This window comes from Streptomyces sp. NPDC057702, from assembly GCF_042799315.1.
Classification (GTDB): Bacteria; Actinomycetota; Actinomycetes; order Streptomycetales; family Streptomycetaceae; genus Streptomyces.
The window spans coordinates 1-57671 of the sequence record NZ_JBHVJC010000010.1; the positions used below are offsets into that span (position 1 = coordinate 1).

Annotated in this window: 49 protein-coding genes; 19 read left to right on the forward strand and 30 right to left on the reverse strand. The window is 72.1% G+C overall.

The genetic code is table 11. The features are described 5' to 3' along the window. Window positions 1-156: 156 nt before the first annotated feature. Window positions 157-534: an Imm51 family immunity protein gene (locus ACFVFR_RS09215; RefSeq protein ID WP_383699080.1), complete on the forward strand. Its 378-nt coding sequence runs from the start codon at window positions 157-159 to the stop codon at window positions 532-534. 190 nt (window positions 535-724) lie between these two features. Here the strand turns inward: ACFVFR_RS09215 and ACFVFR_RS09220 are convergent, their stop codons facing one another. The 8 genes from ACFVFR_RS09220 to ACFVFR_RS09255 all read right to left on the reverse strand — a co-directional run bounded on the left by ACFVFR_RS09220 (window position 725) and on the right by ACFVFR_RS09255 (window position 9721). After that, window positions 725-1723: an acyl-ACP desaturase gene (locus ACFVFR_RS09220; protein WP_383699081.1), complete on the reverse strand. Its 999-nt coding sequence runs from the start codon at window positions 1721-1723 to the stop codon at window positions 725-727. Window positions 1724-1752: 29 nt separating this feature from the next. After that, window positions 1753-3204 (reverse strand): MFS transporter, encoded by a 1452-nt coding sequence (locus ACFVFR_RS09225; protein ID WP_383699083.1) that lies wholly within the window; start codon window positions 3202-3204, stop codon window positions 1753-1755. Window positions 3205-3307: 103 nt separating this feature from the next. After that, window positions 3308-4174: an alpha/beta hydrolase gene (locus tag ACFVFR_RS09230; RefSeq protein WP_383699085.1), complete on the reverse strand. Its 867-nt coding sequence runs from the start codon at window positions 4172-4174 to the stop codon at window positions 3308-3310. Window positions 4175-4364: 190 nt separating this feature from the next. Then, window positions 4365-5282, reverse strand: coding sequence for a phytanoyl-CoA dioxygenase family protein (locus ACFVFR_RS09235; protein ID WP_383699087.1), 918 nt, complete (start codon window positions 5280-5282; stop codon window positions 4365-4367). Between the two features lie 55 nt (window positions 5283-5337). After that, complete coding sequence (hppD, locus tag ACFVFR_RS09240) at window positions 5338-6402, reverse strand: 4-hydroxyphenylpyruvate dioxygenase (RefSeq protein ID WP_383699089.1); 1065 nt, start codon at window positions 6400-6402, stop codon at window positions 5338-5340. Beyond that, window positions 6399-7697, reverse strand: coding sequence for a beta-ketoacyl-[acyl-carrier-protein] synthase family protein (locus tag ACFVFR_RS09245; protein ID WP_383699091.1), 1299 nt, complete (start codon window positions 7695-7697; stop codon window positions 6399-6401). Before ACFVFR_RS09245 ends, hppD begins: the two co-directional genes overlap by 4 nt. Then, window positions 7694-9343, reverse strand: coding sequence for an AMP-binding protein (locus ACFVFR_RS09250; RefSeq protein ID WP_383699093.1), 1650 nt, complete (start codon window positions 9341-9343; stop codon window positions 7694-7696). Before ACFVFR_RS09250 ends, ACFVFR_RS09245 begins: the two co-directional genes overlap by 4 nt. A gap of 117 nt (window positions 9344-9460) precedes the next feature. Beyond that, entirely contained in the window at window positions 9461-9721 is a 261-nt protein-coding gene (locus ACFVFR_RS09255; RefSeq protein ID WP_383699095.1) for an acyl carrier protein, read from the reverse strand. Between the two features lie 18 nt (window positions 9722-9739). On the opposite strand from ACFVFR_RS09255, the gene ACFVFR_RS09260 reads away from it, so the two are divergent. Beyond that, window positions 9740-10387: a 4'-phosphopantetheinyl transferase family protein gene (locus ACFVFR_RS09260; protein WP_383699097.1), complete on the forward strand. Its 648-nt coding sequence runs from the start codon at window positions 9740-9742 to the stop codon at window positions 10385-10387. A gap of 3 nt (window positions 10388-10390) precedes the next feature. On the opposite strand, the gene ACFVFR_RS09265 is transcribed toward ACFVFR_RS09260, so the two are convergent. Together ACFVFR_RS09265 and ACFVFR_RS09270 are read right to left on the reverse strand one after the other, a co-directional pair. Then, window positions 10391-11812 carry a class I adenylate-forming enzyme family protein gene (locus ACFVFR_RS09265; RefSeq protein WP_383699099.1) on the reverse strand — a complete coding sequence of 474 codons (1422 nt, stop codon included), beginning with the start codon at window positions 11810-11812 and terminating at the stop codon, window positions 10391-10393. A 274-nt stretch (window positions 11813-12086) separates the two neighbouring features. Continuing rightward, window positions 12087-13163 (reverse strand): alpha-hydroxy acid oxidase, encoded by a 1077-nt coding sequence (locus ACFVFR_RS09270; protein ID WP_383699101.1) that lies wholly within the window; start codon window positions 13161-13163, stop codon window positions 12087-12089. Between the two features lie 177 nt (window positions 13164-13340). Between ACFVFR_RS09270 and ACFVFR_RS09275 the strand changes: the two genes are divergently transcribed. The 5 genes from ACFVFR_RS09275 to ACFVFR_RS09295 all read left to right on the forward strand — a co-directional run bounded on the left by ACFVFR_RS09275 (window position 13341) and on the right by ACFVFR_RS09295 (window position 17669). Next, the gene (locus tag ACFVFR_RS09275; RefSeq protein WP_383699103.1) at window positions 13341-13985 is read left to right on the forward strand and encodes a TetR/AcrR family transcriptional regulator; all 645 of its coding nucleotides are present in this window, start codon (window positions 13341-13343) and stop codon (window positions 13983-13985) included. Window positions 13986-14059: 74 nt separating this feature from the next. Next, complete coding sequence (locus tag ACFVFR_RS09280) at window positions 14060-15010, forward strand: alpha/beta hydrolase (protein WP_383699105.1); 951 nt, start codon at window positions 14060-14062, stop codon at window positions 15008-15010. A gap of 3 nt (window positions 15011-15013) precedes the next feature. Beyond that, complete coding sequence (locus ACFVFR_RS09285; RefSeq protein ID WP_383699107.1) at window positions 15014-16354, forward strand: PLP-dependent aminotransferase family protein; 1341 nt, start codon at window positions 15014-15016, stop codon at window positions 16352-16354. A gap of 118 nt (window positions 16355-16472) precedes the next feature. Further along, the gene (locus ACFVFR_RS09290) at window positions 16473-17075 is read left to right on the forward strand and encodes a TIGR03086 family metal-binding protein (protein ID WP_383699109.1); all 603 of its coding nucleotides are present in this window, start codon (window positions 16473-16475) and stop codon (window positions 17073-17075) included. Window positions 17076-17258: 183 nt separating this feature from the next. After that, window positions 17259-17669: a holo-ACP synthase gene (locus ACFVFR_RS09295; protein WP_383699111.1), complete on the forward strand. Its 411-nt coding sequence runs from the start codon at window positions 17259-17261 to the stop codon at window positions 17667-17669. Window positions 17670-17710: 41 nt separating this feature from the next. Here the strand turns inward: ACFVFR_RS09295 and ACFVFR_RS09300 are convergent, their stop codons facing one another. The 16 genes from ACFVFR_RS09300 to ACFVFR_RS09375 form a co-directional block, all read right to left on the reverse strand. Further along, a complete protein-coding gene (locus ACFVFR_RS09300) occupies window positions 17711-18775 on the reverse strand; it encodes a TRM11 family SAM-dependent methyltransferase (RefSeq protein WP_383699113.1) in 1065 nt (354 codons plus the stop codon). Window positions 18776-18778: 3 nt separating this feature from the next. Then, window positions 18779-19330, reverse strand: coding sequence for a 16S rRNA (guanine(966)-N(2))-methyltransferase RsmD (gene rsmD, locus ACFVFR_RS09305; RefSeq protein WP_383699115.1), 552 nt, complete (start codon window positions 19328-19330; stop codon window positions 18779-18781). Window positions 19331-19342: 12 nt separating this feature from the next. After that, a complete protein-coding gene (locus ACFVFR_RS09310) occupies window positions 19343-20203 on the reverse strand; it encodes a PIG-L deacetylase family protein (protein ID WP_383699117.1) in 861 nt (286 codons plus the stop codon). 22 nt (window positions 20204-20225) lie between these two features. Beyond that, window positions 20226-21056 (reverse strand): phytanoyl-CoA dioxygenase family protein, encoded by an 831-nt coding sequence (locus ACFVFR_RS09315; RefSeq protein ID WP_383699119.1) that lies wholly within the window; start codon window positions 21054-21056, stop codon window positions 20226-20228. 67 nt (window positions 21057-21123) lie between these two features. After that, window positions 21124-22173 (reverse strand): glycosyltransferase family 4 protein, encoded by a 1050-nt coding sequence (locus tag ACFVFR_RS09320; RefSeq protein WP_383699121.1) that lies wholly within the window; start codon window positions 22171-22173, stop codon window positions 21124-21126. Then, window positions 22170-23153, reverse strand: a complete 984-nt coding sequence (locus ACFVFR_RS09325; protein WP_383699123.1) for a UDP-glucuronic acid decarboxylase family protein — start codon at window positions 23151-23153, stop codon at window positions 22170-22172. The genes ACFVFR_RS09320 and ACFVFR_RS09325 overlap by 4 nt, the downstream gene beginning before the upstream one ends. 47 nt (window positions 23154-23200) lie before the next feature. Beyond that, a complete protein-coding gene (locus ACFVFR_RS09330; RefSeq protein ID WP_383699125.1) occupies window positions 23201-23944 on the reverse strand; it encodes an HAD family hydrolase in 744 nt (247 codons plus the stop codon). Further along, window positions 23928-25085: a 2-phospho-L-lactate transferase CofD family protein gene (locus ACFVFR_RS09335; protein WP_383699127.1), complete on the reverse strand. Its 1158-nt coding sequence runs from the start codon at window positions 25083-25085 to the stop codon at window positions 23928-23930. The genes ACFVFR_RS09330 and ACFVFR_RS09335 overlap by 17 nt, the downstream gene beginning before the upstream one ends. A 51-nt stretch (window positions 25086-25136) precedes the next feature. Continuing rightward, window positions 25137-25946 (reverse strand): glycosyltransferase, encoded by an 810-nt coding sequence (locus ACFVFR_RS09340; RefSeq protein WP_383699129.1) that lies wholly within the window; start codon window positions 25944-25946, stop codon window positions 25137-25139. Next, window positions 25943-27130: a Gfo/Idh/MocA family protein gene (locus tag ACFVFR_RS09345; protein ID WP_383699131.1), complete on the reverse strand. Its 1188-nt coding sequence runs from the start codon at window positions 27128-27130 to the stop codon at window positions 25943-25945. The genes ACFVFR_RS09340 and ACFVFR_RS09345 overlap by 4 nt, the downstream gene beginning before the upstream one ends. Before the next feature lie 38 nt (window positions 27131-27168). Next, window positions 27169-27912, reverse strand: coding sequence for a hypothetical protein (locus ACFVFR_RS09350; RefSeq protein WP_383699133.1), 744 nt, complete (start codon window positions 27910-27912; stop codon window positions 27169-27171). Between the two features lie 23 nt (window positions 27913-27935). After that, window positions 27936-29642 carry a carbamoyltransferase gene (locus ACFVFR_RS09355; RefSeq protein WP_383699135.1) on the reverse strand — a complete coding sequence of 569 codons (1707 nt, stop codon included), beginning with the start codon at window positions 29640-29642 and terminating at the stop codon, window positions 27936-27938. A gap of 20 nt (window positions 29643-29662) precedes the next feature. Continuing rightward, window positions 29663-30643, reverse strand: coding sequence for a GNAT family N-acetyltransferase (locus ACFVFR_RS09360; RefSeq protein ID WP_383699136.1), 981 nt, complete (start codon window positions 30641-30643; stop codon window positions 29663-29665). A 59-nt stretch (window positions 30644-30702) separates the two neighbouring features. Then, window positions 30703-31626 (reverse strand): glycosyltransferase, encoded by a 924-nt coding sequence (locus ACFVFR_RS09365; protein WP_383699138.1) that lies wholly within the window; start codon window positions 31624-31626, stop codon window positions 30703-30705. After that, window positions 31613-32719: a glycosyltransferase family 2 protein gene (locus ACFVFR_RS09370; RefSeq protein ID WP_383699140.1), complete on the reverse strand. Its 1107-nt coding sequence runs from the start codon at window positions 32717-32719 to the stop codon at window positions 31613-31615. Before ACFVFR_RS09370 ends, ACFVFR_RS09365 begins: the two co-directional genes overlap by 14 nt. Before the next feature lie 45 nt (window positions 32720-32764). Then, a complete protein-coding gene (locus ACFVFR_RS09375; RefSeq protein ID WP_383699142.1) occupies window positions 32765-33628 on the reverse strand; it encodes a hypothetical protein in 864 nt (287 codons plus the stop codon). Window positions 33629-34150: 522 nt separating this feature from the next. On the opposite strand from ACFVFR_RS09375, the gene ACFVFR_RS09380 reads away from it, so the two are divergent. The 4 genes from ACFVFR_RS09380 to ACFVFR_RS09395 all read left to right on the forward strand — a co-directional run bounded on the left by ACFVFR_RS09380 (window position 34151) and on the right by ACFVFR_RS09395 (window position 42879). Further along, window positions 34151-35251, forward strand: a complete 1101-nt coding sequence (locus ACFVFR_RS09380; RefSeq protein WP_383699143.1) for a Gfo/Idh/MocA family protein — start codon at window positions 34151-34153, stop codon at window positions 35249-35251. Between the two features lie 2654 nt (window positions 35252-37905). After that, window positions 37906-39687, forward strand: a complete 1782-nt coding sequence (locus ACFVFR_RS09385) for an NAD(P)/FAD-dependent oxidoreductase (protein WP_383699145.1) — start codon at window positions 37906-37908, stop codon at window positions 39685-39687. Next, window positions 39684-41093 carry a cation:proton antiporter gene (locus tag ACFVFR_RS09390; RefSeq protein ID WP_383699147.1) on the forward strand — a complete coding sequence of 470 codons (1410 nt, stop codon included), beginning with the start codon at window positions 39684-39686 and terminating at the stop codon, window positions 41091-41093. The genes ACFVFR_RS09385 and ACFVFR_RS09390 overlap by 4 nt, the downstream gene beginning before the upstream one ends. A 262-nt stretch (window positions 41094-41355) precedes the next feature. After that, the gene (locus ACFVFR_RS09395) at window positions 41356-42879 is read left to right on the forward strand and encodes an FAD-binding oxidoreductase (protein WP_383699149.1); all 1524 of its coding nucleotides are present in this window, start codon (window positions 41356-41358) and stop codon (window positions 42877-42879) included. Between the two features lie 111 nt (window positions 42880-42990). On the opposite strand, the gene ACFVFR_RS09400 is transcribed toward ACFVFR_RS09395, so the two are convergent. Further along, the gene (locus ACFVFR_RS09400; protein ID WP_383699151.1) at window positions 42991-44169 is read right to left on the reverse strand and encodes a PQQ-dependent sugar dehydrogenase; all 1179 of its coding nucleotides are present in this window, start codon (window positions 44167-44169) and stop codon (window positions 42991-42993) included. An 831-nt stretch (window positions 44170-45000) separates the two neighbouring features. Between ACFVFR_RS09400 and pqqA the strand changes: the two genes are divergently transcribed. From pqqA to ACFVFR_RS09430, 6 genes are all read left to right on the forward strand, one after another. Further along, the gene (pqqA, locus tag ACFVFR_RS09405; RefSeq protein WP_383699153.1) at window positions 45001-45162 is read left to right on the forward strand and encodes a pyrroloquinoline quinone precursor peptide PqqA; all 162 of its coding nucleotides are present in this window, start codon (window positions 45001-45003) and stop codon (window positions 45160-45162) included. Between the two features lie 8 nt (window positions 45163-45170). Then, complete coding sequence (pqqB, locus tag ACFVFR_RS09410; RefSeq protein ID WP_383699155.1) at window positions 45171-46163, forward strand: pyrroloquinoline quinone biosynthesis protein PqqB; 993 nt, start codon at window positions 45171-45173, stop codon at window positions 46161-46163. Window positions 46164-46324: 161 nt separating this feature from the next. Then, complete coding sequence (gene pqqC, locus ACFVFR_RS09415; protein WP_383699394.1) at window positions 46325-47044, forward strand: pyrroloquinoline-quinone synthase PqqC; 720 nt, start codon at window positions 46325-46327, stop codon at window positions 47042-47044. Between the two features lie 155 nt (window positions 47045-47199). Further along, entirely contained in the window at window positions 47200-47487 is a 288-nt protein-coding gene (gene pqqD, locus ACFVFR_RS09420) for a pyrroloquinoline quinone biosynthesis peptide chaperone PqqD (RefSeq protein WP_383699157.1), read from the forward strand. Further along, the gene (gene pqqE / locus ACFVFR_RS09425) at window positions 47475-48656 is read left to right on the forward strand and encodes a pyrroloquinoline quinone biosynthesis protein PqqE (protein WP_383699159.1); all 1182 of its coding nucleotides are present in this window, start codon (window positions 47475-47477) and stop codon (window positions 48654-48656) included. Before pqqD ends, pqqE begins: the two co-directional genes overlap by 13 nt. 295 nt (window positions 48657-48951) lie before the next feature. Further along, on the forward strand, window positions 48952-49746 hold the full coding sequence (locus ACFVFR_RS09430; RefSeq protein ID WP_383699161.1) for an SDR family oxidoreductase: 795 nt from the start codon (window positions 48952-48954) through the stop codon (window positions 49744-49746). 54 nt (window positions 49747-49800) lie between these two features. On the opposite strand, the gene ACFVFR_RS09435 is transcribed toward ACFVFR_RS09430, so the two are convergent. Further along, window positions 49801-52644, reverse strand: a complete 2844-nt coding sequence (locus tag ACFVFR_RS09435; RefSeq protein ID WP_383699163.1) for a BTAD domain-containing putative transcriptional regulator — start codon at window positions 52642-52644, stop codon at window positions 49801-49803. 97 nt (window positions 52645-52741) lie between these two features. On the opposite strand from ACFVFR_RS09435, the gene ACFVFR_RS09440 reads away from it, so the two are divergent. After that, complete coding sequence (locus tag ACFVFR_RS09440) at window positions 52742-54346, forward strand: MFS transporter (protein ID WP_383699165.1); 1605 nt, start codon at window positions 52742-52744, stop codon at window positions 54344-54346. Between the two features lie 108 nt (window positions 54347-54454). Here ACFVFR_RS09440 and ACFVFR_RS09445 read toward each other — a convergent pair whose 3' ends face one another. Together ACFVFR_RS09445 and ACFVFR_RS09450 are read right to left on the reverse strand one after the other, a co-directional pair. Continuing rightward, entirely contained in the window at window positions 54455-55105 is a 651-nt protein-coding gene (locus ACFVFR_RS09445; RefSeq protein ID WP_383699167.1) for a TetR/AcrR family transcriptional regulator, read from the reverse strand. A 220-nt stretch (window positions 55106-55325) separates the two neighbouring features. Continuing rightward, entirely contained in the window at window positions 55326-56654 is a 1329-nt protein-coding gene (locus tag ACFVFR_RS09450; RefSeq protein WP_383699169.1) for an aspartate aminotransferase family protein, read from the reverse strand. Window positions 56655-56741: 87 nt separating this feature from the next. Between ACFVFR_RS09450 and ACFVFR_RS09455 the strand changes: the two genes are divergently transcribed. Then, the gene (locus ACFVFR_RS09455) at window positions 56742-57653 is read left to right on the forward strand and encodes a LysR family transcriptional regulator (RefSeq protein ID WP_383699171.1); all 912 of its coding nucleotides are present in this window, start codon (window positions 56742-56744) and stop codon (window positions 57651-57653) included. The last annotated feature ends 18 nt before the right edge of the window (window positions 57654-57671 follow it).

Below are 57671 nucleotides of genomic sequence, written 5' to 3' on the forward strand. Positions count from 1 at the left end.
GTGGGCTCGTTTTTGTGTATAAGAGACTGGGGGAGGGCGGCGGGCCCGCGCCGCGCGGGGAGCCGGGGGGAGCCCCGCGCGGCACGGGACGTCTCGCGGTCGCCGGCCGGGCCGGTGACCGGCCGTGATGTCGTACCCCCCGCCTACGATGGCCGCATGACGACCGACGTGACCGAGCCGACCGACCGCGAGAGCTTCGCGCCGCTGGTGTTCCTGGCGTACGCCCCCGGGTCGGGGCGCTACGGGCTGATTCTGAGCGACGACCACATGGGCGCCACCGCCGAGGCGTTCGACGCGCGCGGCCACCAGGGCGGTGGGTACGACTGGGAGGCCGTCGCCCGTGCGGCGATACAGGCACGCGAGCCGCGGCTCGCCGAGCGGGTCGCCTACGACTGCGAGGCGGGCATGTTCGCGGCGTACGGCACGGACGCCGAGGCCCTGCGGAGCCTGGGCGCGCTGCTGAGTGAGGCCCACCGCGATCCGGCCGTCCTGGCGGCGTATCTGGACGCCGCCGACCCCGACTGGTTCGACTGACCCGCCACGGCCCGGCGACCAGGCACGTCGCGAGGCCGCTGCCGCTGCCCGCGCCGGCGTCCACGGGGCGACGTGAAGGCGACGCACGGGGAGCCGACGCACGGGGAGCCGGCGCACGGGGAGCCGGCGTCGCGGGCGGTCGCGCCCACGACGCCGGCCCCCCGGGTCGTGCCGGGCCGAAGGCGGTTGCTCAGACGGCCGCCGTCGCGCGGCGGGCGCGCGCCGCGCGGATGCCCTCGCGCCGGGTGGTGAAGGAGGCCGCCTTGGCGTCCAGGCGCTCCAGGAACACGGCCAGTTCCTCCCGGGCCTCCTCGCCGGCCGGACCGAAGCCCGACCGCTCGAAGACCTGGAGCTTGCGCAGGATCGGCAGGACCACGTTGTCACGGTGCAGCCGTAGGTCGTAGATGCCCGCCAGCGCGATCTCCGCCGACTTGCGCCCGAAGTCCTTGATCGTGGAGCCGGGCATCTCGAAGCCGACGACGACGTCGCGTACGACCGCCATGGTGGTGTCGGGCGCCAGCTCGAAGGCGGCCTCGACCAGGTTGCGGTAGAAGACCATGTGCAGGTTCTCGTCCGCCGCGATCCGGCCGAGCAGCGCGTCGCACACCGCGTCGGTGCTCGCCCGGCCCGTGTTGCGGTGCGAGATGCGGGTGGCCAGCTCCTGGAAGGCGGCGTACGCGATGGCGTGCAGGGCGCTGTAGCCGTCGGGGCGGTCGTAGCCGGCCGACATGTGGGCCATGCGGGCGCGCTCCAGGGCGCGTGGGTCCACGGCGCGGGTCACCAGCAGGTAGTCCCGCAGGGCCGCGCCGTGCCGGGCCTCCTCCGCCGTCCAGCGGTCCACCCAGGTGCCCCACGGCCCGTCCTTGCCGAACTCGGCCACCGCGAAGTGGTAGCCGGGGAGGTTGTCCTCGGTCAGCAGGTTGACCACCAGCGAGGTGCGGGCCACCTCGGGCAGAGTGGCCTCCTGCGGCGTCCACTCCTGCCCGCCGAGCGGCCCGTCGAACTCCCGCCCCGCGCTCCAGGGGATGTACTCGTGCGGGAACCACTCCTTGGCGACGTCCAGGTGGCGGTGGAGGTTGTCCGCCACCACCGGCTGGAGTTCGCTCAGCAGCGAGCGCTCGGCGCGGACGACGGCGCGGTCGGATCGATCGATGGGCGGCATGGCGTTCTCTTCTCGTGTCGTGGACACAGCGGGAACTCCCGCTAGCGGTACGGGTGTTACGGGCGACCCGCCACCCGGGAGCGGATCGCGGGCGCGGCGCCCACGGCGGCCAGCGACCCGATCGCGCAGGCGAGGAACACCTGGAGATAGCCCTGGTCGTCCAGGGGACTGTGGCGCTCCAGGATCGCGGCCAGGGCGGCGATGCCCAGCGCGCCGCCGACCTGACGTGTCGTCATCAGCAGCCCGGAGCCGGAGGCGAAGCGGTGCGGCTCCAGCGAGGCGGTGGCCGCGTTGGAGATCGCCGTCAGGGCCGCCCCGATGCCCAGGCCCGCCAGCACGCCGATGGGCAGCCACAGGGCCAGGTACTCGCGTTCGGTGCCGAGCAGGAAGTACATCGCGGCACAGGCGGCGCCGAAGAGCGCGGAGCCGACGGCCACCGCGGCCCACTGCGCCTGCGGGCCCACCCGGCGGCCGACCACGGTGGCTCCCACGGCGGCGGCGAAGGCTCCCGGCGTGACCGCCAGGCCCGCCTTCAGCTCCGAGTAGCCCCACACGGCGTTCAGGAACAGCAGGGTGCTCAGGAGGTAGGCGTACATGGCCGCGCCGAACAGCAGCGAGGCCACGTTGGTGGCGGCGAAGGTGCGGCTGCGCCACAGGTCCCACTCGATCGCGGGCGCCGGGTGTCGCCGGGAGGTGAGGAGGGCCGCCCCGAGCAGGACGGCGCCGCTGAGCAGCAGGCCAAGGACCCGGGCACTGCCCCAGCCCCACTCGGTGCCCTGCGTCACGCCGAAGACGACGCCGCCGACGCCCAGGGCCAACGCGACGGTGCCCGCCGGGTCGGGCAGCCGGCGTCCGCTGGGCGCGTCGCCGGCCAGCCGGGCCGCGACGGCGGCGATGGCCGCCCCGATCGGCAGGTTGATCAGGAAGACGCTGCGCCACCCCCAGACGTCCACCAGCAGGCCGCCCAGGCTCGGACCGACGGCGGCGGCCATGCTGCCGACCGCGCCCCACACGCTCAGGGCCACCTGCCGGCGGGCGGCGGGCGTGTGCTGGAGCACCAGGCCGAGCGCCGAGGGGATCATGCCCGCCGCCGCCACGCCCTGCAGCGCGCGGGCCCCGATCAGCATCGGGACGCCCACCGCCAGCCCGCTCAGCGCCGAGGCCAGGGTGAAGAGCACGGTGGACCAGACGAAGAGCCGCTTGCGTCCGATCACGTCGGCGGTGCGGCCGGCGACGGCCAGCAACGCGGCGAAGACCACCGTGTACGCCGTGATGATCCAGGTCAGATGGGACAGCGAGGCGTCAGGGAAGTCGGCCCGCAGGTCGGAGAAGGCGATGTTGACGATCGTGGTGTCGAGAACCGCGAGGAAGGTGGCGCCCGACGCGACGAGCAGGGCGAGCTTGGCCGTGGCGGCGCCCTGGGGGGAGTCCGGCCGCGACGGCTCGCCCCCCGACGCGTCACCCGCGGGTGGGCCGACGTCGGGGGAGTGGGGTGAGGCGGTGGTCATGCGGGAGGGTCCCTTCGCCAGCGAACGCGCAGAGGTCGTGGTCGCGCGGGGCGTCGGCGCACGGTCGACACCCGACGCCCGGCAAAACTAAACGATCGTGCGTTTATTTTAAAGGGAGGTCCGGGGCCGCGCCGATGAACTCCAGCGCGCTGTCGATGACCGCCGTCTCGCCGAGCACCTTCCGGTGGCCGAGACCGTGCGTGATGACCAGATCCACCCGCTCGCCGTACGCCGCCCGCAGCGCGTGGGCGTGCGCCAGGGGCACCATGGCGTCGTCCGCGTCGTGGATGACCCGCATCGGCACCTGGATCTCCGCGCTCGCGCGCGTCGCGTCGAACAGCGCCCACGGGTCGCCGACCCGCGCGAACAGCCGGTGCTCGATCCGCTCGCGCAGATCGTGCCGCAGACCGGGCGAGAGGCCCAGCAGGCGGGCGAAGGCGTCGGGGAAGTGGTCGAAGTCCTTGACCGCCGCCACCGTCACCAGCCGCCGCGCCCGCACACCACCGCGCAGCGCCAGCAACGCGCTGGTGGCGCCCAGCGAGTGGGCGACGATCGCGTGGAAGTCGCCGTGCCGCTCCTGGAGCGCGCCGATGATCTCGCGGTACTCCAGCACCGTCGTCGTCCGCCCCGCCGAGTCGCCGTGGCCCGGCGCGTCGAAGGACACGGCCGTCAGGCCCAGCGCCTCCAGGCGCGGCACGAACCCGGCATACCGCGAGGCCCGGGACTGCCAGCCGTGGACGAGCAGCACCGGACGCTGACCCGTACCCCACCGGTAGCAGCGCACGCGCTTGCCAGCCACCGTCAACTCCTCGACGCTGGCCCGCTCGTGGACGGCGCGCTCGCGCGCCAGCACCTCGCCGCGCCGAAGCGGATAGCGAAACAGCGCGAACGCCGCCCGGCCCGCCAGCCCCGGGGCCGGGCGGGCCAGCGCGTTCAGGGCCGCCCCGACCAGCGGCGCCGCGCGGCTCACGGGCGCCCCGGGGCGGCGGGCGGTGGGGTGGTGGGGGGCGGGGTCCGCATCGGCTGGGCTCGCTTCTGGTCGCATGGGTGGGGGAGGGCCCGCGCTCGCGCGGTGCGCCCCGGGTGCCCCGCCCCGCGCCACGGGGGCACGGGGCGGGGCACCCGGCCGGGAGCGGTGCGGCTCCGCGTGCGCGGGTGTGTCAACGGCCGCTCCACAGCAGCGGCAGGAACTCGGGGTCGCCGTAGTCGGGCGTGCCGTCGGCGTTCCTGCGCACCAGGACGTCGTGGTTGTACGAGACGGGCGTGCCGTCCGAGCGGGTGAAGGCGCGGTAGCGGTTGTCGGCGTCCTGGAGGTGGAAGGAGATGGCCCGGCGCGGCCGGTCGCTCACGTTCGGGCCGCTGCCGTGGTAGGTGCGGCAGTGGTGGAAGCTGACGTGGCCGCGCGGTATGCGCATCGGGATCTTGCGCACCTCGACGCCGTTGTACCGGGCGTTCTCCTCCAACATGGTGTCCAGCTCGCTCCGGTCGCGCTCGGCGAAGTGCAGCGACGTCGCGTCGTTGGCCGCCGTCTCGCGCCACCGGTGGCTGCCGTCGACCATGGTGATGGTGCCCATCTCCTCGTCACAGTCGTGGAAGGGGATGAACGCGGTCAGCATCCGCTCCGAGGTGGAGTTGGCCCAGTAGTGCCGGTCGAAGTGCCAGGGCACGACGTTCGAGGGCTCACCGGCCACCGGCGGCTTGTAGATCAGCGTGGACTGGAAGACCCGGATCGCCTCGGCCTGGGCCAGCCGGGCGGCCACCGCGCCCAGCAGCGGCTTGCGCAGGACGCGGCCGATCGTCTCGTCCTCGTAGTGGATGTAGTCGTTGTGCCGTTGCACGGCGCCGTGCTCCGGCTCCCAGTAGGCGAGCTTGGGCGGGCGCGTGGGCAGGGTGCGGTCGCGGTGTCCGCCGTAGAAGCGCTCGCTGGCCGAGACCAGGAGTTCGGTCTCCTCGTCGGTGAACAGCTTCTTCGACAGATACCAGCCGTGCTCGGCGTAGGCGGCGACGTCCTCGTCGGAGGGCAGGAGCGCGCGCTCCTCGTCGGTCAGCGTGAAGGCGGCTGCGTCCTGAACAGTCACGGGATTCCTTACGTGCCAGGGGTGCGGGTGCGGGGCGGCGGGGTGACGGCCTGGCTCAGGCCGTCACCTCCTCGCGGGCCACGGCCTCGTAGAGGGCCTTGATGTTGCCGCTGCCGAACGTGCGGGCGCCGTGCCGGTCGATGACCTCCCAGAAGAAGGTCCGCCGTACGTGCGGGGACTGGGTGAAGATCTGGAAGACCTGACCCCAGTGGTCCTGGTCCACCAGCACGTTGGTGCGACGCAGGTCCTCGACGCGCAGGTCGGGGCTGCCGAGACGGCTGGTGAGCTCGTCGTAGTACGCGTCGGGGGTGTCCAGGAACCGCACGCCGCGGGCTTCGAGGGCGGGCACGGTGGCCACGATGTCGTCGGTCAGCAGCGCCAGGTGCTGCACGCCGGCGCCGCCGTGGCTGGCCAGGAAGGTGTCGATCTGGCCGGGCCGGCGGTCGGTCACCGGCTCGATGAGGGTGAAGGTGATCTGGCCCGAGGGGCTCTGGACCACCTTGGAGTCCATGGCCTGCTCGCCGACCTCGATGAACTCCTCGAAGATCTGGCGGAAGCCGAAGACGCGCTCGTAGAAGGCGACGGTGGGACCCAGTTGGCCGGCGGGCAGGCAGATCGCGGCGTGGTCCACGGTGGTCAGCGACTGCTGACTGGGGTCGGGGTCCTCGGTGAAGATGTCCATCGCCCCGGGCAGGAAGTCGCTCCGGTCCCCGCCGCGCTGCACGAAGCGGTGGGCGACGTCGCCGAAGCCCAGCACGGAGGCGGTGACCACCTCGGCGCCCGCCCGCCGGAAGGTGGCCGGCCGCTCGACGGCCACGGCCCCCCGCTCGGTGGCCGTCGCGAACGCGTGCTCCGCGTCGTCCACCGCGAAGGCGATGTTGGCCACCCCGTCGCCGTGGCGGGCCACGTACTCGGCCACCGGGTGCCCGGGGGTCAGCGCGGAGGTGAGCACGACGTCGATGTCTCCCTGGCGCAGCAGCAGGGAGCGTTGGTCGGGTCGGCCGGTCTCGGGGCCGGACTGGCCGCACAGCCGGAATCCGAACGCGGTGCAGAGGTAGAACGCCGACTGTTGCGCGTCGCCGACGTAGAACTCGACGTGGTCGACAGCTCCGATGTTCACGCGGATGAGCCCTTCTCTAAGGTCGTGACCGGCTGCTTCTTCCGGGTGCTCGCCGCGCCGAGGAGCAGGCTGACGTTGTGGCCGCCGAAGGCGAACGAGTTGGAGATGACGGCCTCGACCGGCTGCTGTCGAGCCCCGCCCCGTACGTGGTCCAGGTCGCAGCGCGGGTCGACCTCGTCCAGGTTGTGGGTGGGGGGCAGCTCGCCCCGGGTCAGGGCCAGCGCGCAGATGGCCGCCTCCACCGCGCCGGAGCCACCCAGCAGGTGGCCCGTCATCGACTTGGTGCTGCTGACGGCCGGCGCGTGGTCGCCGAAGACCGCCCGCACGGCCTTGGTCTCGGCGATGTCGCCCAGCTTGGTGGCCGTGCCGTGCGCGTTGACGTAGCCGATGTCGCGCGGCGTGAGGCCGGCGGTGGCCAGCGCCCCGCGCATGCTGTGCGCGGCGCCCTCGCCGTCGGGTCGGGGCGCGGTCGGGCGGTAGGCGTCGGTGGTCGCGCCCCAGCCGAGCAGGTCGGCGTAGCCGGCGGCGCCCCGGGCGTCCGCGTGCTCGGCGCGCTCCACGACCAGCACGCCCGCGCCCTCGGCCAGCACGAAGCCGTTGCGACGCTGGTCGAAGGGGCGGCTGGCCTGCTCCGGGTCGTCCCAGCCGCTGGCCAGCGCGCGGGCGTGCGCGAAGGCCAGGGCCGACGTCGGGTTCAGGGGGGCCTCGGCGCCGCCGCAGATGACGACGTCGGCCTCGCCGTAGCGGATCAGCCGGGCGGCCTCCGCGACGGCGTGCGCCCCGGCCGAGCAGGCGGTGGCGATGGCCGAACTCCAGCCGCGCGCACCGGTCTTGATGGCGATCCGGGCGGCTGCCATGTTGGGCAGCATGCCGGGCAGCAGGTAGGGGCTGACGGCGGTGGGCCCGCGCTCGGCCCGTGCCCGGGTCTGCTCCTCGTAGGTGGTCAGGCCGCCGGCGCCGCTGGAGACGACCACCGCGACCCGGTGCGGGTCCACGTCCTGGCCCACCACCAGGCCGGCGTCGGCCAGCGCGTCGTCGGCGGCGGCCAGCGCCATCAGGGCGTACCGGTCCACCAGCCGCCCCTCACTGGGGGGCAGCACCTCGCGGGCGGCGATGTCCGGGGCGATGCCGGCCGAGCCAACGGTCCCCTCCAGCAGGTGGCCCGATGGCGGCCGGCGCAGCCCGGAGGTGCCCCGGCAGAGCGCGTCGAAGAGGTCGGCCGCGCCCCGGCCCAGCGGCGTGAAGGTGCCGAGCCCGGTGACCACCGGGCGCGGGTGCGCGGCGCCGGCGCTCATACCGCCACCGCCCCGGTGGAGCTCTCGCGGCCCAGCAGTTCGCCGTCCAGGAAGCGCTGGCGCAGCAGGAACTTGCGGACCTTTCCGGTCGCCCCGAGCGGGATGCGGTCCGGGTCCACGACCACGACGCGTTCGACGGTGGCGGCCACGTGCGGTTCCAGAGCGGCCAGCACCTCGCTGGTGCGGTCGCCGTCCTGGTCGGCCCCCGGGTCCAGGACCAGCAGGACCGAGGTGATGACCCGGCCCTGGCTGGGCACGGCCACCACGGTGCACTCCCACACGTCGGCACAGTCCGCCAGGACGCGCTCCTCGCACAGCATCGTGTAGAGCTTGTCGCCGTCGCCCAGGTCGACGGCGTCCGCCGCCCGGTCGACGTGGTAGTAGTAGCCGTCCTCGTCGTGGAAGACCAGGTCACCGGTGAGGAAGTAGCCGTCCCTGCGGGTGCGGTAGGTGGTCACCGAGTCGTTCCAGTAGCCCAGCGAGAGGGTGGGCGCGTTGATCGCCAACTGCCCCACCCGGCCGGGGCCCAGGCGCTCGCCCGCGTCGTCCATGACGGCCACGTCGGAGAAGGCGTGCGGCTTGCCGATGCACCGCCCGTAGCGGCTGGTGTCGGGGGTGTGGGTGATGAAGAACTGGGAGTGGCCCATCTCCGAGGAGCCCAGGCCGTCGACGAAGAAGGAGCCGGGGCGGCGGACGCGGCCCTGCGAGGTGACGGCCTCGCGGGTGCCGGCGGCCACCAGCTTGCGCACGTGGGCCTCGTGCGCGCAGTCGCCGGTGTTCCACCAGGTGCGGATGGAGGACAGGTCGCGTGTGCTCAGGTCCGCGCCCGCCAGCTCCGACCAGGTGGTGGCGAAGCCCAGGACGCTGTGCGGCTGCCAGCGCTCGATCGCGTCCAGCACCGGGCCGCCGTCCTGCTGGGAGAGCACGGCGAGCTGGGTGCGGTTGGTCAGCGCGAGGTTGACGGCGATGACGGTCGCCGCGTGCGCCGAGGGCAGCACGCCCAGCATCCGCTCCAGTCCCTGCCCCTTGGGCAGCGAGAGGCGGTGCCGGATGGCCGCGAAGAGGCTGTGGTGCGAGTGGGTGACGGCCTTGGGTAGACCGGTGGTCCCCGAGGAGTGGGTGATGACGACGGGCTCGCTGCCGTGGTGCCGGTAGGGCGCGGGCGCCTCGGCGGGCTCGCCGGCGCCCAGCTCGGCCGGGTCGGCCAGATGCGTCGCGGTGCTGCTCACCCCGGCCAGGGCCTGGCGGTGCGCGGCGTCGGCGATCACGCCCACGGCTCGCAGCCGGGCGATGTACTCGCTGGCCTGCTCGGCGGGCAGCCGGCCGTTGACGAGGGCGGGGATCGCGCCCAGCCGCACCAGCGCCAGGTAGCTGAGCACCTGGTCGGCCGCGGCGGTCGACCAGACGGCGACCGGGTCCCGGGGGCGTACGCCCAGCGCGTGCAGCGCCGCGGCGCGGGCGGCCACCCGCTGCCCGAGGTCGGCCAGCGACAGGGCCTGCCAGGCCGGGTGGCCGTCCACCTCGGTGTCGAACGTGAGCGTCGGGTCGGCGAGGCCGGTGCCCTTGTCCAAAAGGGTGGTCAAGACGTTGCCGACGCCCAACTGCTGGTCGGCCGCGAGTTGCGCGCGCTCGTTCTTCGGATTCATTGCCGGTGACTTCGCTTTCTCGATCGTCCCTGTCGCATGCGACCTGCTCGCCGCTCCCGCCCGCGGACCACGGGCGGCAGCGCACGTGGTCGCGGGCGGATCGACGTCGGTGGAGCCCTACTTGGCCGCGGTCGCCGAGGCGCGCTGGACGATCTCCTTGACCAGGCCGGCGATGGTCAACAGGGCGACGGACTCCATCTCGTCCTCCTCGAACTTCACGCCGTAGGTGTCCTCCACCTGGATGGCTATCTCGGCGACCGACAGCGACTCCAGGTCCAGCCCCGAGGGGCCGAGCGGGGTGTCGCCGGTGACCTCGGTGACGTCGTAGTTCATGTTGTCGAGGGCCTCGATGACGAACTTCTCAACCTCTGCGGACATTTGATTGACTCCCTCTTCATGGATGGGCACCCGGGGTCGGCCCCGGACACGGTGACGGTGCTGTGGTGCACGACGAACGGGGACGAGCGCCGGTTGGCGCACACCCTGGTGGTGCGGGCCGCAGCGCGAAGGCTGCGCGTCCCCTCGTCGGAGCTCTGGTTGGACCACGAACCCGGTGGTCGCCCGGTCCTCGGCGGGGCCGGTGCGGCACTGCGGGTGAGCCTGGCCCATGCGCGGGGAGCGCTGGCCGTCGCGGTGACCGACCGGGCTGTGGTGGGGGTGGACGTGGAGGTGGTACGTGAGCTGCGGGCCGAGGCACTGGCCCGCTCCTGGCTGCACCCCGCCGAGGCGGAGTGGGTCACCGGCCTGGCCGAGGACGCACGCTCGGCGGCCTTCCTGTGGTTGTGGACGCAGAAGGAATCGGTGGGCAAGGCGCGAGGGCGGGGGTTGCGGCGCGGCGGGATGAGCCGCCGGGTGCCGCTGGCGCCGCAGTGGCCGCCCGAGGGTGACTGGACGCCGCGCCCACTGCCCGGGGAGCCGGAACTGGCCGCGTCGGCGGCCCTGGTGGGCGGGGGGCGCTACGTCCTTGGCGTGGCCGTGGACCGGGGTACGGGCGCGAGCCCGCGGGTCCAGGTACGCCGGGTCCCGGCGGCCGAGGTCATCTGAGGCTCAGACCGAGGACGCCGAGCGCACCGCCGCGCGCAGCACCTCCGCGTTGCGCACCGGCTTGCCCGTGGCGGTGCGCGGCAGTTCGGGCAGGACGTGCAGGGTGCGCGGCCTCTTGTAGGGGGCCAGGCGGGCCGCGAGCGAGTCGGTGAGGGCGTCGAACACGCCGGGCTCCCGCACGGTCACGAAGGCCTCGATGCCGGTGCCGTGCACGACCACGGCGTCGGTGACGCCCGGCAGCGCGGAGATGGACGCCTCGACCTCGGTGAGGTCCACCTTGAGGCCGCCGACCGAGACCTGGGAGTCCAGCCGGCCGTGCACGGTGAGCAACCCGGTGTCCGGGTCGAGCTCGCCGGCGTCCTTGGTACGCAGCCAGCCGTCCACGAACCGGGTCCGGTCGGTGCGCCCCACATACGGGCTGGCCGGCAGGCCGAGCAGGATCTGGCCGTCCTCGACACGGACCGGCAGGCCGTGCACGGGGGTGAGTCCGGGACTGCTCGCGCCGGTCAGGTCGGTCGCGATGACGCCCGCCTCGGTCATGCCGTACATGACGCCGAGTTCGGCGCCGTACCCACGGGTGAAGCGCTCACGGACGCCGGCCTTGACGAGCTCGCCGCCCACGATCATGCGGCGCAGCTGCGGGAGCCGGGGCGGGGTCTGGGCGGCGGCCAGGACCGCCGCCTGGGAGGGGACGCCGAGCAGGGTGGTCGGCTCCGGGCCGGCGGCGACGGCGCGCAGGATGCCCTCCAGCGTCTGCGTCCGTGGCAGGACCACCTGAGCGCGGGCGGCGAGCCCGTGCAGCAGCCCGCCGACCAGGCCCAGGACGTGGATGATCGAGGCCAGCACCACGGTGCGCTCGCCCTGGGCGGGGAAGCCGTCGAGCCGGGCGTAGCGATCGAGTTCGGTGCGCAGGCTCTCGACCGTGCGGCCGATGACCTTGGAGGGGCCGGTCGAGCCGGAGCTCAACTGGAGCAGGATGTGCGGGGTGTCGGCGGGGCGGCCGGCGTCCAGCGCGGTGACCCGCGTGGTGACGTCGACGTATCCGCGCAGCGTGCCGGTGACCTTCTCCGTCGGCTCGGCGACCACCTGCGGCGCGAGCCGCGCCAGGGCCTCGTCCACCTCGTACGGGGTCAACCGGTAGTCCAGGAGCGCGACTTGGGCGCCCTGGCGCCAGCCCGCCAGCATGGTGACCACACAGCTCAGCGAGGGGGGCACGCGTACGGCCAGCGAGCCTCCCATGGTCAGCCCGGCGGCCTGGAGGCGCTCCTGTTCGTGCGCGACGAGCTGACGCAGCTCCGCGCGGCTGACAGGGTCGCCCAGATGGAGAGCGATTTCTTGTTCGTTTCCTCCGAGCAGTACGTCATCGACCCAGGCCCGTCCACCACAATCAGGCCGCTCGGGTGCCGCTCTACCAGCTTCCCCCACCGGAATCTCTCCCCTGTAGCAGATGTCGAACTACCGAAACCCCCGATGGCACGACGCCGTCCACTGGTGGTTTCGGATGTGCCGGCCGCCTTCTTTCCCCCCGGCGGCGCAGAATCATCGTTGCTCACTACCATTGAGTAATCAAGCGGAGTTCTTCGCGAACCCCTATAACATGCACAACACGTTCCGCAATTGACAGCGGGCACGTCGAACCGCCCTTTCATCCAGCGCGGTGAAAGGGAATGGGATCGGGTGATCCGCTGTCCTTTCTAGATCATTTCCGTGAAATACCCGAGGGTCGGAACGCGTGGACGTCCGGAGTTCCCATCAGGGCCATCACCTCGTCGAACTCCCGCATGAGCGTGCGCAGGACGGCCGCGACGCCGTCGCTGCCCGAGTGTGCCAGACCCCACAGTGCCGGCCGTCCGACGAACACCGCGTCCGCGCCCAGGCATAGCGCCTTCGCGATGTCGGCGCCGTGGCGAATGGCGCCGTCCAGGATCAGCTGGCAGCGCCCTGCCACGGCTTCGGCGATCTCCGGGACCGCGTCGGGCGCGGGCGTCGCGAAATCGAGTTGTCGGCCGCCGTGATTGGAGATGACAAGTGCGTCAACGCCGTATTCCACGGCAAGTTCGGCGTCCTCGGCGGTGAGTACGCCTTTCAGGACCAGCGGTAGGTCGGTGCGTTCCCTGAGCCAGGCCAGGTCCTTCCAGGTAATCGAGGAGTCGAACTGTTCCCGCGAATGTCGCGCGATGGCGGATTCGCCGGCACTGGCCGTATGGGCGGCGGCCATGACGGCCGGGTCGATATTCACCGCGCGGATGCCCTCCGGCACGGTGAAGCCGTTGCGGACATCGCGGGGGCGGTAGGCGACCCGAGGCGCGTCGACCGTGAGGACCAGGGCGCGGTACCCGGCCTCCTCGGCCCGTCGGATCAGGTCGAGCAGCGGCTCGCGCCGGCGCAGCCAGTAGAGCTGGAGCCACAGGGGCCCGGTGGCCGCCGCGGCGATCTCCTCCAGGGTGCGGCTGGCGAACATGCTGACCGTCAGAAGCGTGCCGCTCTCGCCGGCCGCACGCACTGTCGCCAACTCTCCTTCGGGGTGGGCGAGTTGATGATAGGCCATCGGGGCGATACCCAGGGGGGCCGGTAGGGGTGCTCCCAGGAGCGCGGTCTGCGCGCGACAGTGGGACACGTCCACCAGGCACCTGGGGCGCAGAGTGATCCGGTCCAGTGCCTCCCGGCTGCTGACCAGCATCGACTCGGTCCCGCTGCCCCCCGCCAGGAAGTCCCACACGGGTCGCGGCAGTCGTTCCCTGGCCGCGGTCTCGTACTCGTAGAGCGTCAACTCCACTGGTGCATCCCCCCGTCGTCACTCGCGTCGCGTGCTTCGACCCTGTACGCCAACTAACCGCACGGGCGTACACTAACCGAACTCTCCCACATGTCCGCACGGTCGTCCACTTAGTCGGGCGGCTGGTCGGTTCGACCATGACGCAGACCCCAGGTGGGAGCATCGAGGAGGTGTCCCTTGGCGACGACGCACACGGACGGACGGATCGAACGCGGAAACCAGACGCGGCGGTTGATCCTCCAAAGAGCCGTCAACATCGCATCGGTCGAAGGGTTGGAGGGGCTCTCGCTCGGCCGCCTCGCCGGCGAACTCCGCCTCAGCAAGAGCGGCGTGTTCGCCCTGTTCGGCTCGAAGGAGGAGTTGCAACTCGCCACGGTGCGGACCGCCATCAAGATCTACGTCGAGCACGTGGTGCACCCGGCCCGCGACCTGCCGGCGGGTCTGGGGCGGATATGGCACCTGTGCGGCAACTGGCTCACCTACTCGGAGCAGCGCGTCTTTCCGGGAGGCTGCTTCTTCTACTCGGTCTCGGCCGAGTACGACGCCCGCGAGGGCAAGGTGCGCGACGCGGTCACCACGGCGCACGGCAACTGGTTCTCCCTCCTGGAGACGGCCATCGACCAGGCCCGGCGGGCGGGGGAGGTCCGCGAGGACACCGACATCCCCCAACTCGCCTTCGAGCTCGTCGCCCTCCTGGAGACCGCCAACGCCGAGTCCGTCCTGCACCACAACAACACCAGCTACCAGAAGGCGACCAAGGGCATCCGCGCGCGCCTGCGCGGCGTCGCCACCGACCCGTCCCTGCTGCCCGACGCGCCCTGACGCCGCCCGCCACCACCGGCCGGCGGTGCCCCGCGAGCGACGAACCCGGCTCGCGACCACCACACGGAGAGACCATGCCCCTCGAACCACACACGCAGGCCCTGTACGACCGGCGCGCGGCCCAGGCCGTCCGCCCCCTGTACACCATGACGCTCGCCGAGGCGCGGGCCGCCGACCTGGCCGCCGTCCAGGCCGACGCCGGCACCCCCGAACCGGTCGAACAGGTCCTGGACGAGTCCATAACGGGTCCGGCCGGCCCGCTGCCCGTCCGCCTCTACCGCCCCGCCGGGCAGGGCCCGCTGCCCGTGCTCGTCTACTACTTCGGCGGCGGCTGGACGCTGGGCTCGCTGGAGACCGGCGACGCCATCTGCCGCGCCCTGGCCAACGCCACCGGCTGCCTGACGGTCGGCGTCGGCTACCGCCTCGCCCCCGAGAACCCCTTCCCCGCGGCGCCCGAGGACTGCTTCGCCGGCCTGCGCTGGGTCGCCGAACACGCCGCCCGCTTCGGCGGCGACCCCGCCCGGCTGGCCGTCGCCGGCGACAGCGCCGGCGGCAACCTGGCCGCCGCCGTGACGCTGATGGCCCGCGACGCCGGCGGGCCCGAGCTGCGTGCCCAGGTGCTCGTCTACCCGAACACCGACTACCTCGCCGACACCCCCTCCCGCCGCGAGATCACCGACCCGCTGCTCTTCAACGACAAGTCGGTGCGCTGGTACTGGGACAACTATCTGACCAGCGCCGACGACGGAGGGCACCCGCTGGCCTCGCCGCTGCGCGCCCCCGACCACGGCGGGCTGCCCCCGGCGCTGGTGATCACCGCCGAGTACGACCCCCTACGCGACGAGGGCGAGAGCTACGCCGCGCGCCTGCGGGAGAGCGGGGTCCGCGCCGAAGCGGTCCGCTACCCGGGAGTGACCCACGGCTTCTTCGCCATGGCCGGCGCGGTCCCCGCGGGCCGTCACGCCGTGGACCGGGTCGCCGCCTATCTGCGTACCGCCCTGTCGGGCACCGAGGCGAAGGGCTGAACCATGACCGAGACCACCGCCCCCGCGCCCCCGGCGCGCCCGCTGGCCCTGGGCGACCTGCACGGGGCGCTGAGCGATCCGCTGCTGGACGCGATGAACTTCCTGAACGAGGTCGTCGCCCGCTTCCCCGACGCGCTGTCCTTCGCCCCCGGCCGGCCCGCCGAGGGCGCCTTCGAGGTCGAGGACCTGCCGCGCTACCTGCGCGCCTACACCGACTACCTGGAGAGCGAACGAGGCTGGACGCCCGAGCGGGTGCGGACCCAGCTCTTCCAGTACGGGCGCACCAACGGCGTCATCCACGACCTCATCGCCCGCACCCTGGCCAACGACGAGCGCATCCACGTCAGCCCGGAAGCGGTGGTCGTCACGACCGGCTGCCAGGAGGCGATGCTGATCACGCTGCGGGCGCTGTTCGCCCGCCCTGAGGACACCCTGTTGGTCAGCTCGCCCTGCTACGTCGGTGTCACCGGAGCCGCCCGGCTGCTCGACATCGCGGTGCGCCCGGTCCCCGAGGGCGCGCACGGGCCCGACCCCGCCGAGGTGCTGGCCGCCGTGCGTCGCTGCCGGGAGGCCGGCGAGCGCCCACGGGCCCTGTACGTGGTGCCGGACTTCGCCAACCCCTCGGGGGCGAGCATGAGTCTGGCGGCCCGCCACCAGCTGCTGGAGCTCGCCGAGCGGGAGGACCTGCTGATCCTGGAGGACGACCCGTACGGGTTCTTCGTCCGCGCGGGCTCGCCGCTGCCCACGCTCAAGGCGCTGGACGAGCGGCGACGGGTGCTGCACCTGGGCTCCTTCGCCAAGACGGCGCTGCCCGGCGCGCGGGTCGGGTACGTCGTCGCCGACCAGGAGGTCATCGACGCCACGGGGCGGCGGTCACTGCTGGCCGACGAGCTGTCCAAGATCAAGAGCATGACGACGGTCAACACCTCGGCCATCAGCCAGGCCGTCATCGGCGGGTTGCTCGTGACCTCCGGCTGCCGGCTGCGGGAGGCCAACGCGGGAGCCATCGCGCACTACCGCACCAACCTGTCGACCGTCCTGGAGGAGTTGGAGCGGCACTTCCCCGCCGGGCGGCGGCAGGCACTGGGGGTCGGCTGGAACGAACCGACGGGCGGCTTCTTCCTCGTCGTGGACGTACCCTTCCCGGCCGACGTGAAGGCGCTGGAACGATCGGCGCAGGACTTCGGTGTGCTGTGGACCCCGATGTCCGACTTCTTCCTTGACGGCGGCGGGGAGTACCAACTCCGACTCTCGTGCAGCTCCCTGGCCCCGGACCAGATCGTCGAGGGCGTGCGCCGGCTCGCCCGCTTCATCGAGGCCCAGGTGGCGGAGGCGAACGCGTAGCGAACGGCGGGGCTCGCGCGCGGGTCCGGCCATCGACGGCCGGACCCGTCTGCGCCCATAACTAAACGGACGGTCGTGCTATTGTCTCGACAGTCATCGCTCGACCAAAGGGGGCCGCGTGGACATCCGCAAGCTCGACCGGACGGCTGTGCTGGAGACGGTGCGCATCCTCGGCCAGGCGTCCTCGCGCGACTGGGACCAGCCCACCCCCTGCGCTGACTGGACCCTGCGCGAACTGGTGGCGCACATGGCCGGCCAGCACCACGGATTCGCCGCCTCGGCCACCGGTGGCGGCGCGGACCTCGCCGACTGGCGACCCAGCGCACTCGGCGACGATCCGCTCGCCACGTACTGCGCCGCCGCCGAGGTGGCCCTGCACGCCTTCGCCCGACCCGACGTGCTGAGCGCGGAGTTCGCGCTCCCCGAGATCAGCGCCACCCGACGCTTCCCCGCCTCCCTGGCGATCGGATTCCACTTCCTGGACTACGTGGTCCACGGCTGGGACGTGGCCCGCACGCTCGGGGTGTCACTGGAACTGGACGAGGAGACGCTGCGCGCCGCGAGCGCCATCGCGCTGCGCGTGCCGGACGACGAGCGTCGCCTCAGTCCCACCGCGCTCTTCCGTCCCGCCCTGCCCACCCGCCCGGACGGCCCCCCGCTCGACCTCATCCTGACCTCGCTCGGCCGCTCCCCGGACTGGTCCGCCCCCGCGAACCGCTGAGGCCCCGGCGCTCCTCCGGCCCCGGCGCGGCCACCGCTCCCGTCCGCCCGGCCCCGCGCCTCCGGACGCGCGGCCGGCCAGCCGCGCGCACCGGATCACGGCGCGTGGACCCCCCGTCCGGCGCGGGCGCTCCCGGCCCGGGGCGTGGCCGGCGCCCGGCCCCGACCGTACGAGGATCCCAGCGTGCCTTCCTCACCCGTCCCCGCACGAACGCTGTCCACCGGATTCGACCTCCAGTCCGTCGCGGAACTACGCGACCGACCACGACTGCGCCACAGCAGCGCGCTGTTCAGCCCCGGCGAGCGCGCCCACTGCCACACCCGCCCCGACCCCAACGTCTGGCTGACCGGGGTGCTCTCGGCCAAGGAGGCGTTCGTCAAGGCCGCCGGCTCCCTGGGCGGCGCCCCCGGGCACTCCTTCCGTGAGATCGAGGTGGTGTACGGCGACGCCGGCGTGCCCCGACTCCATCTGCACGGTGAGATCGCCCGATGGTGCCAGGAGCGGAGCATCACCATCGACGTATCCATCAGCCACACCGGCGACATGGCCGGCGCGGTCGTCGTCCTCCTGGCGGGGGAGCGCGTCGGGCCCTGACGTCGGGGCGGCACCCGGGGCCGGCCGCTCCGGGAGACGCGTCAGCTCTCGCCGCGGCGCTTGCGGCGGCGGTCCACGCGACGGGACTTCTGGGTGTACTCGATGACGTAGGCCGTGGGGTGCAGCCCACCGCTGGTGACCTGGACCTCCTTGATCACGTGAATGCGCCGGGTCTCCTGGACCGCCTGCTGGAGCAGCCGTTTGTCCTCGGTCAGCAGGACCGCGCGGCCCTTGGGGTGCAGTACTCGGGCCAGTTCCGCGAGGAAGCGGGGGTAGAGGCGGCTGTTGACCTCGTGCGAGCCGACTCGCTTGCCGAACGGCATGTTCGAGATGACCCGGTCCACGGAGTGGTCCGCCAGCGGCAGGGCCTCCGCCCGGGCCTGACCCAGCAGGCAGGGGCGCCGCGCCCGCTCAAGATTACGACCGGCCACCTCGAGCGCCTTGAGCGAGATGTCGGTGCCCAGCAGGCACGCCCCCCTGTCCACGGCATCGACCTCGGTCAACAGTGTCCCGGAGCCGCAGAACGGGTCGTAGACGGTGTCCTCGGCCCCCGGTTTGGCGAGCTGGACGAGCAGGCTGCCGACGACCGGGTTGACCGAGGCGGGAATGCGGTGCAGCTTCGGGTAGCGGCGCGAGCGGTGCATGGCCCCGACCTCGGCCAGCACGCACCGGTCGTGCTCGGTGATGTTGACGTCCCACGCCCTGGGGGCGTTCACCCAGCCCAGCTTGCCGCCGACGCCCTCGATGAGGGTGCCGCGCCCCTCGATGTCGTCGACCCGGTAGGCCGGCGGGCCCGACAGCGTGCTGATCACCCCGCCCGCGGCCGAACGCTCCAGCGTGGCCAGCGCGTCGGCGAAGCCGCCGATCCGGGCGTGCTCCGCCTCGTCCAGCACCACCGAGAGCGTGGAGAACATACGCAGCGGCAACAACTGGGACAGCCTCCCCTCGAAGTCGCAGAACACCGAGTCCCCCGTACGCCGAATGCCGGTCAGCGTCGGCGCGCCGATGTCGTGGCAGTGCTGGAGGAGACGGTCCACCACCCCGGGGAGGCTGGTGAGGTGAATACGGTCCCGCACCGGGGAGTCCAGATCGGTTTCCCTGAGCATCACTTAGCCTCCGAATCGGGCGTAGGAAACGGCTGTGTTCCCGTATCGCCGTACCTTGAGCGACTCCAGACCCTTCGGCCACTGAATCGGGTCACTGCGGTGGGAGTGCTCGACGGCGACGACCGCGTGCGGAGTCAGCCACCCGTTCTCGGAAAGCAGTACGAGCTCGTCGTGAGGCGTTTTCGCATAGGGCGGATCCATGAACACGAGGTCCTTGGGGTCCGCCGGCGAGGAAAGCCAACCCAGCACGTCACCTGGAACGACATGACAGGAATCAGTAAAGTCAAGTTCCGAGATATTACCCCGGAGCACGTCGAGCGCATGGCGGGACTTCTCCACGAAGACGGCGTGCCCAGCGCCCCGGGAAAGCGCTTCCAAACCGACTGCGCCGGAGCCAGCGTACAGATCCATGACGTGCGCGCCCTCCATCTCCAGCAGGGAATAGAAAGTGGAGAAGATGGCCTCTCGCACCCGGTCCGCCGTGGGGCGCGTTTCCGCTCCACGCGGAACAGTGATGCGGCGACTCCCGCGGCTACCTGCGATAATTCTGGGCACCCATCGAGGATCTCATATCGCCGCGTGGCCCTGAACCGCCCACCAGAGCCGTTCCGGGCACCAGAGACGCTCGGCCGGCAGATCAGCGCGCGCGCCGACCACCTCCGCGCGAGCCCGTAGCTCCGCCAGCGCGTCGGTGTCCGGCCACACTGCGGGAAGCTGGGACGCGTAGCGGGCCGCCGCGGCCGACTTGGCCTCCCAGTCCGCCTCCGTGAAGGACAGCGGCACTGGGAAGCGGCCGGCCACCTCGGCCGAACCGGTGGCCGCGTAGGGCAGGTCCTCGTAGAACACCAGATCAGGCCCGCCTGCGCCGACCACCGCGGTCAGGGCGGTGCTGACCAGCACGTGATCGACGTGCCGGCCGATACCGGCAGGGCCGATGATCAGCGAGGGCTCCAGGTCCGAGACGACCCGCGCCAGCTCGCGCCGCGCGTCCCGCACGGCCGGGTCGTCTTCCCGTGGAGCGCCCGCGAAGACGGATTCCACCGTCGGGTAGAGGGGCTCGCCGCCCGGGGTGGTGCGGAAGACCGCGTCGGGCACCGGCAGGTGCACCGGGCGCGCGCCGACCTCCCGCAGGGCCGAAGCGTCCTCGGCGCGACGGCCCGCGACAGGACCGTCCGCTCCCAGCCCCCACAGGCCCACCAGGTGGCGGGCGAACGGTGACTCGACGGGCCGTGCCGGGTCGCCCGCGCACACGGTGGCCACCACCGTGCGCACGCCGGCACGGTGGGCGGCGGCCAGCGTCCCCCCGGCCGACAGCACACAGTCGTCCAGGTGCGGAGACACGAAGAGCCAGGGGCGCTCCCGGTCCGTGTGCGCTGCCCTGAGCAGGGTCGTCACGTCGATGGGCGCGCCGTCCGCGTGTATGGCCACAGCTTTCCCTCCCGTGTCGTGGTCAGGTTCGGGCGTGCGGATACCGGCGCGCCAGGGCAGACCGCAGCTCGTCGGTCCATCCGTTCCAGTCGGCGGCGGGGAAGCCGAGCAGGCGGCGCTGTTCGTCGTCCAGCCGGCCGACCAGCCGCTGGAAGCCCTCCAGGTGCGCGTAGCTGGGCCAGCTCCGCTGTCCGCACCACTCCGCGTCCGCCCGGCGGAACATGACGGTGAACATCGTCCGGACGGCACCGGGCTCGGTCAGGTCCGTCGCGCGGTGCCAGGTGTCGGTGGGCAGAACGAGGGTGTCCCCACGCCCGGCCCGCAGGAGTCGCTCCTGGGCGTACACCCGCGCGTTCGTCGCCCGGTCCAGTTCGGTGATCTCGGGAGCGATGTATGGGGCCGCGGTACGGGGCACGACCGCAGTCGGGCCGTTGCCGGGGGTCACGTCGTCCAGGTAGGTGAGGAACGCGATCTGGTACGGAGCTCCCGAACCGGTTGGGGTCAGTAGGTCCTGGTCCCGGTAGTCACGGTGCAGAACCTGCTCGTAGTCCGCCCGTCCACCCGTCTTGCGCCACACGTTGTACTTCGTGAGCCGCACGTCGTCGGTTCCCAAGACCTCGCGGGCCCACTGCGCGTAGCTGGGGTGAAAGGCCAGGTCGTCCAGTTCCTCGTGGTAGAGGGGCCCACTCACGAAGGTGCGCCAGGGGCTCTCCTCGCCGCCCTTCTCGCCGGCCCCGGACTCGGCCGATCGCTCGGCGTAGAACCCCTCGACCGCCCTTCCGACGCTCGCGAGGGCGCTCTCGTCGAGGAATCCCGGCAGTACGAGAAAGCCCTCCTCCGTCAGCTTCCGCACGTCAACCACCATCACAGACAACCCCCTTGCCCAGAAGAATCAGAATCACAGCACAGCGCATGACGCCTCATGCGGAATCCAGCAGATCCCGGTAGATCTCCTCGTACCGGTCCGTCATATGGGAGACCGTGAAGTTTTGCTCCACGCGCGCCCGGCATCGATCCGGGGAGATCTCCGCGAGCCGGTGCACCGCACGGCACTGGTCCTCCTCGGTGTCCGCGACGAATCCGGTGACTCCGTCGACGACCACCTCCGGAAGAGCGCCCCGGCTGGTGACGATCACCGGTGTGCCGCAGGCCATCGCCTCGATGCAGACCAGGCCGAAGGTCTCGGGTCCCTTGGACAACATCAGCACACCACGGGCCCGGCGCAGCAGCTCCAGCCGGACCTCGCCGCCCACCTCGCCGACGAACTGCACGTCCTGCCCCAGGCAGGGCCTGATCATCCGCTGGAAGTAGTCCTCGTGCCAGGGAGGCACCGGGCCGGCGATGACGAGCGGCACCCCGGCTCGGCGGGCGACATCGATCGCCTCGCGGACCCCCTTGTGGTCCCCGATCTGACCGAGGGCCAACAGGTAGTCGTCATGGCCCCGGTCGAGCTGGTACTCCTCGACCCGTATGCCCGGTTGCGCGACCCCCACGACCTTCAGGTGTCGCATGCGCCGCAGTTGCGAGCGTGACTGGACGACGTAGCCGGCGTCGCCCATGCGCCCGGTCAGATCGTGGTCCCGGTAGGTGAAGAAGTGCGCGGTCGTCAGCGCGACACGACAGTCGGCGGCGAAGCTGGCGGCCTGACCGCTGAAGAGGTTGTGGTTGTGCATCACGTCGAAGCCGGTGATGTCCCGCATGCTCAACAGCGCGTGCATCCAGTCCTGCCCGACGTTGACGAACGCGGGATCGGGAAAGTCGAACGCGGCGTGCAGCACTCCGCGGGTCCTGGAGTCCCCGGTGGCGTACAGGTGCACCTCGTGCCCCCGGGCCACCAGTTCGTCCGTCAGGTCCGCCACGATGCGGTTGATGCTCCCGTAGGCGACGGGCGGCGTGCTCTCGTGAGGCGTCGACACCTGGGCGATGCGCAACGGCGCCGCCGGCGCCGGGCCCTTTGCCCGTTCCCTCATGCCCGCCCGCCGTGGCCGACGTACGTGGCCTCGGCCGCGCCCCCGCCAAGCCGCGTTCGGTACCACGCGATGGTGTCGGTCAGCGCCTGCTCGACGGGTGTGCGCGGGGTCCAGCCCAGGGCGCTCTCGGCGTAGGAGATGTCGGGCCTGCGGACCTCGGGATCGTCCTGCGGCCGGGGTATGGAGACCAGCTCCGCGTCGGAACCGGTGAGCTTCTGAACCCAGCGCGCCAGGTCGAGCATGGAGATCTCGTACGGGTTGCCGATGTTGACCGGCCCCGACAGATCGCTGCGAAGGAGTCGGACGATACCGTCGACGAGATCGTCGACGTAGCAGATGGAACGGGTCTGTGTGCCGTCGCCGGCCAGCGTGAGGTTCTCTCCGCGCAGCGCCTGGCCGACGAAGTTGGGGATGGCACGGCCGTCGTCGACCCTCATGCGTGGCCCGAAGGTGTTGAAGATGCGGACGATGGCGGTGTTCACGCCGAAGTAGTCGCGGTACATCGTCGTCGCCGCTTCGCCGAACCGCTTGGCCTCGTCGTAGCACGACCGCGGGCCCACGGGATTGACGTTGCCCCAGTAGCTCTCCGGTTGCGGATGCACGAGAGCGGTGCCGTAGACCTCCGACGTCGAGGCCAGCAGGAAGCGAGCTCCCTTCGCCTTGGCCAGGTCCAGTGCGTTGAACGTTCCGAACGAGCCGACCTTGAGCGTTTCCACCGGGAACTTCTGGTAGTCGACGGGGGAGGCGGGGGAGGCGAAGTGGAGGACGGCGTCCACCGGTCCCTCCACGTGGAGGCCCTCCGAGACGTCGGCCGTCACCAGTTCGAAGGCGTCCGCGTCCGCGAGGTGCGCGACGTTGTCACGCGCTCCCGTGAGGAAGTTGTCCACGGCCACGACGTGGTGTCCGTCGGCCAGGAGCCGATCGCACAAGTGAGACCCCAGGAAACCCGCGCCCCCGGTGACTACGGTTCTTGTCTGCATTGCCGATTCTCCTCGCGCGTTCATCCGTTTTCCTTCCACAGGGGTCGTCATGCGCGTGTGTGCGCGATCGCCGCACGCAGGGCGTCGTCCATGTGCGAGATCACCTCCCGCGCGCCGGCAGCCAGCAAGCTCCGCCCGCCGTCGGCCGCGTAACCCACACAGCACACCCCGGCCGCGGTGGCCGCTCGCACGTCGTTGAGCGAGTCCCCGATCAGAACGCAGGCGTCGGCCTCCGCGCCGAGCAGCGAGAGGCCACGCAGTACCGGTGCGGGGTGGGGCTTCATCGTCAGCGGTTGGGCGAACACCCGTCCCATGACGCCGACGACGCAGCCCTCCAGTCGGGCCCGCTCCAGGTAGATCCTGACCGCCTCCGCCGAGTTGTTGCTCACCACGACCACGGGCACCCCGGCCTCGCGCATGTCGCGCAGTGCCCTGTCCGCGCCCGCCGTGGCCCGCGCGACCCGGGCGGCGTCGGCCTCGACAGCGCACATCATCTCCTCCAGGGCCCGGGTGACCTCCGTCTCTCCCGACGTGGCGGCGAACCGCAGCGACTCCAGCGGGTCACCCAGCAACGGCGGCGTGGTCGGTACCGTCAGGCCGCGCGAGCGCATGAAGTCCGTGAAGCGCTGCGCCAGACCCGGAAGGGCGGAGCTCGGCAGCAGCTCGCAGACAGGCCCGTCGAAGTCGAGCAGCACCGCCGGGCGTTCACGGGCGGGGGTGTGCGCGCCCACGTCATCGACCCGTCCCGCCGGTAGGCGGCGCAACGCCCCTCGGTCAGCCTGCCAGAGCACGGGCCACCTCCTCCGCGAGGGCGGCGCCGTCGTGCACGCCCGGCCGTTCCTCCAACTTGGCGTAGCGGACGCGATACTGGGAGGCCAGCCGCTCGTGGTCGGCCGGTATCAGGTCACCCCAGGCGTACCCTCCCGACCGCCGCTGCTGGACGTCGCAGATGACGGTGTCGGCGATCGGTGCGGGGGCGTCCGTCGGGTCGGCCGCCCACTGGCGCTGGGCTCGCGCCAGGGCCAGCGCGCTGCCGTGCACGGTGGTCGCCTCCTGCTCCTGCCGGAGGTTGGCGACGATGACGCGCCGTGCCCTTTCGTTCGCCTCCAGCAGGGGTCCCACGATCGCGGCCGTGGGCACGAGGCTGGAGAAGAGTGTGCCCGGCGCCCAGATCACCCGTTCTGCCTGGGCGATGGCCCGGGTGGCCGCCGCGGTGGTCGTCGGTCGCTGGGACCGGGAGAGGACCTCCCGGGAGAGCTCGGGGTCGCCGCCGGACAGCGGCTCCAGCTCCGCGCGGTCGGAGCCCGTCAGGAAGCACACCTGGGCCACTGGCTGGCGGCTGCCCCGCTCACACACCTGCCACTCGTGGAAGAGCACGGTGCCGTCGGTCAGCACGCTGGTGAGGTGGAGCGGCTCCTCCGTCACCGTCACCACCCTGGCCGGCAGGTCCAGCAGGCTGTGCAAGGCGTCCAACGCCGCCTGGAACCGGCCTCCGTGGTACGTACGAGCCCCGACCAGTACGGCGTTGCGCACCGCCGTGTCGGCCAGTGGGAGCGTTCCGTCAGCGACGGGCGGCAACGCCGCGAAGGACTCCACGTACATGTCCAGTTGCTTGCTCACCTGACTCGGGACGCTCCCGAGGTCGAGGCCGCCACGTGTCCACTCGGCCAGCGAGCGCGGTGTGACCCCCGCCGGAACACGGAGCGAGAGCCAGCGCGCGACCGCCGGAAGTGACTCGGCGACGAGCGTGGAGACCACCTTCCCCATGTCCGAGGGACCGAGGATGCCCAGTGCCCGGCGGATCGCTCCCGTGCTGTACCCGTCATCGAAGGCATTGACCAGAAAGGTCGTCTGCCCACCGCTGTGGAGCAGGTGGTGCGCGATCGACTTCGTCCCCGTGCCACCCGCGAACACCGCTGTTCTCACTGCCATCCCCTCCCTCACAACGTCCGGGCGTGTGGTCCGCCCCGGTGCGGAAGCCGCTCACGCACGGTTCATACCGCGCATCGCACGCTCGTGGACGGGAATGCTGGCGCGTCGCAGGCCGTCGATCTGCTGCTCCACCAAGAGCCTGGTCTCGGCGTCGAGCCGCTCGTCGGCCAGGACCCGGCGCAGGATGGTCTCCATCCAGTGCTGGTAGCGGGAGATGTCGTTGGACATCCCGCTTCGGCTGACGATGATCGTGCCAAGGATGCGGGGGACGTGGACCAGTCGCGCGCCGTTGAGCACGAGCCGGTAGTACAGGTCGTAGTCCTCGATGCTGCCCAGGTCCGGGTCGTAGCCCCCGACGGCCTGGAAGGGTTCGACCCGGAAGGCCAGGGTGGAGCCGCACACCGGGCGGGTGAGGAGGATGTCGCGCATCGTGACCTCGGCGGGGTGGCGGACCACCGCGCTCATCTCATAGGTGATGGTGCCGTCCTCCGAGGTCAGCCGGCAGTCTCCGAAGACGGCGTCGGCGTCCGGGCGCTCGGCCAACGCTCCGAGTTGCAGCGCGAGCGTCCAGGGCGGCCACACGTCGTCGGAGTCGATGACGGAGACGATGTCCGCCCGGGCCTGGGAGACGCCGAAGTTCCGGGACGCGCCGACGCCGCGATGGGGAACACGGTGGACCGTGATCCGGTCGTCGCCCAGGCTCCGCGCGACGGCGACGGTGTCGTCCTCGGACTCTCCGTCCACCACGATCGCCTCCCAGTCGGGCATGGTCTGCCGCACCAGGGACCGCAGGGTCTGGGCAAGGGTGGAAGCGCTGTTGCGGGTCGCGATGACGACCGTGACGCGGGGGGTGTCGCTCACTTCGTGCCCTCCTCGATCGGCAGCGGAAGGCTCCAGGCCATGGGGGTGATGTCGGGGAACGTGGACTGGATCTCGTGTACGCCGGGGGCCTGGCCCCCGTGGGACAGACTGAGTGTCAGCTCCAGGACATGCAGGGCGTGTCGGGCGTTGAGGTGGCTCTCCCCATGCCCGCGCAGAGCCAGCGCCATGTCGGCGATGCCCCGGGCGAACTCGATGTCGTGGGTGTCTGTGTAGCGGAAGGGGTGGTCAGCCGGACGCACCAGAGGGTAGTCCACAGGCTCGCCGAGATAGCCGATCCGCCCCTGCTCCGGTCCGGCGGCGGACGCCCTGCTCAGGCTCACCGGCTCGCCGAACCGGAAGGTGTCCGCGACGCTGAGTACACCCTCGTCCCCGATGATGCGCAGCGAGTGGTCCCGAGGCGCCACGATGCTGTTGGTGAGGCGGGCCACGACGCCGGAGTGGAACTCCAGCACAGCGCAGGAGAAGTCCGGTGTGTGCGCGCCTGTGGGCACTCCCTTGTCGGGCAGCAGCTCGGCGGCGTAGGTCACTACCTTCCTGACAGGCCCGAAGAAGGCCGTGAGCCAGGTCAGGACGTATCCGGAGTGCTCGAGGGTGCAGCCGACCGCGAACTCGTCGGCGGCCGGCCAGGGAGCGCCGGAGGCGCTGAGCCACTGCCGGTAGGGCATACGGTGCACCATGCCGTCGTCGAGCTCCGCGTAGACCAGCAGCGGGCGCCCGATCTCGCCCTTGCGCAACGCCGCCCACAGGGTCTGCGCGGTCTCCCCGAGGAGGGTGCACGGCGCCGAGGCCAGCAGCAGGTCGCGTTCCTCGGCCAGCTCCACCAGCGCGCTGGCCTCGGCCAGGTCCATGGCGAACGGCTTCTCCGAGTAGACGTGTTTCCCGGCTTCGAGTGCCGCGCTGGAGATCGTGTAGTGACTGTCCGGGTTGGTGAGGTTGACCACCACCTCGACCTCGGGGTCCGCCAGCACCTCCTGCCACGAGGGGTAGACGTGGCAGTCCCATTCCTGGGCGAACGCCGAGCTGCGGGCCTCGTCCCTGTCCCACACCCCGACCAGGCGCAGCCCCGCGTGGTTGGGGAGCGTCGCGGCGTAGAAGTCCGCGACGTACCCGCAACCGACGAGCACCAGACCCACCGGCGTGTCGTGCGACGGTTCGTGGGCCACGGTGGCCCTCCTTGTCGTGTCGTACTGCGAAGTCAGGCTCATACGGGGTGGACCACCGCCGGCTCCGTCGGGCGCGCGGCGGCGAAGGGACCGTCGAGCGCCGCTGGGAGGACCCGCGCGTTCGGGAAGACCCTGGCGAGGGGCGGCAGCACCGCGGGGACGACTTCGACGCTGGGCAGGGTCACCTCGCGCACCCGCGTCAGGTCGTAGTCCCCCCAGTGCGCGGCAGCCACCTCCGTCACCATCCGCGAGGTGAGGTGGACCGCTGTGGACGCTTCCCGCTCGGCGACCATGAGAAAGTCCTCCGGGTGGAAGGTCTCCACCAGGTGCAGGCTCACCGGTCCGACCGGTAGCAGGAGGTGCCGCGCGAGCCGTCGCGCGGAGCGGACCGCCATCGGTGCGGCGGTCAGGTGACGGGCGGCGTCGCCACCGGTGAACGCCGCGTTCCGGCCCCACACAGCGGGCAGCCGCGTGGCGGCCGACCGCGTGCGGTACTCGGCCATGAGCCGGACCAGGGCGGACGGCAGGCCACCGAAGGCATCGGGGTGGCCGGCGGGCGCCCCGACCGGGTCGGCCGCCTCCCCGGCACCCGTGGCCCCGGCCTCCCGGAGCGCGCGCTCCCGCCACGCGTGGTAGGTCAGGCGCGCGCCGCTTTCCAGCGTCAGGGCGGGGTACAGGGGAAACGTGGCCGCCGCGGCGTCGAGACGACGCACCAGATCGGTCTCGGTGTCCACCGGGTCGCTCAACGCGCCGTCCGTCGCTCCGATTTCCACGATTCCCATGTCCACGTGCTCCGTTACCTCGCTCAGCCGGCCTTCTTGACCAGGTAGTCGCCCATGACCAAAGCGGTGAGGTCCGACTTCTGGAACGTGGCGACGGCGTTCTCGGGCGAGTTGACGATCGGTTCGCCGGCCAGGTTGAACGAAGTGTTGAGCACACAGGGGATTCCCGTCAGCGCCCGGAACCGGTCGATCAGACCCCAGAAGCGGGGGTTCGTCGCACGCCGTACGGCCTGCGGCCGGGCGGTGCCGTCGATGTGGACGGTCGCCGGGATGCGCGGCGCCGCCTCCGGCCGCACCCGGGTCGCGGCGAGCATGAAGTCGTAGGGGCTGCGTGCCTGGCCCACCTCGAACAGGTCGGAGAGGTGCTCTTCCAGCACGCTCGGCGCCAGGGGTCGCCACATCTCCCGGCCCTTGAGCTCGTTGATACGCACCAGGTTCCTGCGGTCGCGGGGGTTGCCGACGATCGAGCGGTTACCCAGCGCCCGCTGACCGACCTCCGCACGCCCCTGGAACCAACCGAGCAATCCGTTGTCGTCCACCAGCGCGGCGGCCTGCTCCAGGAGATCGTTCTCGGCCAGGCGCTCCCAGACGAGTCCGCTGCCGGCCAGGGCCTCCTCGATGGCCTCGGGCCCGTAGTCCAGCCCCAGGTATGCCGACCGGAGCCGCTCGGTCGACAGGGACACCCCGCGACGGTCCGCCAGCGCCAGGGCGGCGCCCACGCTCACACCGGCGTCGTAGGGGAACGAGGGCACGTACACGTCCGTGATGCCGGGCGTGTGGGTCAACTGGCCGATCATCGTGCAGTTCATGGCGACGCCGCCGCTGACCACCAGTCGGTCGCTGCCGCCGGCCTGCTCCAGGACACGGAACATGGCGTCCATGCTGTGCTCCAGCATGTCCTGCACCGAGGCGGCGAAGTTGGCGTAGGCCATGATCTCGCGGCCGTCACCCCGCTGGTACGGATAGGTCTGTTCGGCGAAGTACTTCTCCAACCGCTCCCGCAGGGCGCGGTGCTGCTGGTTGGGCCCCACGCTGGTCATGTCACCCAGGGTGAAGGCGTATCCGTCCTTTCCGGTGGCGACGGGCAGCTGCTGGGTGGGCGTGCCGTAGGCGGCGAGGCCCATCAGCTTGCCCGCGTCCCAGAAGCTCATGCCGCTCCACTCGGCGGCGATGCCGTAGAGCTCACCGAGGCTCTGGTGCAACGGCCAGGTCTTCAGCCACTCGACCTGAGAGCGGTCCGCGATGCCGATGGAGGTGGCGTTGAGCTCGCCCCTGCCGTCGGCCACGATGACGGACGCCTTGTCCAACCCGCTGACCAGCAGTGCGGAGTACGCGTGCGCGTCGTGGTGGGGGATGAAGAACAGCGGCGGCAGGTCCGTGGGCAGCGGGGCCGTCGGTTGCCGGCGGCGCTTGCTGCCGTAGACGTGCTCGGCGACGCCCTCTGGGTCCAGCATCCACTCGTAGAAGGCATCACGCTCCGCGTCGGTGTACCCCTCGCCCGGGTGCTCGGGGAAGGCCGGGAAGCTCCAGCCCACCGCGACGGCGTCGACGGAGGAGAGGGTCAGGCCCTCGGCCGCGAGACAGGCGTGGATCGCGGGAGCGGGGGAGACGTGATGGGCGCGCTTGCGTCGCGTCACGCGCTCTGTCTCGACCACGCGCCTGAGCTCACCGTTGACTACCAGCGCGGCAGACCCGTCATGGTATCCGGCGTTTACACCAAGGATTATCATTCTGACCTTTCACCCAATCCCTAAGAAGCCATGAAGGTGGCACCGACATTGCGTGAGACCTGGTTGGCAAACTGCATCTTGTAGCGCTCTGATCCACGCAGGAGATCAAAGCGCGCGTAACCGGACCGAGCTGTCAGGTGCGCGACGTCGTGCATGTGAAGCAGTCCCGGTCGAAGGTGGGAGTATTCCGGGTTCACCGCCGACTGGTAGTAGTAGCGGCTCTTTCCGTCGTCGAACAGGAGGAACATGGCGGTGGTCGCCGATCCGCTCTTCTGGGCTGACAGCACCAGCCCGCCGGATCGGGCGAACCGTTCGGCGGCCGTGACGAGAAGCTCCTGGGCGGTTGGGTATTCGAGCAGACTGTCCCGGCCGCGTTCCCGCCACCAGGACAGGTGCATGTCGATGAAGAGCCTCATCTCCCCAGCGCGCGGCGTCGTGGAGAAGACGGTTCGTACCGGACCGGCTTTCTCCTCGCGTCGTTTCGACCGGGCGACCAGTTGCCGCAGATGACGTCCACGCCCCTCCCAGTAGGTTTCCCAGCGCGCCGGAAACGTCAGCCGTGGACAGCTCTCGCCCACGCGTACCGGGCCGCCCCGAGGGAGCCCGTCGGCGTGCAGCGCCCGCCCTAGCGGACTGCGCGCGGAGATGTCCGCGAGGCTGAGCGCGTGTACGCCCAACCCGGCTAACGCGCGCAGCACGAGGTGGAGCAGGTCCACGGCGCGTGCCGTCGGGGCGGCCACCCAGCCGCAGTAGTCGGTCAGCCCGTCGCCGGCGCACCTCGCGGTCAGCGTCCCCTCGCTCGTTCGGTCCAGGGTCAGCGGAAGGACCGCGACAAGCTCTCCGTCGCCGTACGCGCACAGGGCCACGCCATCCTGGTGTGACGATCCGAAGACGTCCCACCAGGCCGCGATCCAGTCAGGGTGGTGAAACGGGGTGGCGTACGGATCACGGGAGTGCACCGCACGCCATTCCGAACGGCTGGTGCGGAGGAATTCCCCCAACGGGTGTATCAGTACCGTGTATCGGCGCGAGAGCATGGTGGAAGTCCGATGCCAGAGGGCTAGTGGGGCCGGGACGGTTGGATGTCTCTCCGCCGTTGCCCGTGGGGCCCCTTGGTCTTCTTCTCGACCTGCCACAGGGAATATCCCTTGCGCATTCCCCTGACTTTGGCGAGCGCCGCCCGGAGGTCCGTCGAGACCATGGGCCAGTCGCGGCGCACGGCGTGCTGGGCGACGTGTCGGGCGTGGTCGACGACGAGTTCGCCACCCAGATGCCGAAGCGCCGGCTTTCCCCACCGCTTTTCCACCAGGAAACTACCCCGCCACCAGCGGTACAGCATGTGCTCGAAGGACGCGCGGTCGTCCTGTCGCCGGTGCTCGACCACCGCGCCAGGCACGTACGTCAGCCGGAATCCGGCCGCACGTATGGCGTATCCGACCTGGAGGTCCTCGGCGTATCCGTAGAACCCGCCTATCGTTTCGAGTACTTCCCTACGGAAGCTGCACGCCAGTCCGTAGAGCCACGGGACGTCGACGCGCCGGTCGGGCCCCCACGACTGGGTGGCGTAGGTGACCCGCCACCGGTCATACACCGACTCGCAACGGGTCTCCACGCCCTGCCCGCCCACCGCGGCGACCGCCGGATCCGCGTACTCCGGCAGGAGTTGAGCCAGGAAGTCCGGCCGCGCCACTGTGTCCCCGTCGAGGTAGACGACCACGTCGCCGGTGGCCGACTCCAGGAGGGTGTTTCGGGTGGCCGTACGACCCCGGTTGCCCTCGTGCCGGATCACGGTGATGCCCTCGAACGCCGACAGTACCGCGACGCTCTCGTCGGTGGACCCGTCGTCCACGACGAGGATCTCGTCAGCCGACCGGGTCTGGGAGAGTGCGGAGCGCACTGTCTCGGCGATGATGTCGGCCTGGTTGTAGCAGAGGATCGCGACCGTGCATCGGATGGTGTTGCCGCCGCCGTCAGGCACGTTCACTGCTGTCCTCCGCTGGTCGGGTCGAGTCGGTCCTCCGGGGGACGAACGACTCCGAGTCGATGTACTGGAAGCGCTTGAGGAGCAGGTCGGCCCGTCCGGCCCGGATGGCCTGGGACAGCCGGCCCAGGTCGAAGCACGAGTCCAGGAGGCCGGCCGCGATCCGTCGCGGGACGTCGGCGGCACCGGTGCTGCGCGGCAGGTCGCTCTGGCCGGGCGTGTACGGCTGCTCCGTCTGCCGCCTCAGAGCGGCCACGGCCCACACGCCGGCGCCCCAGGCCAGGGCGGGGGCCGTACGGCGGTGGAGGATGCGCGCGGCGGCGAAGGCGAGCAGGCCGGCCGAGGCGGGGTCCACGTGGGTCTCCACGCGCTTGGGGTGCACCTGGCTCAGGTAGGTGTCCGCGCGCCCGTAGGTCAGCATGCTTCGGGCCACGTGGGGGACCGTGACGTGTTCCCGCGCATGACGCACCAACGCGTCAGGGTTCGTCCGGATGGTGAAGCCGGCCTCGGTGATGCGCACACCGAAGTCCACGTCCTCACCGCCAACGGGAGTGACGATGTCCTCGTCGAACCTGCCGGCGCGGTCGAAAGCGGCCCTGCGCACGCAGATGTTCGCGGTTACCCCCCACAGCACCTGCTCGTACTGCTGGGGGTGGTCGAAGCACTGGCTGTACATGCCGGACCAGGCGAGGACCTTCCACAGCGGTGTGATCGGCCCCTCCAGGTCCACCTGTCCCGTGACGGCGCCGATGGTGTCGGGAAGGTCGAAGATGTGCTCGTGCTCACGCAGGGAGGCGGAGGTGAGCATGCAGTCGGAATCCACGAAGAGGAACGCGTCGTACGTCGCGGCGGCGGCCCCCAGGTTCCGCTTGACGCCGGCGGGGCCGGGCCCGCGCAGGTAGCGCACACCGTGCTCCTCGCAGTACTTCTCCAGATCCGCGGCCTCCGGCTTGCCGGAGCTGTCCACGATCAGCAGCTCCGACGGCAGAGAGGCATGGGCCGACGCTTCGGAGTAGGTGTCGATGAGCCGCATGGCCATCGCCTCGCGCCCGTCGTGGGTGGGAACGATGACCGAAAGCCCGGCAGAACCAGACACAACTGATCTCCTTACGAATATGCACTGGGTAATGCGGTGAACGACTCAACGACAGAGGGGACGCAGACCCGGCGGCAGGTCCATCGACAGCAGTCCCGTTCTGGCCATCTGGTTGCGGAAGTCTCTGACCAGCGGCGGTTGCAGGCCGTGTCTGGTAACGATGTCAAGAAGTTCGGTCCGATTCGCCGCAGAGACGAAGGCGTCCCGGGTTCGCTCGAGTCCCGTCGCGTAACGCTGGTTCGCTTTCGCGAGCTCTTCGATGGTATTGACGCCCTGACTTTCGGAATCCGATGCCAGGTGAAAAGCGAAGCGCGACTCCCCGGCGGCGGATATGTCACGTACCAGGGGCAACAAGTCTATCTCGGCTGCGTCTGTGCGAGGCGAGCTGGCCAGGCTTTCGAGCAGATCTCTCAACATGCTGACGTCGAAGACAAAGGCCCCGCAGTCGGATTCGCCGATGGGAGGCATAGCGTCCCCTTGGCGACGAAAGAGAAAGTCGCAGGGTTGACCCAGCGCGTCACGGACGGTTGATACATAAGGGTCCGTCCGGGTCTTGGTCGGAAAGGACATGCGCGAGGCCAGACGTTGGTGCAGGGCGACCGACAGCCACAGGTTCGGTGCCCAGACCATGCCCATGTCGGCCCAGACGATCAGTACATCGTCCGGACTCTCGTCCAGACTCCGCAAAGCACTCAACGCGGCCCCACCCATGCCAGGCATGCCAGCCTGCTGGAGGACGGCGGTGAAGCCCACGCCGGCCGCGTGCAGTGCTTGCTCCACCAACGGACCGGTTGTCTCGTTGATGACGACCAGTGGACGCGGGTCGAGCGTGAGAACCGCGGAAACGACGCGCACGACGAGTGGGACGGACAGGTCGCCCGCGGCTACGACTTTCGGGGTCTCGCCCACATACCGGGTTCCCTTTCCGGCTGCGGCGACAATGACGCGTAGTCGACGCCCAGCATCCAGAGATGCTTTCGCGTGTCCAGATTCCCGGCAAAACTCTTCGACTACGGTCCGTTCCGTGACCGGATGCCCTGTGGGCGCCCTGGTGAAGAGATCCCCTAGTGACACCAATGCCCCCGTTGCATCAGTTCGTGTTCCCGCTGTGCCCGTGCCGCCTACTCCACACGGGAGTACGACAGCGCCCGTCCGTGTGGCTAGTTGATCATCACACGGGAAACTTGCAGCGTCAAGCATGTTTTCGCAGACTGTGGCAAGAGTAATCCCAGCCACGCGCGGACCATGGCTTGATGACCGATTTACCACTTTTTCTATGCTTGCAGGGCGGTATGGAGAGGGTGGTGCCGCATGGAGATAACTGCAACTTCTATGGTACGGGAGTCGGCACTTCGGGCGCGCGGAATATCAGCCCCGCTCGGCGTTTCGCGACGGCGAGCCTGATGCTGGTTACACATTGAGGGGAACGGCATGAAAGACGTACTCGGTATTGGCTTGGTTGGGGCCGGGAATATCAGCGAGGAATACGTACGGACGCTGCACAGTACGGCGAACGTGCGCCCCGTGCAGGTGGCTTCCCGAACCGCGGCGCGAGCCCAAGCGCTGGCCGATCGATTCCCCGGCCTTCGGGCCACCACGCTGAGCGAGCTCTACGAGTCGAGCGAGGTGGACCTGGTGCTGGATCTGACGCTCCCCCAGGCGCATTTCTCGGTATCCGAGGCGGCGATCGCGGCCGGCAAGCACCTCTACGGGGAGAAGCCTCTCGCGGTCACCACCGAGGAGGCTCGCTTGATTCTGGACGCTGCCCGGAAGGCGGGGGTCAGGGTCGGATGTGCGCCGGACACCGTGCTGGGCACGGGGATTCAGACCGCCCGCAGGTGCCTCGACGCAGGGGATATCGGTGTGCCCGTGGCGGCGAGTGCCTTCATGTTCACGCCCGGACACGAGCGTTGGCACCCTGACCCCGAGTTCTACTATCGGTCGGGGGGCGGACCGTTGCTCGATATGGGCCCCTACTACCTGACCGCCCTGGTGTCGCTGCTCGGCCCGATTGTCCGGGTGGTCGGCATGTCCGCGACGCCGCGAGCCCAGCGGACGATCGGGGCGGGGCCGCGGGCTGGCACCGTCTTCGGTGTCGAGGTGGCAACCCATGTGACCGGTGTGCTGGAACACGAGGGCGGCGTTCTGTCGACCATCATCATGAGCTTTGATGTTTGGCACAGCACACTGCCCCGCATCGAGATCTACGGAACGGGCGGGTCCCTACTGGTACCCGACCCCAACTCCTTCGCTGGCGATGTGTCCATCTCACGTGCGGGAAGCGGTAGTTGGGATGTAGTTCCCGTGTCCGGTGGATACCGGGGCGCGGCCCGTGGCGTCGGCGTCGCGGATATGGCCCGCGCCATCACGGGCAACGTTCCGCACCGGGCGAACGGGGAAATCGCCTATCACGTGCTTGACGTGATGGAGTGCCTCCTCGCTTCGGCGAGAACACAGTCGGCTCAGGTCGTGGGGAGTAGGTGTGAACGGCCCGCCGTTGTACCTCTTGGCGCCAGACCCGCGCGCGACTGACGTGGCCCCAAGCCCGGACCCGCGAGCCGACTACGCGGCTCGGTAGCCAACGTGACCCATCTGGTGGAGGCGTTGGCGCCGACCGCGGAGCTTCGAGGTGTCTAGCGGGTGATGTCCCGACCCCGGAGCCGCCCGTGTCCACCAGGAATCTCGTGTGCCTGGCTCCCCATGCCGCCCATCAACTCGGCCTTGGTCCGCGTGTGGCTCGTCGGCGGGGCGTCCGGGCAGTGACCCCGGTCGCCCCGCATCCGGCTGTCCCGCGTCCGACGCCGCGAGCGGCCCGGCCCGGCGCGGGCGACGCTGCCCGGAGGGGCATCGGGTGCTGCCCCTGCGGACCTCGCTCTCGCGCGTGGTGCCCCGGTAGGCAGGGGGTGGCGCCCGCCCGGCGCCCTGGGAGGGGCGTTTCGCGCCGGGTCGGGCCAGGGGGCGCAGGGGGTGCCCGAAGGCGTCGGCATGCCCTGCGGTGGGCGACGCTGTCGGTCGAGGCGTGTCGGGCTCGCGGAGCCAGCCAGAGGTGTCGGCTCGGGGAGGGGCGTGCGGGGCTCGCCCGGCGGGTGGACGGTGGCAGCTTCCGGGCGGACTCACCGGAGGATGCCCCGGATCGCGACGCGGGCGCCCGGCGTGGCGCGTCGCCATGCCCCCGCGCGCGGCACGGGGGAGGGGAGGCGGGCGGGGCGCCCGGTGAACGCGTCGGGCGAACACGGCGCACGGAAGCGAGGCGGTTCACGGCGCGGATCGTGCTTCGCGTCGCCAGCGTTCCGTCGTGCCGTGGTAGATAACCGCGCGCATCGGGGCGGGCGGCCCCGGTACTGGTGTTGGCGGGCGGGAAGTCTCGCCCCAGAGACACCATCAGGCGCACGAATACCTAGCTTGCCCTCATCGTTCGGCGAAGAACTTCCGGAAAGGGCGGTGGCCGGGTGCTATTTGTGCGGCGGTGCCGCGGCGCGGCGAAAACGCGCGGGTTCGACGTCCTACGCCGTGTCTGGTTCTACGTGCTTGTCGAGACGTTTCGCGCACGCGCCGAATGAGTGCGCCGTGGGTCGTATTGCGCGCGGGGCGGCTTGCCGTACGCCTGTCCTGAGGCGCCCCGGCGGAGTGCGCCGGCAATTCCCCGGCGGCTCCGGTCGCGCGCCCGGAATCGGCCGCCGGGTCCGGCCCGCGAGCGTAACCATTCGACGGACCGTCACGGGCTGCCACGCCCGGTCGCCCCACCGCCGCGCACGCGCCACCGCTCCATCGGCGCCCCCCCGCCGGGCCACCCCGCGAGGTCGCCCAGCGCGGCCATGCCTCCGGCCCCGGCCTCGTGTGCCCCCGCCGCCCTCGCGGGTGTTCCACCACGGGTATGCGGCCTGCGCCGCAGGTCCAGCGGGTCGCGCCCGCAGCACGCCCCGCCCGTCGCGCCAGTGACACGCCGCCTCGTGTGTCGCGCGACTCGCATGCCGCCCCCGCGTGCCCCGAGGTCGCGTACCCCGTCCGTGCGCCGTGCCGACCGGCGCGCGGAATCCCGTCGGAGCTGCCCGCCGGGGCAATCCCCGTGCGCCTTTTTCTGTCCGGAAACGGGAATTCCACAATCCGTGCGCAATCCGCCGGCGCGGTGTGTGATTGCGCCCGCGGGTGGGGCGCCTGTGCGTGGCGGGATCACGTCAACGGTCGGGCCGGACTATGGCTGGTCGCATGCGAGCGTAACGGGCCAGACCTTGTCCCCTGGCGTGGTGTCGGACTCGACAGGGGAGCTGAACTGGCCGGCTTCGTCAGACGGGTTGAGTCGGGAACCGTTGATGTCACCTAGGTGCCGCATATGGGGGTACGAATTCCGCTCTCAGCCAGTGGCAAGAAGCTGCAACTCCCACCGCGTCCCGGGCGCAGTAGCATTGCGTTCACCAGAACTCGTCGGAGCTCACTCGAATCCACGTCGCGGGGCGTTGAATTCGCGAATGGTCTTCCCGCAGCGCAGAAAAGTGTGGTACCCATTTGTTGAGCTTGAAGTCATCTGTTAACCCCTCAGGAAGAGACCTCCCACCTCCCTCGGCGCCGCCCTCGACGCGTGCCCTGGGCGCGATCCCGGTGCCGACGCCGGCGCGTCGTGTCGTCACGGCCTCGCTGGTGCGCGGCTCGGCGCGGTCCCGGCGCCCGGCCGCCGACGCCCGCCCGGCGACGGGCGTTCGGCGCACCCGTGGACGTCGTCCGGGCCCGCGCGCGAGAGCGCCCGAGGTGCGAGCGCCGCGTGCCGGCACGGCGTGTCCCTTGATGTCCCCGCGCGACCCCGTCCGACATCGCGTATCCGACGCCGCGTGCTCGTCGCGCACGCGGCGACCCGGCGTCGCCCCGCCGTGACGGACGCCTGACCTTCGCACCACCCCGCGAGGCGGCCCTTGTCGAGGCCGCCTCGCGGACTATGCCCCTGTTCCTGTCCGTCAGCCCCACGGTCGCGTGCTCCTGGGCGCGCTCCCGTTCCCGGCCCCGTGGCGCGCGGTGTGGCCTCCGGCCCGCCCGGCCGCACCCTCGCGGGTGTCCGCCTCCTCATCGGGGTGCGGGCGGCCCACGCTTCGACCGCCCCGGCGGCGGACACCCGCGGTGCCTCCCACGGGCGCGCGGTCGAGTCAACCCAGCGGTCGAGACAACTCAGTTGGAACCGTAAGAGAGGCGAGATCCGAATGAAGCCTTACTACGACGTGGTCATCATGGGTGGCGGGCCTGGTGGCTCGACCCTGGCGGCGCTGCTGATGAAGCAGGGAGGGTTGAGTGTCGCCGTGGTGGAGAAGGAGCACTTTCCCCGGGAGCACATCGGGGAGTCGTTCGCGCATCCGCTCATACCGGTGCTGGAGGAGAGCGGCGCCCTCGACAAGGTCATGGCCAGCGACTGCTGGGTGCAGAAGTACGGTGGCATCTTCCAGTGGCGTGGTGACCAGCCGCACGTCGCCTACTTCGACCACTCCAACACGGTGCGGGACGGGGTGCCGCGCTGGGCGATGCACGTCAACCGGTCCGAGTTCGACACCATTCTGCTCGATCACGCGGCGGAGACGGGTGCGGAGGTCTTCCAGGGCGCGCAGGTCTCCACGTGTGAGTTGCTGCCGGACGGCAGTGGTCGCGAGGTGGTCCTCAAGGACGGGCGGACCACGCGTACGAGCTGGTTCGTGGACGCCTCGGGGCGGCGGAACAGCATCGTGACGAACAAGAAGCGTGACTGGCTCTCGGGGTACCGCAACATCGCCATCTGGCAGCACTACCTCGGCGGGGAGCGCACCCAGACCTTGGAGGGGGAGTGGAACATCTTCCGGGACAAGGACATCTCGCCCATCGGGTGTTTCGCGTTCCGTGACGGCTGGTGCTGGTACATCCCGGTGCCCAAGATCCTCAACGGCGAGCGCGTGGTCACCCACTCGATCGGCATCGTCACCGACCCCGCCATCCTCAAGCGCCCCGACTGCGACTTCACCGACCCCGAGGTGTTCCTGCGCACCGTCAAGGACGTTCCCAAGCTGCGGGAGCTGATCCAGGACGTGCGGCCGGTCGGTGACCGGATGTTGACGGCCACCAACTACTCGATGATCAACGATCAGTTCGCCAGTCTCGACGAGCGCTGGATACTGCTGGGTGACGCGTCGTACTTCGTGGACCCGCTGTTCTCCTCGGGCGTGGCCTTCGCGGCCAACCAGGCCGTGGCCGCCGCGACCCTGCTGGGCCAGACGGCCGACCCGAGCGTGGCCGAGCGGGACGTCCAGGGCATGTGGCGCGACTACGACACCGAGTGGCACGGCATGGCCGTCACCTTCGCGCTCTCCATCGACCAGTGGTACTACGCCATCGGCCAGGACAACCCCGACAGCGTGTACTGGAACAGCCGCGGCAAGGACAGCTCGCTCGGTCTGAGCCACGAGCAGACCTTCCACGCGCTGCTCAACACCGCCTTCACCCCCGACCTGCTGCAGGTGATCTCCGACGGGGAAGGGGTGGCGGGCCTGGACGTCGACGGCCCGTTCATGACGGAGTACGCCAAGGCGCACGCGCTGGACCTGAGCGCGGAGACCGAGGTGAGTCTGGCGGCCGGGGTCACGGTCACGGCCGGGCCGGGCTTGGATGTGCCCGGGTTCAAGGCGGCCATTCCGCCGGACCCGGATCTGATGAGTGCCGAGGAGCAGGCGGGGGCCGCGCAGTACTGGACCGACCCGGTGCGGTACGCGGACAGCACACCCTCCTCGCTGGGCCGCACGCTGCCCTGCCACCGCTTCTCCTTCCCGGACGACGCGGACCGCGCCCCCGTACGCGGCGTGGACACCTGGGACAGCGCGGCCGAGATCGCCGACCGGCTGGGCCAGGGGCCCATCGGGTGGCAGGACCTGATCCGGTCGCTGGACGGCGGCGGCCAGCGGTTCCTGCGCCGCCTGCTGCACGCCGGCATGCTCGACCTGGGCGGCGCGGGCGAGGCCGGATGAGCCTCACTGAGGCCAGCAAGACCGCTGACGCCGAGGCCGAGCAGGGCTCACGAGCGGGCAGGCGCCAGCGCGTGCTGGGTTACGCCCTGCTCGTCGTGCTCCCTCTCGCGGGGTGCGTCATCGCGCTCGTCGCCGCGCCCGGAGGGTCGGGCGCGGCGGCGGGAGACAGCGCGAAGAGTTCCACCGCCACACTGCTGCTCGCCGCCTCGGGCGTCCTCGTGGTGGCGCTCGGCGCCGGCGCGCTGGCCGCCCGCATCGGGCAGCCGCGCGTCATGGGCGAGATCTGCGCCGGGCTGGCCCTCGGGCCGTCCGTGCTCGGCGAGTTCGGCCCCGAGGTCTCCGACTGGCTCTTCCCGCCCAAGGTCGTCACCGGCCTCGACGCTCTGGCACAACTCGGCCTGGTGCTGTTCATGTTCGGCGTCGGACAGGAACTGGCGCAGGTGCGCAAGGCCCGCGTCGAGCGCGGGTTCACCCTGGTGACCCTCGCGTCCTTCCTGGTGCCGTTCGCCGTGGGGACGACGGCCGCACTGTGGCTGTGGGACGAGCACGGCGGCGAGGCGGCCAGCCCGATCGCCTTCGCCCTGTTCCTCGGCTGCTCGCTCAGCGTCACCGCCTTCCCCGTCCTGGCCCGCATCCTCACCGAACTCGACCTGATCAAGACGCGTACCGGCCGCCTCAGCCTGTACGCGTCGGCCGTGGGCGACGGGGCGTGCTGGGTGGTCCTCACCGCGGCCCTCGCGCTCGCGGCGGGCGAGGGCGCCGGCGACGAGTGGTGGAAACTGCTGCTCTTCGTGGCCACGACCGTCATCCTGCTGGGGCCCGTACGGATCTGGCTCGCCCGACTCCTCGACGGCGACGTCCCGTTCTCGCCGGCCGTCATCAGCACCCTGTGCGTCGCCGGGGTGGCCGCGTCGGCGGGGGTGACCGCGGCCCTGGGCATCCACCAGCTGATCGGCGCCTTCCTCTTCGGCCTGGCCTGGCCGCGCGCCACCGAGCGCGGTGTGGGGGAGGCGGCGCTGTCCTCCGTCGCCACCATCGCCGGACTGCTGCTGCCGTTCTTCTTCCTCGGATTCGGACTCTCCCTCGACCTCGGTGATCTCTCCCTCAACGCGGACGGCGCCTTTCTGCTGACCGTGCTGCTCGTGCTGGCCACCCTCACCAAGGTCCTCGGCGCCGGCCTGGCCGGCTATCTGGCGGGCCTCCCGCGCGGCCAGGCGCTGGAGCTCGGGGTCCTGATGAACACCCGTGGCCTGACCGAACTGGTCGTCCTCAGCATCGGACACGAGGCGGGGGTGATCGGCACCCAGCTGTTCGTCGCGCTGGTCGTCGTCACCCTGGTCACCACCGCCATGACCGGCCCGGGGTTGCGGCTGATCCGTCTCCTGCGCCCCGCCGGACACGCGTAACGGGCGGTGCGGCACCGCGATGACGTCACCGGTGTGCACGCGACCGACGCGCCGGGGACCAGCCAGCCGCACCCGGCCGGCCCCGGCGTGCCAGACGCCCGGGCCGGCCCCGCCGTGACCACCCGCCAGGGGCCACGGCCGGTCGCCGGCCCACGGCGGCCCGTACGCGACGCGCCGTGGCGAACGCCCCGGCGCCCCGAACCCGGGCGCTGCCCCACCGGGCCCCGCCCGCCTCGCCCCTCAAGGATCAGGAGCGCAGCAGATGAATCAGCCCCATGGCCAGTCGTCGCACGGCACGGACCACGACAAGGCGATCGCCGCGTGGCGCGAGATCCTGGGCTCCGAGGCCGTGGTGAGCGCGCCGGCACAGCTGGCCGCGGCGGAGCGCAACACCTCGGCCTTCCCGTCCCGTGACCTCGCCGCCATCCTGCGTCCCACCCAGGCGGACCAGGTGGTCGACGTCGTCCGCGTGGCGCGCGAGCACCACGTCCCGCTGCACCCCGTCAGCACGGGGCTCAACTGGGGGCTGGGCTCCCGGCTGCCACTCCGGCCCGGTACCGCCCTGCTGGACCTCTCCGGTGCCCATCGCATCCGCTCCGTCGACACCCGTGGCCGGTACGCGGTGGTGGAGCCCGGCGTCACCCAGCTCCAGCTGGCCGACTACCTGGCCGAGCACCACCCCGAACTGGCCGTCAACGTGACCGGCTCCTCGCCCAACTCGTCGGTGGTCGGCAACCTGCTGGAGCGCGGCACCGGCTTTCGCCGGCACCGGGCCGACGAGGTGCGCGGGCTCGAAGTGGTCACGGGGCGGGCCGAGTTGATCCGTACCGGCCTGTGGTCCGGGGTGGGGGCCCGCCACCCGCACCACTACCGGCACGGCCTCGGCCCGCAGCTGGACGGGCTGTTCGTCCAGTCCGGTCTCGGCATCGTGACGGCCGCCGTGGTCGACCTGGTGCCACGGCGCGCGGAGTTGCGCCTGTTGATGTTCTCCTTCTCCGAGGAACTGCTCCCGGAGGTGTTCGAGGCCGTCCGTGACCTGTTCACCGGCGACGTGCTCCGTTCCATCACGCACGTCTTCAACGACAAGCGCATCCTGTCCATGTCCGACAGCACCCAGGTGCCCACCTGGACCGGGGTGGTGGCCCTGGACGGCTCCCGCGCCCAGGTGGACCTGGCCAGCCAGGAGGCCCGCGCCGCGCTGACCGCGGCCGGCACGGCCCCCCGGGAGGTCAGCGCCCAGACGGCGGCCGAGGAGGGCGCGGACCCGCTGCTGTCCGCGATGTTCGCGGTGCACAGCGGGCGCCCGACCACCGCGTTCCTGGCGGGCCTGCACCAGGCGGCGGGTGCCACCACCGTGCCCGACCCCGCGACGCTCGACGCCCTCGACGACTCCGCGATCGGCTACCTGGCCTGCATGCCGGTCATCCCCGTCGACGGCGCCAGCGCCCGGGAACTGGTCACCCTCGTGGAGGAGATCTGCGCCCGGTACGCCATCGTGCCCGCCCTGGCGATCAACCCGATGAACGCCGACTACGCCGAGGTGGTCATCAACCTCTACTTCGACCGTACCGACGAGCGGCGGACCCGGGACGCGCACGCGTGCAACGACGAGCTCTACCGGGGGCTGTACGCGCGGGGCTTCCGCTTCTACCGGGTGGGCATCGACGCCATGGAGTTCGTCACCGGACAGGACACCGCGCCCTGGGGCGTCATCGGCCAGCTCAAGGACGCGCTCGACCCGGACGGCGTCATCGCCCCCGGCCGCTACGCCCCCGCCACCGACTGACCCGCCCGGCACCCGGCCGGCCCGCCACCGGCGAGCCGGCCGGGCGCGCACGCGCGGGGAGCCCGGCGACCGTGGCGGGTCACCGGGCTCCGGTAGCCGACGCGCCGGCCGCTAGCGCAGGTCCACCTGGAAGACCTTGTCGGAGCCCGCGGGCTGACCGCCGCCGAGGTCCACGTTGGTCGTGGTCAGCCACAGCGCGTTCGCGCCGGGCACCTTCTCGACCGTGCGCAGCCGCCCGTAGTTGGTCGTGTAGTACGCCTGGGGGGTGCCGGTTCCGGTCCGGGTGACCGGAACGCGCCACAGCCGCTGGCCGCGCTGGGCCGCGAGGTAGAGCGCGCCGTCGGCGTAGGCGATGCCGCTCGGCGACGCCTCGCTGACCTTCCACTGCCGCTCGGGGTTGGTCATGCCCGGCGTCGTGCACTGGCCCTCGCAGGTCGGCCAGCCGTAGTTCTTGCCCGGCTTGATCAGGTTGAGCTCGTCGAAGGCGTTGTTGCCGAACTCCGCCTCCCACAGCCGCCCCTGCGCGTCCCACGTCAGGCCCTGCGGGTTGCGGTGGCCGATGGAGTAGACGAGGGACTCGTACGGGTTGCCCGGCGCGGGCTTGCCCTCCGGCGTCATCCGCAGGATCTTGCCGTTCAGGGACGTCTTGTCCTGGGCCAGTTGGGACTGGAAGGCGTCGCCGGTCGTCGCGTACAGGAACCCGTCGGGGCCGAACTGGATGCGGCCACCGTTGTGGTAGTTGAACTTCCTGATGCCGGTCACCAGCGGGGTGTAGTCGCTCAGCGTGGAACCGTCGTACGTCATCCGCACGATCCGGTTGTCGCCCTCGGCCGAGTGCATCAGGAAGATGTGGTGGTCCTTCTTCCAGTTCGGGGAGACGGCGATGCCGAGCAGCCCGCCCTCGCCCTTGGTGGTCACCACGTTGGGCACCGTGCCGACCTCCACGCGCTGGCCCGCCCGGGTCAGTTGGAAGACCTTGAACGTCTCCCGCTCGGTGAGCAGCGCGGACCCGTCCGGCAGCCAGCTGAGCCCCCACGGGATCGACCAGCCGTCGGAGACGGTGCGGATGGCGGACGGAACGGAGCGGCCGTGGTGGCCGCCGGGCAGCGCCTCGGCGCGGGAGTCGCCGGCGGCCCGCGTCGTCGGGGACGCGTCGCCCGGAAGCGGCGAGTGGCCGGAATCGGCCGCGGCGGTGGCGGTGAGCAGCCCTGCGGTCAGCGCCGTCGTGGCGGACAGCGCGAGCAGCGTGCGTCGGCGGGTGAGCCGGGATGAACGGGGGGCCCTGGCCATGGAACGTTCCTCCTAGAGGTGGGGAGTGCGTGCGCGGTGGCGGGGGCGGTGCGCTGCGATGCTGCTCCTGCGTGCGGCGCCGTCCAGGGCGAGGCGTGTGACCTGCCTCGACGTGGTGTGGCGGCGCGTCGTGCGGTGGCGCTGTGGAGCCGTTGGGGCGCCGTCACCGGGGGCCGGTCGGCGCTCGCCGTGACGGTGCCGGGGGTGCGAGAGAGCGGTTGTGGGAAATGTAAGGAAGCCTTCCCTACTCGTCAACAGCACTTGACTGGCGTCACACGGATCGCGATTCTGCAACGGGAGTCACGGTGGGCATCCGGCGTGAGATCCGGGCTCCCTGGGCAGAGTTGAACCCGACCAGCACCACGGTGACCGGACCGTTCGCATGCCGCGCGAGCCGGTGACACCACGCGAACGGCACCGGCCGAACCGTCTTCACGCACCGCCAACGGGGATCGTCCAGCAGGCACGCACGCGCGCACCGGGTACGTGAGTTGGCCCACACGAAGACGTGCGACGGGCCCGGTCTGGGCACGCACCACCCACACCCGCTCCACACGTGAGGGCGCGCGACAGGCTCCACCCGCGCGCCCCGGCCCCGGAACGGGCCGACCGCCCGAGCGCCGCGCACCGCCGTGGCGAGCGGGCGGAACGCGCCGCGACCCACGGCCGACCGTGGCTGAAGTGGGCCCCGACCGAGGGGTCGTGGCCCGAGGGGCCCCGGGGCCCACGGCTGACCCGCGCCACGGCGCGGACGGCGAGACGAGCGAGCACGGAGCGGGCGCGACACGCACGGCACACGCAGGCGACAGCGACGAAAGGCAGGTCAGGATCATGACCGAATCCATTCAGCAGGCGGTCGAGCGGCAGACGCGACCGGTGGACCCCGCGCTCGCGGCGAGCCCGGCCGAGGGCTCCGCCGGCTGGCAGACGCCTGACTTCACGGTCGTCGAGACCGCGCTCGAGGTCACCGCGTACGCGCTGAGCAAGCGCTAGCCCGCGCCGTGCTGCTGCGGGTACTTGGTACCGCGGCGGGCGGCGGCATACCGCAGTGGAACTGCGCGTGCCCCAGCTGCACCGGGGCACGCGCCCACCCCACGCGGCGCCGCCGTCACGCCTCGCTGGCCCTCCAGGTCGCACCGGACCGCTGGTACCTGGTGAACGCGACACCCGACATCGGAGACCAGATCGAGGACTGCCCACCGCTGCTGCCCAGACCCGGCACCCGGCGCACGCCGGTGGCCGGAATCGTGCTGACCGACGCCGAACTCGACCACACCCTGGGCATCGCCCGACTGCGCGAGGCCGACGGATTCGAGGTGCTGGCCACCGACGCCGTACGCGAGGCCCTGCTCACCCGGCTCCACCTCGGCGCCATCCTCGCCCCGTACGCCGACGTGCGCTGGCGCGCCCTCCCGCACCAGGGCACGCTCACCCTCAGCCCGGCCACCCGGGACGAGCCACCGGCCGGGACGGAGTCCGGTGACCAACCCCTGGTGGAGATCAGCGCCCTCCCCGTATCCGGCAAACGCCCGCGCTACGCGGCGTCCGACAGCGCGCCGAGCCCCGTCGACGAGGCCGGGAGCCCGGGCGGCGGGAGCGGCGAGCCCGACCAGGCGGGGTGGTCCAGCGCGCTGCGGATCACCGACCGCGTGAGCGGCGGCACCCTCGTCTACGCCCCGGCGATCGCCACCTGGTCGGCGGAGCTGGCCGGCGCGGTGGCCGAGGCGGACTGCGCGATCGTGGACGGGACGTTCTGGGACGACGACGAGCCGCTGCGTACCGGCATCGGACCCAAGACGGCCACCGGCATGGGACACCTGCCGATCGCCGGGCCCGGTGGCACGGCCGAGCGGCTGGCCGAGGCGCGCGCCCGCTGTCTGTACACCCACCTCAACAACACCAACCCCCTCGTGGACCCGGCCGCGCCGGAGCACCGCCAACTGGCCGAGTGGGGCATCGAGGTAGCCGCCGACGGGATGGTGATCGAGCTGTGAGCGATACCGCGCTGCGCACCGGGGGCGGGTCCCACGCCGCCCAGGAACCGCGAGCACACACCGGGCCCGGAGCCGACGACCGGGCGGCGCACGCCACCCCGGGCACCGGCGAGCACGCGCCAGCGGCCACCGCCCCGGCCGGGCACGCGGCGGCCGGGGCGCTGGACGCGGCGGCCTTCGAGGCCCGGCTACGGGCCGTGGCCCAGGGGCGCTACCACGACCGGCACCCCTTCAACACGCGCATGCACCAGGGCGAACTGACCCCCGACGAACTGCGCCGCTGGGTCCTGAACCGCTTCCACTACCAGCGCCACATCCCCGTCAAGGACGCCCTGGTGCTGGCGAAGCTGGAGACCCGCGAGCAGCGCCGGACCTGGCTGCGCCGTATCCAGGACCACGACGGCCGGGCCGAGGGCGAGGGCGGCATCGAGAACTGGCTGCGGCTGGGCGAGGCCGTGGGGCTCGACCGCGAACTGCTGCTCTCGGGCGAGGGCGTGCTGCCCGGCGTACGCCTGGCGGTGGAGGGCTACGTCAACTACTGCCGGCTGGGCTCGCCGTTGGAGGCGGTGGCCGCCTCGCTGACCGAACTCTCCGCGCCCGGCATCATGATCACCCGCATCGACGCCTTCGAGCGCCACTACCGGTGGATCGACCCGGCCGGCCTCACCTACTTCCGCAACCGCGAGCGCGAGGGGCGCCAGGACGGCCGGGAGGCCCTGGACCTCGTGCTGTCCTGGGGCACCAGCGCCGTCGACCAGGACCGGGCGGCGACCGCGCTCAACTTCAAGTGCGACGTGCTCTGGTCGCTCCTGGACGCGGTGGCGCACGCCGACTCGGCCGACCCCGTCGCCAACACCGACCGGGTGAGGTGGCGGCCGTGAGCGCGACCCCGCACACGAGCACCCCGGCGCGCGGGAGCCCACCACCCCGGGCCGCCGACCCGGGCCCGCCCACCGGGCGCCCCCCTACCACCCCACCAGGCGCCGCGGCCGGCCCGGGTGTCACCGCAGACCCGGGCACGCCGGCCGGTGGGGACGTGCCCGCTGGCACGGACCGAAGCGACCTCGACACGACGTGGCGGCCCACGCTCGCGCCCTCGATCATGCTGCGCCGGGACCGGGTGCGGCAGGCGGACCTGCTGGTGCTGCCCGAGCGGGTGGTGGTCCTTGGCGGCCGGGCGGCCGATGTCGTACGACTGTGTGACGGGCGGCGTGATGTCGCCCAGCTTGTCGAAGAGTTGGCGGACCGCTTTCCGGGCGCACCGGTGGCGGACGAGGTGCCCGCGTTCCTGGCGCGGCTGCGTGAACAGGGATGGCTGCGATGAGTGATGCGACGACCAGCGAGGTTCCCGCACGGCCCTGGGCCCTGCTCGCGGAGCTGAGCCACGGCTGCCCACTGCACTGCCCGTACTGCTCCAACCCGCTCGAACTCGTTCGCCGGTCAGCCGAGTTGACTACCCAGGACTGGTGTGACCTGATGCGGCAGGCCGGCGAGTTCGGGGTGGTGCACACCCATCTGTCGGGCGGCGAACCGCTGCTGCGCATGGACCTGGAGGACATCGTCGCCGCCGCCGACGGCGCCGGCATCTACACCCAGCTCGTCACCAGCGGCGTGGGTCTGACCGAGGAGCGGCTGAGCTCCCTGGTGGACGCCGGGCTGCGCAGCGTACAGCTCTCGGTCCAGCACGCCGACCCGGCCAGCTCCGACCGGATCGCCGGCCACCGGGCCTTCGCCGCCAAGGAGCGGGCGGCGGCGATGATCCGCGCGGCCGGACTGCCGCTGGGCGTCAACGTGGTGCTGCACCGCGACAACCTGGACGCGGTGGACGCGATCGTGGACCTCGCGGTGGCCTGGGACGCCGAACGGATCGAACTGGCCAACACGCAGTTCTACGGCTGGGCGCTGCGCAACCGGGAGGCGCTGCTGCCGAGCCGGGAACAGCTCGCGCGGGCCGGCGAGGCGATCGAGCGGCGCAGGGCGGAGCTGGCGGGCCGCATGGAGCTGGTGTGGGTGATGCCGGACTACTTCGACGGCGTGGCCAAGCCGTGCATGGGTGGGTGGGGCGCGGTCTCGCTGACGGTGGCCCCGGACGGGACGGTGCTGCCCTGCCCGGCCGCGTCGGTGCTGCCTGACCTGGACCCGCCCAACGTGCGGGATCGGCCGCTGGAATGGATCTGGGAGTCGTCCCCGGCGTTCACCCGGTACCGGGGTACGGCCTGGATGTCCGAGCCGTGCCGGACCTGCCCGAGCCGGGAGATCGACTTCGGCGGGTGCCGCTGCCAGGCGTTCGCGCTGACGGGTGACGCGGCGCGGACCGACCCCGCGTGCGCGCTCTCGCCGGACCACGCGCTGGTCCGCGCGGCGGCCGACGCGCCCGGCGCCCGCACCTCCCAGCCGGTCGCGCTCACGCTCGGCGCGCCGCCGGCCGCCGCCCCCGGGACGCCCCTGCCCTATGTCTACCGCACCCCGGCCGCCGGCCGCCGCACCTCCTGACCACGGCCCGCCCGCGCCGCGTCGTCCCGTGGCGCGCCTCGCGAGCGGGCCCGCCCCGCCGGCGAGGCCCTCCCCACGGGCCTCGCCGGCCACAACCCCGCTTCCCCGCCCGAGCGTTGGCGGGATCTCGCCCGTGGCGTACGCGTCAGGCGTACGCCACGGGTCGTACGCGGCCGACCCGCTCGCCGTCCGACGCGCTTCGCCCGGTGTACTCCGCCCGGTGTGCGCCCACCGGGCGGATGCTCGCGGGAACCGGGTTGCCGACGCCGGGGGTCCGGAGGCAGCATCTCCTTTCGTGCATCCCACCGAGGAGAACCAAGAATCCGCCACCGCCGGCCCCCGCCCGCTCGCGCTGGTCACCGGCGTGGGCCGGACCGTCGGCATCGGGGCGGGGGTCGCGCGCCAACTGGCCCGCGCGGGCTGGGACGTGGCCTTCACCTACTGGAGCCCCTACGACCAGCGCATGAGCTGGGGCGTCGAACCCGGGGCGCGTGAGGCGATCGAAGGGGAACTGGCCGCGAGCGGCGCGCGTACCGTGGCGATCGAGGCCGACCTGGCCGACCCGGAGACCCCCGCGCGCATCTTCCAGGCGGTGGAGGACCGGCTGGGAGACGGGGTCACGGCCCTGGTGATGTGCCACTGCGAGTCCGTCGACTCCGGCCTGCTCGACACCACCGTCGAGAGCTTCGACCGCCACTTCGCCGTCAACACGCGCGCCACCTGGCTGCTGATCCGCGAGTACGGCCTGCGCTTCGCCGGCGCGCACGGGACCGGTCGCGTCATCAGCCTCACCAGCGACCACACCGTCGGCAACCTTCCCTACGGCGCGAGCAAGGGCGCGCTGGACCGCGTCACCCTGGCCGCCGCCCGGGAGCTGGCCCACCTCGGTGTCACCGCCAACGCGATCAACCCCGGGCCGATCGACACGGGGTGGATGCCCGCCACGGTGCGGGACGCCTGCCTGAGCGAGACGCCGCTGGGCCGGCTCGGCACCCCGCAGGACACCGCCCACCTGGTGGAGTTCCTGTGCTCACCCCAGGGCCAGTGGGTCAACGGACAACTCCTGCACAGCAACGGCGGCCTGGCCTGAGCCAGGCCCGGCCCCAGCCCCCACCCCGACCCGGCGCTACCCGGCCCGGGCGGGTCAGGGGCGGGGGAGGAGGTCCAGTTCCGCTCGCGCGGTGACCGCGTCGCTGAGGTGCTCGCGCGAACGGGCCTTGGCCAGCGCCCGGTGCAGATGGCGGCGGGCGGCCTCCGCGTCGCCCCGCGCCCGCGCCACGCGCCCCAGGCCGATCTCGGCCCGGATCTCGCCGCGCGGGTAGGCCCGTTCGGCCGAGACGGCCCGCGCGCGCTCGTACAGCTCGCCCGCCCGTCGGGCGTGGCCGCCGGACAGCGCCGCCCGGCCGAGCCGGGTCAGCGCCTCGACCACCTCGGTCCACAGCCCGAGCTCCTCGGCCACCAGCAGCCCCTCCCGGTGCAGCCGCTCCGCGCGCGCGTGATCGCCCTCGCGCGCGGCCACCCGCGCCAGCGCGCGCGTGGCCCGAAGCTGCCCCCAACGGTCCCCGGCCTCGTGGAACAGCGCGGCCCCCAGCTCGGCGGCGGGCGCGCCCTGGGCCGGGGCGAGGCCGGCGAGTTCGACCAGTGCCGCCGCCTCGCCCCACCGGTCCCGGGCGGCCCGCGCGCCGGCCAGGCTCGCCTCCACCAGGCGGCGCCCCGCGCGGGGCTGGCCGTGCGTGGCCAGTCCCGTGCCGACGAACCACCGCAACCGGGCGCGCAGCACCGGATCGGCGACATCGCCGGCCGGGTCCGGGCCCGCGTCCGCCCACTCGGGTGCCGCGCCGGCCGACGCCGTCCGCAGCTCGATCCCGGCCAGCCAGGCCCGTGCCGTCGCGCGGGCGGCCCGGCCCCCGTCACCGGAGGTGGCCAGCGCCGCCTGGAGCGATCTGCGGGCCTCCGTCAGCCGCCCGCGCAGGTACCAGAACCACGCCATCGCGTTGACCAGCCGCAGTGCGTGCCCGGCGTCGTCCCCGGCGACGGCCAGGTCCAGGGCGCGGCGCAGGTTGACCGTCTGCGCGTCCAGTCGCTCCAGGCAACGCCGCTGGTCGGGGCCGCGGAGCCGGGTGTCCTCGCGCTCGGCCAGCTCGACGTGACAGCGGACGAAGCGCGCCTGGACGGCGGCCGTCTCGCCCGCTTCGGCGAGCCGCTGCGCGCCGTAGGCGGCCACCGATTCGAGCAGCCGGAACCGGTCGGCCTCCCGGGCCACCAGCGAGCGGTCCACCAGCCGGGCCAGCAGGTCGGGTACCCGGTCGGCGCTGAGCTCCGTGTCCGCGCAGACGGCCTCGGCGGTGGGCAGCGTGCAGCCGTCGGCGTGCACGGCCAGCCGCCGCAACACGGCCCGCTCGTCGGCGGAGAGCAACTGCCAGCTCCAGTCGAGCATGCTCCGCAACGTTCGCTGCCGGGCGGGCAGCCCGCGCGCCCGCACCTCGGGCGGGGGGAACCGGTGGTGCAGGCAGGCGGCGAGCTCGTGGGGGCTCAGCGTCCGCAGCCGGGAGGCCACGAGTTCCAGCGCGAGCGGAATGCCGTCCAGGCGGCGGCAGATGAGGGCGACGGCCTGGGCGTTGTCCGCGTCCAGGGCGAAGCCCGGCGCCGCCGCCGAGGCCCGCTCGACGAACAGCTGGACCGCGCTGGAGCGGGCGACGGCCGCCGGGTCGGCGTCCTCCGGCAGCGCCAGCGGCGGCACCGGGTGCACCACCTCGCCGGGAATGCCCAGCGCCTCCTGGCTGGTGACCAGCAGATGCCCGCCGGGCACGGTGGCGAGCACGGCTCCCGCCAGCGTGGCGACCGGTTCGACCAGGTGCTCGCAGTTGTCCAGCACGATCAGCAGCCGCTTGCCGGCCACCGCCCGGCACAGCCACCCCACCAGGTCGTCCAGGTCGGGCTCGCTGGCGGCGGTGTCGCACAGGCCCAGCGTGGTGATGACCCGTTCGGCGATGTCGTCCGGGGTGGCGGTGGTGCTCAGGCCCGCCAGTTCGACCAGCCACACGCCGGCGGTGAACCGTTCCGCCGTGTCGCGCGCCGCCGCGATCGCCAGCCGTGTCTTGCCCACGCCGCCCAGCCCGACCAGCGTGACCAGCCGGGCGCCGGCCCCCTCGCTCCACCGGGCGCGTACCCGCTCCACCGCCTCCCGCCGGCCGATCAGCGCGGTCAGCGGCGCGGGCAGGTTGGTGCGGCAGGACGGGGAGGTGACGGTCGGCGGCGCCAGGTGCGCCTCCTGGCGCAGGATCGCCTCGTGCAGCGCGCGGGCCTCGGGCCCGGGCGAGACCCCCAGCTCCTCGGCCAGGTGACGCCGCAGCTCCTCGAAGCCGCGCAGCGCGTCGCCCTGTCGCCCGGCGCGGTACAGCGCGCGCATGTGGGCCATGCGCAGCCGCTCGCGCAGCGGATGCCGGGCCACCAGGTCACCCAGCTCGCCGGCGAGCGCCGCGTGCTCGCCCAGCGTCAGCCGCACCTCGGCCTGGTCCTCGACGACCGTCAGCCGCAGCTCCTCCAGCCGGTCGATCTCCCCCCGCGCGAACAGCGACCCGGCGACGTCGGCGTAGGCCGGGCCCCGCCACAGGGCCAGCGCGTCGGCGAACAGCCCGCCGCGCACCGCCGGCTCCCGGCGGGCCCGCGCGCGGTCGGCCAACTCCTGGAAGCGCAGCGCGTCCAGGGCGTCGTCCTCCAGCAGCAGCCGGTAGCCGGCGGGCTCGCGGACCACCCGTTCCCGGCCCAGCACGCGCCGCAGCTGGGAGACCTTGGTCTGCAACGTGTTGGCCGACCCGCCCGGCGGGCTGTCCGGCCACAGGTCCTCGATGAGCCGGTCCGCCGGGACCGGGCCGCCCCCGTGGACCAGCAGGTTCGCCAGCAGCGCGCGCACCTTCACCTCGGGCACCCTGACCGGCCGCCCCTCGGCGTCCCAGACGGTCAGCGGCCCGAGCACCCCGTAGCGCATGGTTCCGCAGTCTAGCTCCGGACCACCGTCAGGAAACCGTGCGTGCCGCCCCGCACAGTGGCCGCGCCCACCCACACCCGACCCGCGGGGAATCGCCATGAGCACACCGACCGTACGCAGCGCCGGCCCCCGGGAGTGGGGTGGGTTGGCTGTTCTCGCCCTGCCCACCGTGTTGCTCGGCCTGGACGTGACCGTGCTCTACCTGGCCCTGCCCTCCCTGGCCGAGGATCTGCGCCCCAGCGGCACCCAGGAACTGTGGATCATGGACGCGTACGGTTTTCTGATCGCCGGCTTCCTCATCACCATGGGCACGCTGGGCGACCGGATCGGCCGGCGTCGGCTGCTGATGATCGGGGCCGCCGCCTTCGGCGCGGTCTCGGTACTGGCCGCCTACTCCGACAGCGCGGGCACGCTCATCGCCGCCCGCGCCGCGCTGGGCATCGCCGGCGCCACGCTGATGCCGTCCACCCTGGCCCTGATCAGCAACATGTTCGCCGACCAGCGCCAGCGCTCGCTGGCGATCGGGATCTGGGCCACCAGCTTCGCGCTGGGCATGGCTCTGGGGCCGGTGGTCGGCGGGGCGCTGCTGGCCCGGTTCTGGTGGGGTTCGGCCTTCCTGCTCGCCGTTCCGGTCGCCCTCGTGCTGCTGGTGGCCGCGCCCCTGCTGATCCCCGAGTACCGGGCGCCCCGGGCTGGCCGGTTCGACCTGCTCAGTGTCGGGTTGTCGCTGGTCGCGATCCTGCCGTTGGTCTACGCGGTCAAGCGGGTCGCCGACGACGGTCTGCGGGCTCCCACGGTCCTGGCGGCGGTGGTCGGCCTGGTCTTCGCGACGCTCTTCGTCCGCCGCCAGGGCACCCTGGCCAGTCCGCTGTTGGACGTGCGGCTGTTCACCGACCGTACGTTCAGCGCCGCGCTGAGCGTCCTGTTGCTCGGGCTGGTCGGCGTCGGTGGCGCGATGCTGCTGATCACCCAGCAGCTCCAGTTCGTGGCGGACCTGCCGCCCGTCGAGGCGGGCCTGTGGATGGGGCCGCCCGCGCTGATGATGTTCCTGGCCGCGATCGGGGCGCCGCTGCTCGCCCGCCGGGTGCCGCCGGGCATGGTGGTGGCCGGCACGCTGGCCCTGTCCACCGTGGGCTATCTGCTGCTGGCCCGGGTGGACGCCACGGGCGGCACCACCCCGATCGTGATCGGCTTCGGGCTGGTCTACCTCGGGCTCGGGGCGATCGCCTCGTTGGGGACGGACCTGGTGGTGGGCGCCGCGCCGCCGGAGAAGGCGGGCTCGGCCTCGGCGCTCTCGGAGACCGTGCAGGAACTGGGCCTGGCGCTCGGTGTGGCCACCCTGGGCAGCCTGGCCACCGCCGTCTACCGCGACCGCGTCGCCGACACGATCCCGGCCACCGCGCCGGCCGAGGCGGCCCGAGCGGCGGGCGACAGCCTGGCCGGCGCGACCTCGTCGGCGGACCGGTTGCCCGCCGGCTGGCTCGACCAGGCCAAGGAGGCGGCCACCGCCGGGTTGAACGTCGCGATGCTGGTCGCCTCGGCGAGCACGCTGGTCCTCGCACTCCTGTCCGCCGTCGTGCTGCGGCACGTCGGCACCATCGGCGGCGCGCGGGAGGAGGCTGAGGAGCCCGTCCCGGCGGGCGAGCGCGCCCCCAGCGCCCCGGCGCCGGGCGGCGAACGCGCCGGCACACCGCCGCGCTGACGGCCCCGCCTTCGCGCGCGCCGTCCGTCCGCCAGTCGTGTCGCCGCGGTGTCGCCGTCGTGTTCCGGTCCGGGCGGGCCCGCTCGCCCGCTCGGCCGGGGCGGGTGGTCAGCTCGCCAGCAGGTGGTCCAGTTCGGCCGCGAAGAGCTGGGCCGGGTCGAAGTCCATGCCGGCGAAGTGGCCCGCGAGTTCCAGCGAGACGATGCCGTGCAGCCGGGTCCAGAAGAACAGGGCACGGCGTAGCGCCTCGGTCGGGGCGGGGTGGTCGCCGGCCCATCGGCGGTGATCCGCGAGGTGTTCCTCGAACGGCGTCGTCGGCCCGCCGGTGGGGAGGGCGGCGCAGGCGTCGAGCATGAGCGTCATCATCTCGACGGTGATCGCGGTGGTGTCGGCGGGCGCCTGGTAGCCGGGCACGGGCGTGCCGTACACCAGGAAGTACCGCTGCGGGTCGGCCAGCGCCCACCTGCGCAGGGCGTGCGCCAGCGCGGCGAGGTCGGGGCCGGCCGCCGAGGCCGCGCGGATGGCGTCGGCCAGGTCGCGGTACGCGTCCCGGATCAGGGCGGTGATCAGGTCGTCACGGCTGGCGAAGTACCGGTAGAGCGCGGGGCCGCTCATGCCCATGTGCTTGGCGATCGCGTTGAGGGAGAGCGCGGAGGCTCCGGTCGTGGCGATCTGCTCCCATGCGCGCTCCTTGATCTCCGTGCGCACCTGGGCGCGGTAGCGTTCGCGCGGGGTCGTCGTCGCGTGGGTCTTCGCCATGTCCTGCCGCCCTCCCGGTCCTGCCGTGCCACCAGCTCACGTTCCGGTGCGAAGCCGTCGCGACGCTCGCGCGGGGCTTCGACCTCGAAGAAGCTACCGCCCCCGCGATCAAGAGGGGTAGCCCGCCGGGGGGCGCGCGGGGGATCGCGACACAGGCGCGTGAGGGGGCCTCACCGGCCCCGGCGGGGCCGGTGAGGTGGCGTCGGGTGGCGCGGCGGGTTCAGAGTGTGGCGCCGGCGGCGCTGATCGACTCGTCCAGGATCGACAGGCCGAGCGCGAGTTCGTCCTCGGTCACGGTCAGCGGCGGGGCGATGCGCAGCACGCCGCCCATGCCCGGGAGCTGGACGATGTTGGTGTGCAGACCGAGTGCGAGACAGCGCCGGGTGACCCGGGCGCCCAGCTCGCTCGAACTCTCCTTGGTCGCCCGGTCCGCGACGAGTTCGACGCCGGCCAGCAGACCCCGGCCGCGGACGTCCCCCACCACCGGATGCCGCTCGGCGATCTCCTCCAGGCCCCGGCGCAGCAGCGCGCCCAGCCGTCGCGCGCGCTCGTCGAGCCCGTCGCGGAGCAGGACGTCGAGCACGGTGTTGCCGACGGCGGCCACCAGCGGGTCGGAGACGTGGGTGGTGAAGAACAGGAACCCGCGCTCGTACGCCTCCTGCTCGATCTCCGCACTGGTGACCACCGCGGCGAGCGGGAGCCCGGCGCCGAGCGTCTTGGACAGGGTGAGGATGTCGGGAACGATGCCGTCGCGCTCGAAGGCGTACCAGGTCCCGGTGCGGCACAGGCCGGTCTGGGCCTCGTCGAGGATCAGGAGCATGCCGCGCTCCCGGCACTTCTCGCGCAGGGCCGCGAAGTAGCCGACGGGCGGCTCGATGATGCCGCCCGAGCTGAGGATCGGCTCGACCAGGCACGCGGCCAGGCTGCCCGTCGACTGGGCGTCGATCAGGTCGAAGGCCAGGTCCAGTTGGCGCCGCCAGTCCAGCGAGCCGTCGGGCGCGGTGATGTCGGGCCGGTAGGCGTTCGGCGCGGGGATGGCGAAGTTGCCGGGCGCGCTCGGGCCGTAGCCGCGACGGCCCGCGCTGTAGGTGGCGGAGGCGGCGGCCTGCGTCATGCCGTGCCACGAGCGCGCGAACGAGACGATCTCGTGCTTGCCGGTGACCAGCTTCGCCATCCGCACCGCGGCCTCGTTCGACTCCGCGCCGGTGGTCAGCAACAGCACCTTCTCCAGCGGCGCGGGCAGCGTGTCGGCCAGGCGGCGGGCGAGGTCGACCACGGGGCGGCTGAGCATGCCGCTGTAGAGGTGGTCCAGGCCGGCGACCTGGCGCTGGACGGTCGCGACGATCTCCGGGTGCGAGTGGCCGAGGATCGCGCTCATCTGGCCCGAGGTGAAGTCGAGGATCTTCCGCCCGTCCGCGGCCCACAGGAAGCTCCCGGCGGCGCGGTCGATGATCTCACGGGTGAACTCGCCGCCGTAGCGCACGAGGTGTCGCTGCGCGTCGGACCAGAAGGTCTCGGTGGAGGAGGGCGCGGTGATCGAGGCAGTCATGCGTTCGACGGTAGGTTCGCGCCCGGTGGGGCGTCCATCTCACCCTTCCGTCTGTCCTGTTCGGCGAAACCGCACAACAATGGGGGCGTGCTGAACCCCTGGCGGCTGCGGCTGCTGAGCCAGTTGGACGCGCTGGGCACCGTCAGAGCGGTCGCCCAGGCCGCCAACCTGAGCCCGTCGAGCGTGTCCCAGCAACTGGCCGTGTTGGAGGCGGAGACGCGCACGCGCCTCCTGGAGCGCACCGGCCGGCGCGTGCGGCTGACGCCGGCCGGGCAGATCCTCGCGCGGCGGGCGCGGGCGATCATCGACCACATGGGCACCGTCGAGGCGGAGCTGCGCGGCTTCGGTGACGAGCCGGCCGGGCTGGTGCGCCTAGGGGCGTTCCAGAGCGCGATCCACACCATGGCCGTGCCGGCGGTGACCAGGCTGGCGCGGGCGTACCCGCATCTGGACGTGGAGCTGCTGCAACTGGAGCCGCACGAGAGCATGCCCGCGCTGCGTGGTGGCGACGCGGACCTCATTATCACCACCACGGACTTCGACGAACTCCCGCTCGGCCCCGACCTGGACCTGGTCCCGCTGGGCGCGGACCCGATCCTGTTGGTGGTGCCGCCCGGCCATCCCGCCACCGCGCGGGCCACGGCGGACCTGGCGGCCTACGCGGACGAGTCGTGGGCGTTCGACATGCCGCAGTCCTACATGGCCAACCTCGCGCTGCGACTGTGCCGTCAGGCTCGCTTCGAGCCACGGGTGAGGTGCCGGTTCGGCAACTACATGATGACCCTCCAGCACGTCGAGGCCGGGCTGTCGATCGCGCTGCTGCCCGGCCTGGCCGTCGAGCACAGTCGCTATCGCGTGGCCAGCCGGCAGCTCACCACCCCCGTCACGCGCACCATCACGGCGGCCATCCGCCGTGGCTCGCCGCCGCGTGCGGCCGTCCGCGTCGTACTGGACACCCTGCGTCACCCCCAGACCCCGCTGTCCCCCCACGCCACCTGAGCCACGGGTTCCGCCCGC

Coding starts and splice junctions, on each gene's coding strand:
- ACFVFR_RS09215 (WP_383699080.1), top strand. CDS start 157: ATGACGACCGACGTGACCGAGCCGACCGACCGCGAGAGCTTCGCGCCG.
- ACFVFR_RS09225 (WP_383699083.1), bottom strand. CDS start 3,204: ATGACCACCGCCTCACCCCACTCCCCCGACGTCGGCCCACCCGCGGGT.
- ACFVFR_RS09245 (WP_383699091.1), bottom strand. CDS start 7,697: ATGAGCGCCGGCGCCGCGCACCCGCGCCCGGTGGTCACCGGGCTCGGC.
- ACFVFR_RS09250 (WP_383699093.1), bottom strand. CDS start 9,343: ATGAATCCGAAGAACGAGCGCGCGCAACTCGCGGCCGACCAGCAGTTG.
- ACFVFR_RS09255 (WP_383699095.1), bottom strand. CDS start 9,721: ATGTCCGCAGAGGTTGAGAAGTTCGTCATCGAGGCCCTCGACAACATG.
- ACFVFR_RS09260 (WP_383699097.1), top strand. CDS start 9,740: ATGGATGGGCACCCGGGGTCGGCCCCGGACACGGTGACGGTGCTGTGG.
- ACFVFR_RS09280 (WP_383699105.1), top strand. CDS start 14,060: ATGCCCCTCGAACCACACACGCAGGCCCTGTACGACCGGCGCGCGGCC.
- ACFVFR_RS09285 (WP_383699107.1), top strand. CDS start 15,014: ATGACCGAGACCACCGCCCCCGCGCCCCCGGCGCGCCCGCTGGCCCTG.
- ACFVFR_RS09300 (WP_383699113.1), bottom strand. CDS start 18,775: ATGCTCAGGGAAACCGATCTGGACTCCCCGGTGCGGGACCGTATTCAC.
- ACFVFR_RS09320 (WP_383699121.1), bottom strand. CDS start 22,173: ATGAGGGAACGGGCAAAGGGCCCGGCGCCGGCGGCGCCGTTGCGCATC.
- ACFVFR_RS09325 (WP_383699123.1), bottom strand. CDS start 23,153: ATGCAGACAAGAACCGTAGTCACCGGGGGCGCGGGTTTCCTGGGGTCT.
- ACFVFR_RS09335 (WP_383699127.1), bottom strand. CDS start 25,085: ATGGCAGTGAGAACAGCGGTGTTCGCGGGTGGCACGGGGACGAAGTCG.
- ACFVFR_RS09350 (WP_383699133.1), bottom strand. CDS start 27,912: ATGGGAATCGTGGAAATCGGAGCGACGGACGGCGCGTTGAGCGACCCG.
- ACFVFR_RS09355 (WP_383699135.1), bottom strand. CDS start 29,642: ATGATAATCCTTGGTGTAAACGCCGGATACCATGACGGGTCTGCCGCG.
- ACFVFR_RS09380 (WP_383699143.1), top strand. CDS start 34,151: ATGAAAGACGTACTCGGTATTGGCTTGGTTGGGGCCGGGAATATCAGC.
- ACFVFR_RS09385 (WP_383699145.1), top strand. CDS start 37,906: ATGAAGCCTTACTACGACGTGGTCATCATGGGTGGCGGGCCTGGTGGC.
- ACFVFR_RS09390 (WP_383699147.1), top strand. CDS start 39,684: ATGAGCCTCACTGAGGCCAGCAAGACCGCTGACGCCGAGGCCGAGCAG.
- ACFVFR_RS09395 (WP_383699149.1), top strand. CDS start 41,356: ATGAATCAGCCCCATGGCCAGTCGTCGCACGGCACGGACCACGACAAG.
- ACFVFR_RS09400 (WP_383699151.1), bottom strand. CDS start 44,169: ATGGCCAGGGCCCCCCGTTCATCCCGGCTCACCCGCCGACGCACGCTG.
- pqqA (WP_383699153.1), top strand. CDS start 45,001: ATGACCGAATCCATTCAGCAGGCGGTCGAGCGGCAGACGCGACCGGTG.
- pqqE (WP_383699159.1), top strand. CDS start 47,475: ATGGCTGCGATGAGTGATGCGACGACCAGCGAGGTTCCCGCACGGCCC.
- ACFVFR_RS09435 (WP_383699163.1), bottom strand. CDS start 52,644: ATGCGCTACGGGGTGCTCGGGCCGCTGACCGTCTGGGACGCCGAGGGG.
- ACFVFR_RS09440 (WP_383699165.1), top strand. CDS start 52,742: ATGAGCACACCGACCGTACGCAGCGCCGGCCCCCGGGAGTGGGGTGGG.
- ACFVFR_RS09445 (WP_383699167.1), bottom strand. CDS start 55,105: ATGGCGAAGACCCACGCGACGACGACCCCGCGCGAACGCTACCGCGCC.
- ACFVFR_RS09450 (WP_383699169.1), bottom strand. CDS start 56,654: ATGACTGCCTCGATCACCGCGCCCTCCTCCACCGAGACCTTCTGGTCC.